The sequence below is a fragment of the Fodinicola feengrottensis genome (assembly GCF_039530045.1).
Lineage (GTDB): Bacteria > Actinomycetota > Actinomycetes > Mycobacteriales > HKI-0501 > Fodinicola > Fodinicola feengrottensis.
In genome coordinates this window covers 1-54,868 of the sequence record NZ_BAAANY010000005.1, presented here as the reverse complement: position 1 = coordinate 54,868, position 54,868 = coordinate 1, and the positions used below count along the sequence as shown (strand labels likewise).

General features: G+C 66.3%; 54 protein-coding genes. 36 read left to right on the top strand and 18 right to left on the bottom strand.

Features of this window, described 5'->3' with window-relative positions:
• Window positions 1-64 precede the first annotated feature (64 nt).
• The 11 genes from ABD301_RS06455 (at window position 65) to ABD301_RS06405 (ending at window position 12,755) form a co-directional block, all read left to right on the top strand.
• A complete protein-coding gene (locus ABD301_RS06455; protein ID WP_344308062.1) occupies window positions 65-1,054 on the top strand; it encodes an ABC transporter substrate-binding protein in 990 nt (329 codons plus the stop codon).
• Between the two features lie 137 nt (window positions 1,055-1,191).
• Window positions 1,192-3,153, top strand: a complete 1,962-nt coding sequence (locus ABD301_RS06450; protein WP_344308060.1) for an N-acetylmuramoyl-L-alanine amidase — start codon at window positions 1,192-1,194, stop codon at window positions 3,151-3,153.
• Between the two features lie 971 nt (window positions 3,154-4,124).
• On the top strand, window positions 4,125-4,529 hold the full coding sequence (locus ABD301_RS06445) for a VOC family protein (protein WP_344308058.1): 405 nt from the start codon (window positions 4,125-4,127) through the stop codon (window positions 4,527-4,529).
• A 9-nt stretch (window positions 4,530-4,538) separates the two neighbouring features.
• Window positions 4,539-5,870 (top strand): replication-associated recombination protein A, encoded by a 1,332-nt coding sequence (locus tag ABD301_RS06440; RefSeq protein ID WP_344308056.1) that lies wholly within the window; start codon window positions 4,539-4,541, stop codon window positions 5,868-5,870.
• 123 nt (window positions 5,871-5,993) lie between these two features.
• Window positions 5,994-6,449 (top strand): DUF948 domain-containing protein, encoded by a 456-nt coding sequence (locus ABD301_RS06435; protein WP_344308054.1) that lies wholly within the window; start codon window positions 5,994-5,996, stop codon window positions 6,447-6,449.
• Window positions 6,450-6,484: 35 nt separating this feature from the next.
• Window positions 6,485-6,763, top strand: a complete 279-nt coding sequence (locus ABD301_RS06430) for a hypothetical protein (protein ID WP_163572453.1) — start codon at window positions 6,485-6,487, stop codon at window positions 6,761-6,763.
• Window positions 6,763-9,438, top strand: a complete 2,676-nt coding sequence (alaS, locus tag ABD301_RS06425; protein WP_344308052.1) for an alanine--tRNA ligase — start codon at window positions 6,763-6,765, stop codon at window positions 9,436-9,438. Before ABD301_RS06430 ends, alaS begins: the two co-directional genes overlap by 1 nt.
• Before the next feature lie 40 nt (window positions 9,439-9,478).
• The gene (ruvX, locus tag ABD301_RS06420; RefSeq protein ID WP_344308050.1) at window positions 9,479-9,988 is read left to right on the top strand and encodes a Holliday junction resolvase RuvX; all 510 of its coding nucleotides are present in this window, start codon (window positions 9,479-9,481) and stop codon (window positions 9,986-9,988) included.
• Window positions 9,981-11,150 (top strand): endolytic transglycosylase MltG, encoded by a 1,170-nt coding sequence (gene mltG / locus ABD301_RS06415; RefSeq protein WP_344308048.1) that lies wholly within the window; start codon window positions 9,981-9,983, stop codon window positions 11,148-11,150. Before ruvX ends, mltG begins: the two co-directional genes overlap by 8 nt.
• Complete coding sequence (locus tag ABD301_RS06410) at window positions 11,151-11,954, top strand: shikimate dehydrogenase (RefSeq protein ID WP_344308046.1); 804 nt, start codon at window positions 11,151-11,153, stop codon at window positions 11,952-11,954.
• 186 nt (window positions 11,955-12,140) lie between these two features.
• Window positions 12,141-12,755 carry a prepilin peptidase gene (locus ABD301_RS06405; protein ID WP_163572456.1) on the top strand — a complete coding sequence of 205 codons (615 nt, stop codon included), beginning with the start codon at window positions 12,141-12,143 and terminating at the stop codon, window positions 12,753-12,755.
• Window positions 12,756-13,403: 648 nt separating this feature from the next.
• Here ABD301_RS06405 and ABD301_RS06400 read toward each other — a convergent pair.
• The 4 genes from ABD301_RS06400 to ABD301_RS06385 all read right to left on the bottom strand — a co-directional run bounded on the left by ABD301_RS06400 (window position 13,404) and on the right by ABD301_RS06385 (window position 18,002).
• A complete protein-coding gene (locus ABD301_RS06400; RefSeq protein WP_344308043.1) occupies window positions 13,404-14,726 on the bottom strand; it encodes a type I glutamate--ammonia ligase in 1,323 nt (440 codons plus the stop codon).
• A 16-nt stretch (window positions 14,727-14,742) separates the two neighbouring features.
• A complete protein-coding gene (locus ABD301_RS06395; RefSeq protein WP_344308041.1) occupies window positions 14,743-15,912 on the bottom strand; it encodes a M20 metallopeptidase family protein in 1,170 nt (389 codons plus the stop codon).
• Entirely contained in the window at window positions 15,909-17,033 is a 1,125-nt protein-coding gene (locus ABD301_RS06390; RefSeq protein ID WP_344308039.1) for an amidohydrolase family protein, read from the bottom strand. Before ABD301_RS06390 ends, ABD301_RS06395 begins: the two co-directional genes overlap by 4 nt.
• Window positions 17,034-17,165: 132 nt before the next feature.
• A complete protein-coding gene (locus tag ABD301_RS06385; protein ID WP_344308037.1) occupies window positions 17,166-18,002 on the bottom strand; it encodes a phosphoribosylaminoimidazolesuccinocarboxamide synthase in 837 nt (278 codons plus the stop codon).
• 80 nt (window positions 18,003-18,082) lie between these two features.
• Between ABD301_RS06385 and aroC the strand changes: the two genes are divergently transcribed.
• From aroC to ABD301_RS06365, 4 genes are all read left to right on the top strand, one after another.
• Window positions 18,083-19,261, top strand: a complete 1,179-nt coding sequence (gene aroC, locus ABD301_RS06380) for a chorismate synthase (RefSeq protein ID WP_344308035.1) — start codon at window positions 18,083-18,085, stop codon at window positions 19,259-19,261.
• Entirely contained in the window at window positions 19,261-20,826 is a 1,566-nt protein-coding gene (aroB, locus tag ABD301_RS06375; RefSeq protein WP_344308033.1) for a 3-dehydroquinate synthase, read from the top strand. The genes aroC and aroB overlap by 1 nt, the downstream gene beginning before the upstream one ends.
• A gap of 77 nt (window positions 20,827-20,903) precedes the next feature.
• Window positions 20,904-21,791, top strand: a complete 888-nt coding sequence (locus ABD301_RS06370; RefSeq protein WP_344308031.1) for a proline iminopeptidase-family hydrolase — start codon at window positions 20,904-20,906, stop codon at window positions 21,789-21,791.
• A 5-nt stretch (window positions 21,792-21,796) separates the two neighbouring features.
• Window positions 21,797-23,176 (top strand): APC family permease, encoded by a 1,380-nt coding sequence (locus tag ABD301_RS06365; protein WP_344308029.1) that lies wholly within the window; start codon window positions 21,797-21,799, stop codon window positions 23,174-23,176.
• 22 nt (window positions 23,177-23,198) lie between these two features.
• Here the strand turns inward: ABD301_RS06365 and ABD301_RS06360 are convergent, their stop codons facing one another.
• On the bottom strand, window positions 23,199-23,720 hold the full coding sequence (locus ABD301_RS06360) for a hypothetical protein (RefSeq protein ID WP_344308027.1): 522 nt from the start codon (window positions 23,718-23,720) through the stop codon (window positions 23,199-23,201).
• A gap of 230 nt (window positions 23,721-23,950) precedes the next feature.
• Between ABD301_RS06360 and ABD301_RS06355 the strand changes: the two genes are divergently transcribed.
• Window positions 23,951-24,589: a class I SAM-dependent methyltransferase gene (locus tag ABD301_RS06355; RefSeq protein ID WP_344308025.1), complete on the top strand. Its 639-nt coding sequence runs from the start codon at window positions 23,951-23,953 to the stop codon at window positions 24,587-24,589.
• Window positions 24,590-24,591: 2 nt separating this feature from the next.
• On the opposite strand, the gene ABD301_RS06350 is transcribed toward ABD301_RS06355, so the two are convergent.
• Complete coding sequence (locus ABD301_RS06350) at window positions 24,592-25,419, bottom strand: oxygenase MpaB family protein (RefSeq protein WP_163572459.1); 828 nt, start codon at window positions 25,417-25,419, stop codon at window positions 24,592-24,594.
• 76 nt (window positions 25,420-25,495) lie between these two features.
• Here ABD301_RS06350 and ABD301_RS06345 point away from each other — a divergent pair, with 76 nt between their 5' ends.
• The 4 genes from ABD301_RS06345 to ABD301_RS06330 are packed head-to-tail and all read left to right on the top strand — an operon-like array spanning window position 25,496 to window position 27,565.
• Complete coding sequence (locus ABD301_RS06345; protein ID WP_344308022.1) at window positions 25,496-26,113, top strand: TetR/AcrR family transcriptional regulator; 618 nt, start codon at window positions 25,496-25,498, stop codon at window positions 26,111-26,113.
• A gap of 4 nt (window positions 26,114-26,117) precedes the next feature.
• Window positions 26,118-26,549: a type II 3-dehydroquinate dehydratase gene (aroQ, locus tag ABD301_RS06340; RefSeq protein ID WP_163572460.1), complete on the top strand. Its 432-nt coding sequence runs from the start codon at window positions 26,118-26,120 to the stop codon at window positions 26,547-26,549.
• Window positions 26,546-27,055: a GNAT family N-acetyltransferase gene (locus ABD301_RS06335; protein WP_163572461.1), complete on the top strand. Its 510-nt coding sequence runs from the start codon at window positions 26,546-26,548 to the stop codon at window positions 27,053-27,055. The genes aroQ and ABD301_RS06335 overlap by 4 nt, the downstream gene beginning before the upstream one ends.
• Complete coding sequence (locus ABD301_RS06330) at window positions 27,056-27,565, top strand: GNAT family N-acetyltransferase (protein WP_163572462.1); 510 nt, start codon at window positions 27,056-27,058, stop codon at window positions 27,563-27,565.
• A 95-nt stretch (window positions 27,566-27,660) separates the two neighbouring features.
• Here the strand turns inward: ABD301_RS06330 and ABD301_RS06325 are convergent, their stop codons facing one another.
• Window positions 27,661-28,206: a CGNR zinc finger domain-containing protein gene (locus tag ABD301_RS06325; protein WP_344308018.1), complete on the bottom strand. Its 546-nt coding sequence runs from the start codon at window positions 28,204-28,206 to the stop codon at window positions 27,661-27,663.
• 81 nt (window positions 28,207-28,287) lie between these two features.
• On the opposite strand from ABD301_RS06325, the gene ABD301_RS06320 reads away from it, so the two are divergent.
• The 3 genes from ABD301_RS06320 (at window position 28,288) to nusB (ending at window position 30,269) form a co-directional block, all read left to right on the top strand.
• Window positions 28,288-29,115 carry a pyridoxamine 5'-phosphate oxidase family protein gene (locus ABD301_RS06320; RefSeq protein ID WP_344308016.1) on the top strand — a complete coding sequence of 276 codons (828 nt, stop codon included), beginning with the start codon at window positions 28,288-28,290 and terminating at the stop codon, window positions 29,113-29,115.
• Between the two features lie 142 nt (window positions 29,116-29,257).
• Entirely contained in the window at window positions 29,258-29,821 is a 564-nt protein-coding gene (efp, locus tag ABD301_RS06315) for an elongation factor P (RefSeq protein WP_163572464.1), read from the top strand.
• 40 nt (window positions 29,822-29,861) lie between these two features.
• Window positions 29,862-30,269, top strand: coding sequence for a transcription antitermination factor NusB (nusB, locus tag ABD301_RS06310; RefSeq protein WP_163572473.1), 408 nt, complete (start codon window positions 29,862-29,864; stop codon window positions 30,267-30,269).
• Window positions 30,270-30,348: 79 nt separating this feature from the next.
• Here nusB and bldD read toward each other — a convergent pair whose 3' ends face one another.
• Window positions 30,349-30,831, bottom strand: coding sequence for a transcriptional regulator BldD (bldD, locus tag ABD301_RS06305; RefSeq protein WP_163572465.1), 483 nt, complete (start codon window positions 30,829-30,831; stop codon window positions 30,349-30,351).
• 416 nt (window positions 30,832-31,247) lie between these two features.
• Between bldD and pyrR the strand changes: the two genes are divergently transcribed.
• From pyrR to ABD301_RS06275, 6 genes are read left to right on the top strand one after another with little or no spacing between them, the layout of a single operon-like run.
• On the top strand, window positions 31,248-31,811 hold the full coding sequence (gene pyrR / locus ABD301_RS06300; RefSeq protein ID WP_163572466.1) for a bifunctional pyr operon transcriptional regulator/uracil phosphoribosyltransferase PyrR: 564 nt from the start codon (window positions 31,248-31,250) through the stop codon (window positions 31,809-31,811).
• Window positions 31,808-32,722 carry an aspartate carbamoyltransferase catalytic subunit gene (locus tag ABD301_RS06295; protein ID WP_163572467.1) on the top strand — a complete coding sequence of 305 codons (915 nt, stop codon included), beginning with the start codon at window positions 31,808-31,810 and terminating at the stop codon, window positions 32,720-32,722. Before pyrR ends, ABD301_RS06295 begins: the two co-directional genes overlap by 4 nt.
• On the top strand, window positions 32,719-33,993 hold the full coding sequence (locus ABD301_RS06290; RefSeq protein ID WP_344308012.1) for a dihydroorotase: 1,275 nt from the start codon (window positions 32,719-32,721) through the stop codon (window positions 33,991-33,993). Before ABD301_RS06295 ends, ABD301_RS06290 begins: the two co-directional genes overlap by 4 nt.
• Window positions 33,990-35,099 carry a glutamine-hydrolyzing carbamoyl-phosphate synthase small subunit gene (gene carA / locus ABD301_RS06285; protein ID WP_163572468.1) on the top strand — a complete coding sequence of 370 codons (1,110 nt, stop codon included), beginning with the start codon at window positions 33,990-33,992 and terminating at the stop codon, window positions 35,097-35,099. The genes ABD301_RS06290 and carA overlap by 4 nt, the downstream gene beginning before the upstream one ends.
• Window positions 35,092-38,421: a carbamoyl-phosphate synthase large subunit gene (gene carB / locus ABD301_RS06280; RefSeq protein ID WP_163572469.1), complete on the top strand. Its 3,330-nt coding sequence runs from the start codon at window positions 35,092-35,094 to the stop codon at window positions 38,419-38,421. The genes carA and carB overlap by 8 nt, the downstream gene beginning before the upstream one ends.
• On the top strand, window positions 38,418-39,434 hold the full coding sequence (locus tag ABD301_RS06275) for a quinone-dependent dihydroorotate dehydrogenase (RefSeq protein WP_344308008.1): 1,017 nt from the start codon (window positions 38,418-38,420) through the stop codon (window positions 39,432-39,434). The genes carB and ABD301_RS06275 overlap by 4 nt, the downstream gene beginning before the upstream one ends.
• 252 nt (window positions 39,435-39,686) lie before the next feature.
• On the opposite strand, the gene ABD301_RS06270 is transcribed toward ABD301_RS06275, so the two are convergent.
• The 3 genes from ABD301_RS06270 to ABD301_RS06260 all read right to left on the bottom strand — a co-directional run bounded on the left by ABD301_RS06270 (window position 39,687) and on the right by ABD301_RS06260 (window position 41,772).
• On the bottom strand, window positions 39,687-40,121 hold the full coding sequence (locus ABD301_RS06270) for a hypothetical protein (RefSeq protein ID WP_344308007.1): 435 nt from the start codon (window positions 40,119-40,121) through the stop codon (window positions 39,687-39,689).
• A gap of 603 nt (window positions 40,122-40,724) precedes the next feature.
• Window positions 40,725-40,922 carry a DUF397 domain-containing protein gene (locus tag ABD301_RS06265; RefSeq protein WP_344308005.1) on the bottom strand — a complete coding sequence of 66 codons (198 nt, stop codon included), beginning with the start codon at window positions 40,920-40,922 and terminating at the stop codon, window positions 40,725-40,727.
• Window positions 40,912-41,772, bottom strand: coding sequence for a helix-turn-helix domain-containing protein (locus ABD301_RS06260; protein WP_344308003.1), 861 nt, complete (start codon window positions 41,770-41,772; stop codon window positions 40,912-40,914). Before ABD301_RS06260 ends, ABD301_RS06265 begins: the two co-directional genes overlap by 11 nt.
• 340 nt (window positions 41,773-42,112) lie before the next feature.
• Between ABD301_RS06260 and ABD301_RS06255 the strand changes: the two genes are divergently transcribed.
• Together ABD301_RS06255 and ABD301_RS06250 are read left to right on the top strand one after the other, a co-directional pair.
• Window positions 42,113-42,430 carry a hypothetical protein gene (locus tag ABD301_RS06255; protein WP_344308001.1) on the top strand — a complete coding sequence of 106 codons (318 nt, stop codon included), beginning with the start codon at window positions 42,113-42,115 and terminating at the stop codon, window positions 42,428-42,430.
• A gap of 267 nt (window positions 42,431-42,697) precedes the next feature.
• Window positions 42,698-43,036 carry a hypothetical protein gene (locus ABD301_RS06250; protein ID WP_344307999.1) on the top strand — a complete coding sequence of 113 codons (339 nt, stop codon included), beginning with the start codon at window positions 42,698-42,700 and terminating at the stop codon, window positions 43,034-43,036.
• A 192-nt stretch (window positions 43,037-43,228) separates the two neighbouring features.
• Here the strand turns inward: ABD301_RS06250 and ABD301_RS06245 are convergent, their stop codons facing one another.
• On the bottom strand, window positions 43,229-43,633 hold the full coding sequence (locus ABD301_RS06245; protein ID WP_344307997.1) for an ArsI/CadI family heavy metal resistance metalloenzyme: 405 nt from the start codon (window positions 43,631-43,633) through the stop codon (window positions 43,229-43,231).
• A gap of 80 nt (window positions 43,634-43,713) precedes the next feature.
• Here ABD301_RS06245 and ABD301_RS06240 point away from each other — a divergent pair, with 80 nt between their 5' ends.
• Both ABD301_RS06240 and ABD301_RS06235 read left to right on the top strand, forming a co-directional pair.
• Complete coding sequence (locus ABD301_RS06240) at window positions 43,714-44,079, top strand: ArsR/SmtB family transcription factor (RefSeq protein ID WP_344307995.1); 366 nt, start codon at window positions 43,714-43,716, stop codon at window positions 44,077-44,079.
• Window positions 44,080-44,105: 26 nt separating this feature from the next.
• Window positions 44,106-44,588: a GNAT family N-acetyltransferase gene (locus ABD301_RS06235; RefSeq protein ID WP_163573138.1), complete on the top strand. Its 483-nt coding sequence runs from the start codon at window positions 44,106-44,108 to the stop codon at window positions 44,586-44,588.
• A 42-nt stretch (window positions 44,589-44,630) separates the two neighbouring features.
• On the opposite strand, the gene ABD301_RS06230 is transcribed toward ABD301_RS06235, so the two are convergent.
• Complete coding sequence (locus tag ABD301_RS06230) at window positions 44,631-44,813, bottom strand: hypothetical protein (protein ID WP_163573137.1); 183 nt, start codon at window positions 44,811-44,813, stop codon at window positions 44,631-44,633.
• Between the two features lie 80 nt (window positions 44,814-44,893).
• Window positions 44,894-46,255: a MocR-like pyridoxine biosynthesis transcription factor PdxR gene (gene pdxR / locus ABD301_RS06225; RefSeq protein WP_344307992.1), complete on the bottom strand. Its 1,362-nt coding sequence runs from the start codon at window positions 46,253-46,255 to the stop codon at window positions 44,894-44,896.
• 47 nt (window positions 46,256-46,302) lie between these two features.
• On the opposite strand from pdxR, the gene ABD301_RS06220 reads away from it, so the two are divergent.
• Together ABD301_RS06220 and ABD301_RS06215 are read left to right on the top strand one after the other, a co-directional pair.
• Complete coding sequence (locus ABD301_RS06220) at window positions 46,303-47,499, top strand: MFS transporter (RefSeq protein ID WP_344307990.1); 1,197 nt, start codon at window positions 46,303-46,305, stop codon at window positions 47,497-47,499.
• A complete protein-coding gene (locus ABD301_RS06215) occupies window positions 47,474-48,586 on the top strand; it encodes a low temperature requirement protein A (RefSeq protein ID WP_163573135.1) in 1,113 nt (370 codons plus the stop codon). Before ABD301_RS06220 ends, ABD301_RS06215 begins: the two co-directional genes overlap by 26 nt.
• Before the next feature lie 9 nt (window positions 48,587-48,595).
• Here the strand turns inward: ABD301_RS06215 and ABD301_RS06210 are convergent, their stop codons facing one another.
• From ABD301_RS06210 to ABD301_RS06195, 4 genes are read right to left on the bottom strand one after another with little or no spacing between them, the layout of a single operon-like run.
• Window positions 48,596-50,137 (bottom strand): long-chain-fatty-acid--CoA ligase, encoded by a 1,542-nt coding sequence (locus ABD301_RS06210; protein ID WP_344307987.1) that lies wholly within the window; start codon window positions 50,135-50,137, stop codon window positions 48,596-48,598.
• An 11-nt stretch (window positions 50,138-50,148) separates the two neighbouring features.
• Complete coding sequence (gene phaZ, locus ABD301_RS06205) at window positions 50,149-50,952, bottom strand: poly(3-hydroxyalkanoate) depolymerase (protein ID WP_344307985.1); 804 nt, start codon at window positions 50,950-50,952, stop codon at window positions 50,149-50,151.
• A complete protein-coding gene (locus ABD301_RS06200; protein ID WP_344307983.1) occupies window positions 50,949-52,604 on the bottom strand; it encodes an alpha/beta fold hydrolase in 1,656 nt (551 codons plus the stop codon). Before ABD301_RS06200 ends, phaZ begins: the two co-directional genes overlap by 4 nt.
• 10 nt (window positions 52,605-52,614) lie before the next feature.
• The gene (locus ABD301_RS06195) at window positions 52,615-53,793 is read right to left on the bottom strand and encodes an acyl-CoA dehydrogenase family protein (protein WP_344307981.1); all 1,179 of its coding nucleotides are present in this window, start codon (window positions 53,791-53,793) and stop codon (window positions 52,615-52,617) included.
• A 213-nt stretch (window positions 53,794-54,006) separates the two neighbouring features.
• Between ABD301_RS06195 and ABD301_RS06190 the strand changes: the two genes are divergently transcribed.
• A complete protein-coding gene (locus ABD301_RS06190) occupies window positions 54,007-54,846 on the top strand; it encodes a hypothetical protein (RefSeq protein WP_344307978.1) in 840 nt (279 codons plus the stop codon).
• Window positions 54,847-54,868: the final 22 nt, after the last annotated feature.

Genomic DNA, 54,868 nt, shown 5'->3' with positions numbered 1-54,868 from the left:
CAGGGGATCGCCGCACCCGTGACGCGTCTATTAAGGTAAGCCTTGCCTAAATAGGGGAGTGGTTATGGCGGTGAGCAGGCGGGCGGTCCTGGCGGGTTTGGCGGGGGCCGGCTTGGTCGGGGTGAGCGCGTGCGCCGGCGGCACGGCGGCGACCGACAGTGCTGGCGGTGGGGTGACGCTGAAGCACAAGTTCGGCACGAGTGTGGTGGCCAAGCGGCCGCTGCGAGTGGTGTCGATGGGGACGACCGATCACGACGTGGCGTTGGCGCTCGGAGTGGTGCCGGTGGCCCTGTCGAACTTCGTTGGTACGCCGACGGGTGTGGGTCCGTGGGCGACGAGGCAGCTGGGCAAAGCCAAGCCGCAGTTGTTCGTTGGCGGCGGCGAGATCAGCGTGGAGACGGTGGCCAAGCTGGCGCCGGACCTGATTCTGGCGGTGCAGAGCAACCTCACCAAGGATCGGTACGACAAGCTCAGCCAGCTCGCGCCGGTGGTGGCGCCGCCGGCCGGCTACATCGACTGGGGTGTGCCGTGGCAGCAGCAGGCGCGGTCGATCGGCGCCGCGCTCTGGCAACGGCAGGCTGCTGAAAAGCTGGTCACCGCCGCGGAAGCCCAGTTCGCGGCGGCCCGGAAAGCGCATCCCGCGTTCAACGGCAAGACCGTGGTCGTCGCGTCCGTCTTTTCCGGCGCGGCCGGTACGTACAACGCGTACACCAGGCAGGACGCGCGCATGCAGTTTATGGCCGGGCTCGGGCTGAAGCCGGCGCCGAAGGTCGACGCGCTCGGCGTGAGCAAGTTCACCGTGCCGATCAGCCGGGAGAAGGTCGACCTGCTGGAGTCGGATCTGGTGGTGATCGTCGCGTTCGATGACGCGGCTGGCAAGGCGGTGGACGCCGACCAACTCTTCAACGGCCTGAATGTGGCCAGGCGCAAGGCGGTGATCCGGCTGAGCCTGAAGGACGAAGGCCTCGCGCTTTCCTGCGACACGATTCTGAGCATCCCGTACGGCCTCACCGCCATCCTGCCGAAGATGGCCGGCGTGCTGCGTACCGTCTAGGCAAAAGCCGCGAAAGCGCTGACGGAAGTAATTAATTGTCGTCAATGAAAGTCAGCTTGTTTTTAATGTCCGCACACTAGAGACAACAGGGGGTCCCAGACGCTAGCGTTCCCTCAGTTTGGAGAGGGGAGTCTTTCGTGTCCAACGGACGTGTTCGGGTACGCATCGTCGCCGGAGCGGCGACAGCGTGCCTGTTGGGGGCCGGGTTGGCGGCGAGCGCCGTCAGTTCGGCCAGTGCCGCACCGCCGGCCGGGGTGTCGCAGGCTGACTTCGCGGCCGCCTCGACGGCCACCGGAGTGCCGGCGTCGGTGCTGCTTTCGGTGTCGTATTTAGCGTCTCAGTGGGACAGCCACGCGGGCGGGCCGAGCACGGCCGGCGGGTACGGGCCGATGAATCTCACCGACATGTCCGCGCTGCGGGCCGCGTGGGGCAAGACCCACGCCGACGACTCCACGGGTGACGCGCGCGGCGACGCGTCCCGGCCGTTGACGATCGCCCCGGCGGCCACCCCGAAGGCGGCCGCGGTGCCGACCGCGGCGAAAGACGACACGCTGCCACGCGCGGCGGGGCTGCTCGGCGTACCAGCGAGCACGCTTCGGTCGAACCCGGCGCAGAACGTGCGCGGCGGCGCCGTACTGCTGGCCGCGCAGGCCCGCCAGCTCGGTCACGGCGCGCTGCCGACCACCGTCGCCGGCTGGTATCCGGCCGTCAAAGCCCTCACCGGCAGCGACGAGTACGCGGCGGACACCTTCGACGTGATCCGTACGGGGGCCACCCGAACCACCGCCGAGGGCCAGTCGATCACGCTGCCCGCCGACCAGTCGGTGCCGGCCAGCCTGGCGACCTCGACCGCGACCAACCAGGCCGGCACCGAGTGCCCGCCTCGGCTCGGCTGCGACTTCGTACCGGCCGCGTACGCGCTCGACGGCGACGGCACGGACAAGGGCAACTACGGCAACTACGATCTGGCCAACCGCCCGAAGGACGAGCGGATCAACACGATCGTCATCCACGACACCGAAGTGACGTACGCGAAGACGCTGTCGCTGTTCCAGGACCCTGCGCATTACGCCGCCTCGAACTACGTCATCCGGTCCGCGGACGGGCACGTCACACAGGCGGTCGCGACCAAGAACGTGGTCTGGCACGCCGGCAACTGGTACGTCAACAGCCACTCGCTGGGCATCGAGCACGAAGGCTTCGCCGACGCCGGCGGGACCTGGTACACGGAGGAGATGTACCGGTCGTCGGCGCGGCTGGTCCGCTACCTCGCCGCCCGGTTCAACGTCCCGCTGGACCGCCAGCACATCTACGGCCACGACAACGTGCCTGGCCTGACCGCCGGTGGCGTCTCGGGCATGCACTGGGACCCGGCCGCGTACTGGAACTGGCAGCACTACTTCGAGCTGCTCGGCGCGCCGCTGCACGGCTTGGGTTACGGCCGCTCGTCCGTGGTCATGATCCTGCCGTCGGCGCGGCGGACCGAGCCGCTGATGTCCTGTCCTGACCCGACCCAGGGCCCGAGCGTGCCGATCCCGGGCACCGGTACGTCGATGGTTCAGCTGCACACGGCGCCGTCGGCCACCGCACCGCTGATCTCCGACCCAGCTCTGCACCCGGATGGCAGCGCGGGCACGACCAGGAACTGCGACTGGGGCGACAAAGCCGCCGCCGGCCAGATCTATTCGGTCGCTGACCGTCAAGGTGACTGGACGGCGATCTGGTACGACGGCCTCGAAGGCTGGTTCCAGGACAGCCGCCAGGCGCCGGCCGCCGTACAGACGCACGCCGTGCTCGTGACGCCGAAGCAAGGCCTCGCCTCGGTGCCGGTTTATGGCGGCGCGTACCCGAACGCGGACGAGTATCCGAGCGCGATCCCGGCGCACACTGTCGCTCCGCTGCAGTACACGCTGAAGGCCGGGCAGGAGTATGCCTTCGGCGGCGTCGCACCAACGGAGTACTACTACGCGCAGACAATCGACAATTCGCTGCCGATGGACCACACCGTCGTACGCGGGAAGACGGTGTTCTACCAGATCCAGCTGGGGCACCGAGTCGCCTTCGTCAAGGCCTCCGACGTACGACTGACCGCCGCGTAGGGGTTGGTTTGGTAGGTTGTTTTAGCTGGTCAGGGCCCTCTGTCGAGTTCGGCAGGGGGCCCTGGTATGTGCTGAGCCTGTTTTGAGTGAAGGTCAAAGGCTGAAGGTCAAAAGCGGCGGTTGCCTCTGAGGAGAGGGAATTCCCGGGTTGCTCGTTTGGTGAGTGGTGCTTGGTTTCGTACGGGGTGCGGAGGGTCCGTTCTCCCCGTCGTCGCCGCAAGGGCTAGCACGTTTCCTGGCCCGGCGGCGGAGCTTGGGTAGTGTGCCCCGGCCTTCGTACGCCGCCGCCAGCCAGGAAACGTGCGAGGGCTTCGCCCGCCGACGAGGAGAACGGACGCTCCGCCGTGTGCGTGATTCGTTGGCTGGTTCGGTGCCCTTTTTGTCCGGTTTGGTGGGGTGGGTAGGGCTGGATTTTCGGCAACGGACCCGTTGCCGGTGGGGCTGATGTGACTGTTGAGGGTGTCGCTGTCCCGGATGTTGGGATGGAGTTGTTGATCTTGGTTAGTTGGCCCGTACGAAAAGGACATTCCGGACTGATGTCCGTTATGTACGGGCCAACTAACCAAGACCAACAACACAAACTGCGGACGGTGACCGCTGGGTGGCAGTCTCGACACGCAGAGTCGCGACGACCAGGGACCGCACAACTATCGGCTATGAGGGCGCCTAGCGCAGAGCTCTGGTTCTCGTTCTCTCCGTCGGCGGGCGTAGCCCTCGCGCGTTGGCGTGGCCGGCGGCGGCGAAACACCACTCGGGCACGGCACGCAAGCCCGCCGCCGGCCACGCCAACGTGCTAGCCCTTGCGGCGCCGACGGAGAGAACGAGTGCCAGAGACCACGAACAAAACTAGACAGCCCCCGTTGCTCTATCCCATCTCCAGAGGTAGAAGGTCTTAATCCCTGAAACCGGGCACCCCACAAAACCGCAACAGCAGGGGAAGTCGACCGAGACAACAGGAGATAATCCACAACATGGCGTCAAGAATTGGCGAGATGGTTGTCGAGTGCGAGGACCCGGAAGCCTCGGCGGCGTTCTGGTCAGCGGCGCTCAACTACCGCATCACCGACCGCGACGAAACGGGAGTGGCCATTGCGGGTCATCCGACGGCACCAACGATCCTGCTAATCGCCAATAGAGAAGCCAAAAACAAGCCTCCGAGGATCCACTTCGACCTCAACCCGACAGATCGTGACCAGGCCGCCGAGGTCGAGCGGCTGATCGGGTTGGGGGCGACGAGAGTGGATATCGGGCAGGGGGACGTTTCGTGGGTGGTGATGGCGGATCCGGGGGGCACCATGTTCTGCGTGATGCGGGGCGTTGTGCCGCCGGAGCCGGCGGCGTTCCACTCGGCGGACGGTGCGGGCGGGACCACGTAGGCTCGGGGAGTGGAACCCGAAAGTTTGTTCGACTCGGCGGCCGCGGACGCGCGGGCCGCGGTGGCGCCGTTGGCCGTACGAATGCGGCCGCGCACGCTAGATGAGCTGGTGGGGCAGCGGCACCTGCTGCATCCGGGCTCGCCGCTGCGGCGGTTGGTGGAGGGCGACGCGCCGCTGTCGGTGATCCTGTGGGGACCGCCGGGCAGTGGGAAGACGACGATCGCACGGGTGGTGTCGGCCGCCACCAGTCGGCGGTTCGAGGCGCTGTCGGCGTTGACGGCGGGCGTCAAGGAAGTGCGGGCGGTGATCGAGACCGCCAACCGGGAGCTCGGTTTCCACAACCGTCAGACGGTGTTGTTCATCGACGAGGTGCACCGGTTTTCCAAGACCCAGCAGGATTCGCTGCTCGGCGCGGTCGAGGATCGTACGGTCACCCTGATGGCCGCCACCACCGAGAACCCGTCGTTCTCAGTGGTGTCGCCACTGTTGTCGAGGTCTCTGCTGCTAACCCTGCAAGCGCTCACCGACGACGACATAAAAGCCGTCATCGACCGCGCGATCACTGATGACCGAGGTCTGCGGGGTGCGGTCACGATCAGCGACCAGGCCCGCGACCATCTCGTACGACTGGCCGGCGGTGACGCGCGCAGGGCGCTGACGACGTTGGAAGCGGCCGCTGGTTCGGCGCAGGCGCTGAAAAAGACCGAGATCGACCTGGAGGTCGCGGAGAAGGCGGTCGACACCGCGGCGGTCAAGTACGACCGGGATGGCGACCAGCACTACGACGTCATTTCCGCGTTCATCAAGAGCATGCGAGGGTCCGATGTGGACGCTTCCCTGCACTGGCTGGCCCGGATGTTGGTGGCGGGGGAGGATCCACGATTCATCGCCCGGCGGCTGATGATTTTCGCCAGCGAGGACATCGGGATGGCCGATCCGACCGCGCTGCAGACCGCGGTGGCGGTCGCCCAGACCGTACAACTGGTGGGCCTTCCCGAAGCGCAGCTCAACCTGGCGCACGGAGTCGTGCATTGCGCGACCGCCCCGAAATCCAACGCCGTCACGATGGCGATCGGTGCGGCGACCTCGGACGTACGAGCCGGAAAGACCGGCGCGGTGCCGCCAGCGCTGCGGGACGCCCACTATGCCGGCGCCAAACGACACGGCCACGGTGACGGATATGTGTATCCCCACAACGAAACCGCCGGGGTGGCCGAGCAGCAGTACGCGCCCGACGACCTGGTTGGCACTGACTATTACCAGCCCACCGAGCGGGGCGCCGAGCGGGCGATCGCCGAACGCCTGCCCAAACTCCGCCGGGTCATCCGCGGTGAAGACTGATTCTTTGGCAACTGTTTGATGATCCGCGGCGAAGTGTCAGGGAGATGCCGCAGAGACTGGGTGTTACCGGGCGCGATAGGGTCGCCCAGGTCAGCCGAGGTCGGAGAAAGGGTGTGACGACCCGTGCAGATCACGTTCGGTGAAGTCGCTGGGCTCATCGCGGCGATCGCCTTTTTGCTGTTGGTCGGCGTTCTCGCCGTGCCGTTGCTCAAGCTGGGTCGTACGGTCGACCAGGCCACCCGGGCGATGACCCAGGTCGCCGATGGCCTGGGCCCCACGCTCGCCAACATCAACACCACGATCGACGGTGTCAATGAGACCCTGGTGGGGGTGAACGGCCAGCTCATCAAGGTGGACGTGATGACCACCAACGTCCAACAGGTGACCACCAACGCGGCCGCGATGACGACCCTGTTCGCGTCGACGGTCGGTGGCCCGCTGGTACGGGTCGCGGCCGTCACGTACGGCGTCCGGCACGCCATCGTGGCCCGCCGCGAGGGAGAATTGCAGCGGGAGGCGACGGCCCGGATCAAGTCCGAGCGCAAAGCCGCCCGGCGCTCCCGGCGTGGCCGGAAGTAACAAGGGTTTCAGAGGCAGAAGAGAGAAGGACGGCAATGCGGCGGCTGCTGTGGTTGGGGATCGGTCTGGTGGTGGGCGCTCTGGTGGTGCGCAAGCTGACCAAGACCGCGGAGTCGTACACCCCGAAGGGACTCGCCGACGGTGCTCGCGAGTCGGTGACCGGCATGCTGGACAGCGTCCGCGAGTTCGTGGAGGAGGTCCGCGAGGGGATGGCCGAGCGCGAGGACGAGCTGCTCGCCGCGCTGGCCGGCGAGGCGGACCTGGACGATGTGCTCGCTGACGAAGGTCATGCGCAGTACGGTGGCCGCCGCTGATGCGCACCGCCGAAATCCGCCGCCGGTTCCTGGACCATTTCGTCCAGCGCGGCCACACCGAGGTGGCGTCCGCCAGCCTGATCCTGGACGATCCGAACCTGCTCTTCGTGAACGCCGGGATGGTGCCGTTCAAGCCGTATTTCCTCGGTCAGCAGACTCCGCCCTACCCGCGCGCGACCAGCGTGCAGAAGTGCATTCGTACGGGCGACATCGAAGAGGTCGGCAAGACCACTCGGCATGGCACGTTTTTCCAGATGAACGGCAACTTCTCGTTCGGTGACTACTTCAAGGAAGGCGCGATCACCAACGCCTGGGAGCTGATCACCGGCAGCCCGGACGCCGGCGGCCTCGGCTTTGACCCGGCCAGGATCTGGGTGACCGTCTATCACGACGATGACGAAGCTTCCCAGCTCTGGCAGAAGATCGCCGGGCTGCCCGAGCAGCGGATCCAGCGCCGCGGTATGGCCGACAACTTCTGGTCGATGGGCGTTCCCGGCCCGTGCGGCCCATGCTCGGAGATCTACATCGACCGCGGCGCCGAGTTCGGCCCGGACGGTGGCCCGGTGGTGGACGAGGACCGGTTCCTGGAGATCTGGAACCTGGTCTTCATGCAGTACGAGCGCGGCGACGGTACGAGCAAGGACGACTACCCGATCCTGGGCGAACTGCCGGCGAAGAACATCGACACCGGCATGGGCCTGGAGCGCGTCGCGTATTTGCTGCAGGGCGTCGACAACCTGTACGAGATCGACGAGATCTACCCGGTCCTGGAGCGGGCGGCCGAGCTCGCTGGCTGCCAGTACGGCAAAAACCACACCAACGACGTGCACCTGCGGGTCATCTCCGACCACGTCCGCTCCAGCCTGATGCTGATCGGCGACGGCGTGACGCCCGGCAACGAAGGCCGCGGCTACGTGCTGCGCCGGCTGCTGCGCCGCGCGGTGCGTGCGATGCGCCTGCTCGGGTACGAAGACCCGTCGCTGCCTGAGCTGCTGCCGATCTCCCGCGACCTGATGAAGGCGTCCTACCCGGAGCTGGGCACCGGCTTCGACCGGATCTCCCAGATCGCGTATGCCGAGGAAGAGGCGTTCCGCCGCACCTTGTCGGCCGGTACGACGATCCTGGATGTCGCGGTCGAGGCGACCAAGAAAGCGGGCGGCCAGCAGCTGTCCGGCGGCGACGCCTTCAAGCTGCACGACACGTACGGCTTCCCGATCGACCTGACCCTGGAGATGGCGTCCGAGCAGGGGCTCAAGGTCGACGAGGACGGCTTCCGCAAGCTGATGACCGAGCAGCGTGAGCGGGCTCGGGCGGACGCGCGGGCGAAGAAGACCGGCCACGCCGACACCTCGCTTTTCCGCGCCGCGCTGGACGAACACGGCGAGACGGACTGGCTGGCTTACAGCACCTTGGAGACCGATTCCAAGGTGCTGGCGCTGATCAACGGCACGGCTGCGGTGCCGGCGGCGCACGCCGGCGAGATCGTCCAGGTGATCCTGGACCGGACCCCGTTCTATGCCGAGTCCGGCGGTCAGAACGCCGACGCCGGCGTCATCGAATTCGATGGCGGCTCGGCCGAGGTGCTGGATGTGCAGCGCCCGCTCAAGGGCCTGGTCGTGCACCAGATCCGGGTCGTCGACGGCGAGTTGACGCTGGATGCGGACGTACGCGCGAAGGTCGATCCGGAGTGGCGCCTCGGCGCTCGCCAGGCGCATTCCGGCACCCACGTCGTGCACGCGGCCCTTCGCCAGGTCCTGGGCCCGACCGCGTTGCAGTCCGGCTCGTACAACCGGCCCGGCTACCTGCGCCTGGACTTCGCCTGGAAGGGCGGGCTGAGCCAGCAGGAGCGGCACGACATCGAGGACGTGTCCAACCTGGCCGTGCGCCGTGATCTGCCGGTGACCGCGACCTACATGCCGCTGCCGGAGGCCCGTGCGGCCGGCGCGATCGCGCTGTTCGGCGAGACGTACAACCCGGAGAAGGTCCGGGTCGTGCGGATCGGACCCGGGCAGTGGTCGATCGAGCTCTGTGGTGGCACCCACGTGGAGTCCAGCTCGCAGATCGGGCCGCTGGTGGTGACCGGCGAGTCGTCGGTCGGCTCCTCGTCCCGCCGGGTCGAGGCGGTGACCGGCATCGAGGCCTTCCACTACCTGGCGAAGGAACGTGACCTGGTCAGCCAGCTGACCGAGATCCTCAAGACGCCACGGGACACCGTCGCCGACCGGATCTCGTCGATGGTGACGCGGCTGCGGGACGCCGAGAAGGAGCTGGCCAAGATGCGGGCGGACGCGGTGCTTTCCAGCGCCGGTGCGCTCGCTGCCAACGCCGAGGACCTGTCCGGAGTCGCGTACGTCGGCACCGAGGTGCCCGAGGGCACCGGTGGCGGGGACGTACGCAAGCTGGCCCAGGAGGTCCGTGGCCGGCTCGCGGCCGACCACCCGGGCGTGGTGGCGGTCGCTGGCGCGGCCGGCGACAAGGCTTCGCTGGTCGTCGCGGTGACCAAGGCCGGCGTGCGCAGCGGTCTGTCCGCAGCTGAGCTCGTACGGTCCGCGCTGGGCGGTAAGGGCGGCGGCAACGCGGACATGGCCCAGGGCGGCGGCGTGCCGGCCGACCAGGTGCGGCCGGTTCTGGACAGCCTGCGCAAGCTGGTGGGCGAGGCCGGAGGCAAGGCGTGAGCCGGGCCGTGGCGGGGAGAGCGGCCTGAGGGTGCCGGAGGTGACCGGCGGATCGCGCCGCAAACCCAGGCGCAAGGCCGTGGCGGTGCCGGCCGGTGGGGTTCGCCTTGGCGTTGACGTGGGATCCGTACGGGTTGGCGTGGCGCTCAGTGACCGCGATGGTCTGTTGGCCACTCCGCTGGTCACTCTCAGCCGCGCCGACGATGGCACGGACCTGCGCCAACTGACCGCGCTGGTGGCCGAGCACGAGGCCGTCCAGGTGATCGTCGGGCTGCCTCGCAGCCTGTCCGGCGAGGAGGGGCCGGCGGCCGCGGCGGCACGCTCGTACGCGGCCGAACTGGCGAGTCTGGTGGCGCCCGTTAATGTCGACTTGGTGGATGAAAGGCTGTCGACCGTGTCTGCTACCCGTACGCTGTCTTCTCGTGGCGTACGGGGACAGCGACAGCGTGCAGTCATCGACCAGGCGGCGGCGGTGATCATCCTGCAGACATGGCTGGATACTCGCCGCGCCGAGGCAGCGCGCGCGAACGGGGAGCCGGGAGATGAGTGAGGATCTCGTCGGCCTGCCCTTCGGTGGCCAGGACAGCGTGCCGGACTACGACGCGCCACGACCGCGCGGGCGCCGGCAGTCCAAGCACCGTCGGCCGCCTGGCCGGCACCGCAACCTGATCACCGCGCTGGTGGTCGTCAGTGTCCTGGTGGTCCTCGGCGGGGGATTGGTCTATGCCGGCAGTTTGGTGAACACGCTGATCCACGGCGCGGACTACGACGGCGGCGGCACCGGCCAGGTGACCATCCAGATCGCGCAGGGCCAGACGCTGCGCCAGGTCGGCGACACGCTGGTCGCCAAGGGCGTCGTCAAGAGCACCCGCGCGTTCACCAACGCGGCCGAGGCGGACACCCGGTCGACGTCGCTGCAGCCGGGCACGTACCAGCTGAAGTCGCACATGAGCGCCGCGCTCGCGCTGGCGCTGCTGCTCGACCCGTCCAGTCGCGTCCAGCTCACCTTCACCGTGACGCCGGGCATGACGGCGAAGCAGGCGTTCGCGTCGGTCGCGAAGACCACCAGGATCACCGTCGACCAGTTGACCGCGGCCGCCAACAACGCTTCGGCGATTGGGCTCCCGGACTGGGCGAAGGGCAAGGTGGAGGGCTTCCTCTACCCCGACACGTACACGCTGCAGCCCAAGGACGACGCGACCGCCGCGTTGAAGATGATGATCACCCAGAGCCTCAAGAAGATGAATGGCAACGGGTTCATCACGAAGGCTCAGGCGATGGGCAAGAATCCGTACGACGCCTTGATCGTCGCGTCCCTGGTGGTGGGCGAGGGCATCCCGAGCGACTACGGGAAGATCGCCCGGGTTTTCTACAACCGGCTGAACCCGGCCGCCGGCACCAACGGCCTGCTGCAGTCCGATGCCACCACCATCTACAGCCGGGAGATTCGCGGAGTGCCGCGTAACGCCGAACTGACCACGGCCGAGTTGAAGGACGCCAACGACCCGTACAGCACGTACGCGCACAAGGGGTTGCCGCCGACGCCGATCGGCAACCCGGACCTGGACGCGCTGAACGCGGCGGTGAACCCGACGCCGGGCACCTGGATTTTCTTTGTCAAGATCGATAAGGCCGGGCACTCCGGGTTCGCGACGACGAACGCCGAGCACGAGCGCAACAAGCAGCTCGCCAGGCAGAACGGCGTTCTGTAAGTGTCGTGGCGCTGTGCCGTTTTTGGTTCGCCCGTAAGGCATTCCCTGTCGCCGGTGCTGCACAACGCGGCTTACCAGGCGCTCGGGTTGGCCGGCTGGCACTACGACCGGGTCGAGTGCGACGAGGCCGGCCTCGCGCCGCTGCTGGCGGGCCTGGGTCCGGAGTGGGCCGGGCTGTCGCTGACGATGCCGCTCAAGCGCGAGGGGCTGCGGCTCGCGACGGCGGTGTCGGAGCGGGCCGCCGCGGTCGGGGCCGCGAACACGCTGGTGCCGCGCGACGGCGGCTGGTACGCCGACAACACCGACGTGGCCGGCATCATTGACGCCGTACGAGAAGTAGCCGACCGGCCGTTCGCGTCGGCCGCCGTGTTGGGCGCCGGTGGTACCGCCCAGGCCGCGGTCGCCGCGCTGCCGGCGCTGGGGTGCACTTCGGTCGGCGTGTACGTACGCGACCTCGCGCGGGCGATGGACGTGACGCGTACCGCCGAGCGGGTCGGGGTGATGCTGGACGTACGCCCGTGGGCGTCGCTCCCGGACGGGCTGGCCGCCGACCTGGTCGTCTGCACCGTGCCCAAGTCCGCCGCCCCAGCGCTCGCCGAGGTGGCCGTCGCGCCCGGCGGCGTGGTGATGGACGTGCTGTACGAGCCGTGGCCCACACCTTTCGCACTGGCCGCTCAGAAAACCGGCAGCGTCGTGCTGTCCGGCCTCGACCTCCTGCTGCACCAGGCCGTCCACCAGGTCACCCTGATGACCGGCCACCCCGGCCCCCTCGCCGCCATGCGGGCCGCCCTCCAGTCCCGCTGATTCCTGTCCGCATTTCTGTCGCCCCCACCCGGAAGACTCGTTTTCGGGGGCAGCTCTCATCCGATTCGGACAAACCACCCCATTAGCCACTCGGCGGCCACTAGTACTGCAGGGCTACTCATGCGGATGAGAGGCTTGGGCTCGGCTATCGCCGCTTGAGTAGCCCTGTAGTACTAGGCTGTCCCGATGCTCGTGTCTGTCCTCTGTGGACTGTGCGGTCTGGTGGCCGGCTGGCTGGGTCGATTCGCCATCGTGCGTACGGCCGACATGCCAGAGTGGCTGCTGCGGTGGCGGCTGCCGGAGTTGTCGACGGCGGTGCTGTTCGGCCTCGCCGGTTGGCGGCTCGGCCTGAGCGTCGAGCTTTTGTTGGCCTGCTTCGTGATCGCAGTCGGGGTCGCTTTGTCCATTGTGGACCTGGCTGTCCGCCGGCTGCCGAATATGCTCACCCTCCCGGCGTACGCGGTGGTCGGGCTCGGCTTGGTCGTCGCGGAGATTTTCCGTCAGGACTGGGGGTCGCTGGCCCGCGCGTTCGTCGGGGCTGGCATTTTCCTTGCTGTTTATGGACTTCTCTGGCTCGTCGGCGGGATGGGCCTCGGCGACGTGAAGCTGTCCGGAGTCCTCGGCCTCGCGCTGGGCTGGCTCGGCTGGCCACCGGTGCTGGCCGGCCTGGTCCTCGGATTCGTCTATGGCGGGCTGATCAGCGGCATCCTGCTGGTCGCCGGCCGGGCCGGCCGCAAGACCCGCATCCCCTTCGGCCCCTTCATGATCGCCGGCACGGTCACCGCTTTCCTCGTCTCTTAGTGGTCTGGGCCGTTAGTTCGCGAGTGCGTCACGCCCTGTACGTCACGCCCTGTTAGCGTCGACCTGCCCTATACCTGCCAGGGGTATGTCCGATTGTGACATTGTTGGCCGTTGGGGGCGGTCGAATGGACAACGTCACGATCGGACATAGCCGTCCGGGTATATACTCAAAATCCGGTGACCGGGCGCGAGAATCAGTCACCTCAGCCACTCCAGTAACCATGGAATGCACCTGACCAGATCCGAGTCCACGGAGTGGGAATCACTGCCGACTCAAGATGCCTGTTGTCTCATATTCCGGGAAGCCCTGTGTTGATCTTGGTTAGTTGGTCTACCCAAAACAGACATTCATTCGATATGTCCGCTTCGGGTAGACCAACTAACCAAGATCAACAACGGAAACAGCGGACAGTGACCGCCGGGCCGCAATCTCCACACGTACAGTCGCGACGGCCACAATCAGAGACATCAGCTCTTACCGAAACCCACACACGTCACACCAGCCACTCCAGCCCCAAAAACAGGCACCCCCGAAACTGAGCGTTCACGACAGCACCGACAAAACGGTGCCTGGTTCGTTCTCCCCGTCGGCGGGCACAGCCCTTGCACATGGCCGGGGCCGGTGGCGGCGTACGAACGCCAGTACACCTAGTAGCTCCAGCGCAGGGCGCGGATGCGGTCGGCGACGGGTTGGCCGCCGTACGTCTCGTGTTCGTAGCGACGGACGGCGACGAACGAGCCGAGCAGGTCGGGGGAGAGGGTTTCGCTGAAGAAGCTGGAAAACTGGAGGGCGTCCAGGGCGGTGCCGAGGTCGGCGGGGAGCCGTCGGATGCCGCGTTGGGTGCGTTCGGCGTCGGACAGGGACGCGGGGTCGGCCGTCACCGGCTCCGGCAGCGGGGTTTTCTGGGCGAGGCCGCGCTCGGCGAGGGCGATCACCGCGGCGGCGGCCAAGTACGGGTTGGCGGCACCGTCGACGACCTTGACCTCGGCGTTGGCCGAATTCGGGCGGGCGGTTTTGGTGCCCTGGACCAATCGCACGGCCGATTCGCGGTTTTCCAGACCCCAGGTGGCCCACGGCGCGGCCCACCGGCTCGGCAACAGCCGCTCATAGCTGAGCGCGCCGGAGGCGAGCAGGGCGATCGCCTCGGCCAGCCCTTCCACCACCCCGGCGATCAGGTGCTCGCCGTCGACGGTCAGGCCATGCTGGCCGGTGCCGCCGCCGAACAGGTTCTTTCCGTCCCGCCACGGGGAAAAATGCAGGTGGGCGCCGTTGCCGACGGAGTCCGGGACGGTCAGCGGTGCGTACGACACGGTGAGCCCGTGCTCCTGTGCGACGCGACGAATGACCAGCCGGGTCAGCACATAGCGGTCCACCGCGGCGATCGGCGCGGCCGGTGCGACGGAGAGTTCCAGCTGGCCGGGGCCGTATTCCGGGTGGATCTGGTCGACCGCGACGCCGACCCGGTCCAGCGCCTCGACGATGTCGACGCACAGCTCGTCCAACTCGAAAAGCGGCACCGCGCCGTACGCCGGGCCGTGGTGCGCGACCACCCCGCCGTCAAAAACGGTGAACTCGATCTCGAAGGCCATCTGGTAGTCGGCGGTCGCCGCCTGCGCTACCCGGCGAAGAGCGGACCGGGAGCAGCACGACATCGGCTCCAGTTCCTGCGAGAGCTGGTCCACCGGTGCCCACCCGAGGCCGGTCACCGGGTCGAGCACGACGGCCGCGTCCCAGTCCGGGAAGAGCCGCATGTCGCCCACCGGCCCGCCGTAGCCGCCGCCGGACGTGATGCCGCCGTCGACCGCCATCACGGCCATCACCGGCGACATCCCGACACCGTTGGCCGCGAGGCTTTCCAGCCGCCCGGCGGGCACGGCCTTGGTCCGCACGACCCCGGCGTTGCAGACGAAAGTGGTCGCCAACAGCCGCAGGCCCTGGTCCCGCAGCCGCTTGATCGCCGCCTCACTCATGCGCAGTCCTCCGTGACTAGTCAATCACCAACGAGCAGGCGCCCAGAAATCCGGCCAGCATCGCCCTCGCGACCCGCTCGACGGCGTCGTCGCCGGGCAGGAAAAGCGCGGAGTGCAGGCTCGGCTGCTGCTCGAAGCTGCCGGCCGTACGCACCCCGACGAACATCATCAGAGCTGGGAAAAGCGCACTGTAAAACGAAAAGTCGTCCGACCCGCAGGACCGCAGGGGAGCCGACAGGGTCAGTCCCTGGGGGCTGAGTTGAGCCCACACCGCCTCGGTTAGTGCCGGGTCGTTGTCCAGTACGGGCTCGCCGAGCGACGCCTCGGTAACGGCCGTGCAGCCGTACGCGAGCGCGGTGTGGGCCGCGATCGTCCCGATCAGGTCCAGTAGGCGGACCCGCTCCGCCTCGCTGTAGGTCCGCAGCGACGCGAGCAGCGACGCCGTCTCCGGGATGACGTTCGACGCCTGGCCGGCGTGGATCGCGCCGATGGTGAGCACCGTCGGGGCCAGCGGATCGGTACGTCGGGAGACGACTTGCTGGAGCGCCAGCACGATCGCGGCGGCGGCCACGATCGGGTCGCGAGCGTCCTGCGGGTAAGCGGCATGGCCGCCGCGGCCGGACACCGTGATGGCCACGTCGTCGAAGGAAGCGTTCACCGGGCCGGGCGTCGCGGCTACCTCGCCGACCGGAATCCGAGGCTGTACGTGTGCGCCGATGACGGCTCTTACGTCATGCCGGGCCAGCTCCGCGGACTCGACGAAATCCTTGGCGCCGAGAGGAAAACTCTCCTCCCGCGGTTGCAGCAGGGCCAGCATGGCGACCGGCAGGTCCAGGGTTCGGGCAGATCGGGCGAGCGCGGTCAGGGCAGCCAGATGTACGTCGTGGCCGCACGCGTGCATCGCGCCATTCGCCGATGCCCACGGCACCCCGGTCCGCTCGACAATCGGCAAAGCGTCCAACTCGGCTCGTACGGCGATGGCCGGACCGTCCGCCGGCCCGATTCGGATGATCCGGCCCTCGGCCACCGCCGGCGCGTCCGGTTGCCCGATCGCCGCCGCGACCAGCGCCGCCGTCGGTTGCTCGTACCCGCCGGTGCGCGGCTCCGCGTGCACCTTCCGACGCAGGTCCTGCGCGTACGGCAACTCGGCGAGCAGCGCGGTCGTCCAGTCGGCGGCCAGACTCACAGGCCGTACACGCGCTCGGCGTTGCCATGCGCGATGAGCTCGGCATAGCGGAGCGCGTCAGAAGAAGAGATCGCGTCCGCGGCCACCCACTCGTTCAGGACCGCGGCGGTGCCACGCCGCCACAACAGTGCGCCGCACGCGTACAGCTCCGGCAGCCCGAAGGCGTCGGATGAGAAGAGCAGCTTGGAGAACGGGGTCATCTCCATCGACTCGCGGATGACCGCGGTCGCGCCCGGGCCGGTGTAGTTCACGCCGAGCCCGTTGTCGACGTACACATGCGGATAGATCTGCGCCAGGCAACCGGCCTCGCGCAAGTAGGGGTAGCAATGCAGCAGGAGGATCGGTACGCCGGTTTCCCTGGTCGCCTGAAGAAAGCCGGTGAGCAGGCTCGGGTTGCTGCGGTGCAGCACGGCATCGGAATCGCCGTGGCCGGTGTGCAGCTGGATCGGCTTGCCGGCGTCTATCGCGGTCCACAGCAGGTGCCGGATCAGCACCGGATGGTCCAGCCGGCGGGCCTGCGGCCGCAACCACTCCGAGGCGGCCCGGGCCACCTCGACGTGCGTCGGCCGGGCCGGGTCCAGGTCGAGGCCGACGCGGTACGCGGCGATGCTCTTCGCGCCGACGGCGGTCTCCAGCTGGCGGGTCACCTCGGCGGCGACCTCGTCGCCGTAGAGGCCGGCGGTGACCCCGGTCGCGGCCACCTGCTCTCCGACACTTTCCAGCCGTACCACCGCCTCCGACCGGGCGCCGGCCGCCGCGGCCAGCTGGTCCGGACCCAGGATCTCGTCGGCGCGGTAGCCGGTTTCCACCAGATAAGTGGAAATACCGGTGTGTTTGAGCAGTCGGGAAGTGACTTCCTGCGCGCCGAGTTCGGCCCTGCGGGCGAGGTAGTCCGGCGCGCTCGCGTGCCGGGACAGATCGAGCAGCGGCGCGCACTCGGCTCGTACGGTGATGCCGAACGGGCTGTCGAAAACCGAGGTGCCGGCCGGCGCCGGCCAGTCCGACTCGGTGGCCAGCAGTTCGAAGGCCTCCCGGTCGAGTTCGCCGGTGGTCACCCCGTGACAGTGGTGGTCGATGAGCGGCATGCCCATGACCTGCTCAGTCAGCTCGTTCGTGGTCACGCTCACATCTTGCCCCGCCGCCCCTGTGCACGTGCAAGAAGCCCCGAGAGAGCTTTCGTCGAGTGCGGGACTTTATCCCGCACTCGGCATCGAGTGTGGGGTTTTGTCCTGCACTCGACGTCGGGCCTGTTGCTAAGACCAGCGGCGGCCGGTCAGTTTTTCGTACGCTTCTACGTAGCGGGCGCGGGTCTGGGCGACCACGTCGGCGGGGATCTCGGGGCCCGGGTACGTGCGGTCCCAGTCGGTGAGCGTGGACGACCAGTCGCGGACGAACTGCTTGTCCAACGCTTCCTGCTGGCCGCCTGGCTGCCAGCGATCGGCGTACCAGAACCTCGACGAGTCTGGCGTCAGCACCTCGTCCGCGAGGATCAGCTGGCCCTCCTTGTCGAGCCCGAACTCGATCTTGGTGTCGGCGATGATGATGCCTTTTTGCAGCGCCACCTCCGCGCCGCGCCGGTAGATCTCCAGCGTCTTGTCCCGCAGCTGCTCGCTCAGCTCCGCGCCGAGCTGACTGACCACGTCGTCGTACGTGATGAACTCGTCGTGGCCCACGTCCGCCTTGGTGGTCGGCGTGAAGATCGGCTCCGGCAGCCGGGAAGCCTCACTGAGGCCGGGCGGCAGCGCCAGCCCGGACACGGTGCCGTCCTTCTCGTACTCCTTCAGCCCGAGCCCGGTCAGGTAGCCGCGGGCGATGCACTCGACTCGTACCATCTCCAGCTGCTGGCAGCGGACCGCCCGGCCAGTCCACTCCGGCGGCACGTCGGTGGCCGACAGGACGTGGTTCGGGAGGACCCCGGCGAGCTGGTCGAACCACCACAGGGACAGCTGGGTGAGCAGCTTGCCCTTGTCCGGGATGGAGGTCGGCAGCACCACGTCGTAGACACTGACCTTGTCGCTCGCGACCAGCAGCAGGTCGCCGTTGTGGTCCTCGTACAGATCGCGGATCTTGCCGCTGTAGAGATGCTTCAACAGATGTCCCCAGGTCGATGTGCACCTGATCGTATGAGGTCAGCACGTGCGGGCTGAACGGCAGGTGACAGACTTGTGACATGCTTCGATGGCTGACCGCAGGGGAATCGCACGGCCGCGCGCTGGTGGCGGTGCTGGAGGGCCTGCCGGCCGGCGTCCGGGTGACCACCGAGGACATCCAGCTCCAGCTGGCCCGCCGGCGGCTCGGGTACGGCCGCGGTGCCCGGATGGCGTTCGAAAAGGACCAGGTCACCGTCATCGGCGGGTTCCGGCACGGCCTGAGCATCGGCAGCCCGGTCGCGATCGAGGTCGGCAACACCGAGTGGCCCAAGTGGGAGCAGGTGATGGCCACCGACCCGGTCTCGCCGGAGATCCTGGAGGGCCTCGCCCGCAACGCGCCGCTGACCCAGCCGCGGCCCGGCCACGCCGACCTCGCTGGCCTGCAGAAGTACGGGTTCGACGAGGTCCGGCCGGTGCTGGAGCGGGCGAGCGCCCGGGAAACCGCGGCCCGGGTCGCGCTCGGCACGGTGGCGCAGGCGTTCCTGCGCCAGACCACCGGCATCGAGATCGTCAGCCATGTGGTGCAGATGGGGTCGGTGCGGGTGCCCGACGGCATCCGGCCCAAGCCGGCGGACCGCGACCGGATCGACGCCGATCCCGTCCGGTGCGCCGACCCGGAGACCTCCGCCGCGATCGTCGTCGAGGTCGAGGCCACCAAGAAGGCCGGTGACACCCTCGGCGGGGTCGTCGAGGTGCTGGCCTGGAGCGTGCCGCCGGGCCTCGGAAGTCACGTGCACTGGGATCGCCGGCTGGATTCCCGGTTGGCGGCCGCGATCATGGGCATTCAGGCGGTCAAGGGCGTCGAGATCGGGGACGCTTTCCACCAGGCGTCGGTGCGTGGTTCTGAGGCGCACGACGAGATCGTCAACACCGAAGAGGGCGTAAGACGGGTCACCGATCGGGCCGGTGGCACCGAAGGCGGCATCACCACGGGTGAGGTTTTGCGCGTACGAGCCGCCATGAAGCCGATCTCGACGGTGCCCAAGCGGCTGCGGACCATCGACGTGCGCACCGGCGAGGCGGCGCAGGCCATCAACCAGCGCAGCGACGTGACGGCCGTGCCGGCCTGCGCGGTGGTCGCCGAGTCGATGGTGGCGCTGGTGCTCGCGGACGCGGTGACGGAGAAATTCGGCGGCGACTCGGTCGCCGAGACCACCCGCAACGTCCAGTCGTACCTGGACACGCTGGCGGTTCGATAATGGCTCCGCGGGTGGTGCTGGTCGGGCCGATGGGCTCTGGAAAGAGCACGGTCGGACCGCTGCTGGCCCGTCGGTACGGGGTGAGTTTCCGGGACATCGACGCGGATATCGTTGCCAGCGCTGGAAAGCCGATCTCGGACATCTTCGTCGACGATGGCGAGGAAGCCTTTCGCAAGAGGGAGACGCAAGCGCTGCTGACCGCGCTTGCCGAGCACGACGGCGTGCTGGCGCTCGGCGGCGGATCGGTGCTGGCGGAGGAAAACCGCGCCGCGCTGGCCGGTCACAAGGTCGTCTATCTCAAGGTTTCCCTGGGCGATGCCGTGAAAAGAGTCGGGCTCGGGGTGTCCCGGCCGATGCTGTTGGGCAATCCGCGTGGCCGGCTGCGGGTGCTGATGCAAGAGCGGGAGCCGCTCTACACCGGGGTCGCGTCGTCCACTGTGGACACCAGCGGCAGCTATCCGGTCGAGGTCGTCGACGCGATCGCCGGTGCGCTGCCGCCAGTCCGGATCGGCGTGCGCGGCGAGCGGCCGTACGAGGTCGTCATCGGCCGTGGCGTGCTCTCCGAGCTGCCCGGTTTTCTCAGCAAGGCGGCCAAAGTCGCCGTGCTGCATCCGCCGACGCTGGCCCGCCAGGTGGGTACGGTGGTGGAGTCGCTGACGGCCGCTGGGCTTGTGGTCGTACCGATCGAGGTGCCGGACGGCGAGGCCGCCAAGACCGTCGCGACGGCTGGCGAATGCTGGGACACGCTGGGAAAACACGCCTTCACGCGTACCGACGCGGTGGTTGGTTTCGGTGGCGGCGCGGTCACCGACCTGGCCGGTTTCGTGGCCGCCAGTTGGTTGCGAGGCGTCCCGGTCGTGCACGTACCGACGACGTTGCTCGGCATGGTCGACGCGGCCGTCGGTGGGAAAACGGGCGTGAACATCGACGCTGGAAAGAACCTGGTTGGCGCTTTCTATCCGCCCCGCGCGGTGCTGTGCGATCTGCGGATGCTTTACACGCTGCCGCGCGAAGAACTCGTGCCGGGCATGGCGGAGATCGTCAAAGCCGGGTTCATCGCCGATCCGGAGATCCTGCGGCTGATCGAGACCGATGTGGCCGCCGCGATCGACCCGGGCGGCGAGGTGCTGGCCGAGCTGATCCGCCGATCAATTCAGATGAAGGCCGACGTGGTTTCCGCTGACCTGCGCGAATCCGGTCTTCGGGAGATCCTGAACTACGGCCACACGCTCGCGCACGCGATCGAGAAACGCGAGCACTATCGCTGGCGGCACGGTGCGGCGGTCAGCGTTGGGCTGGTGTATGCGGCCGAGCTGGGCCGGCTCGCCGGCCGCCTCGACGAGGCCACCGCCGCGCGGCACACCTGTGTGCTGCGACAGCTCGGGCTGCCCACCTCGTACCCGGCGCAGGCCTGGCCGGACCTGCTCGCCGCCATGCGCGTCGACAAGAAGGCGCGCGGCTCGGTGTTGCGGTTCATCGTGCTCGACGGCCTCGCCCAACCCGGCGTGCTGGCCGACCCGCCGCGCGAGATGCTCAGCGAGGCGTACGCCGCCATCTGCGAGTAGTGGCGGTCCGTCGCCAACCGTTTTACCGTGATGCCGATCTCTTCGAAATTCGAACGAAACAGGAAGAGGCTTACGGTATGCCGGTGGCTGAGGGAATCATGGAATGGGACGGGTACGCCACCTGGTATCGGGTGACGGGCGACATCAACAGTGCGCTTGCGCCGCTGGTCGTGCTGCATGGCGGCCCAGGGTGCACGCACGACTACGTGGACTCGATCGCCGATATCGCGCAGAGCGGCCGCGCGGTCATCCACTACGACCAGATCGGCAACGGAAAGTCGACGCATCTGCCCGAGGTCGGCGCCGGGTTCTGGACCGTCGACCTGTTCCTGCGCGAGCTGGACCAGCTGCTCGGTTTTCTCAAGATCTCGGACAGTTATCACGTCCTCGGGCAGTCGTGGGGCGGGATGCTGGCCGCCGAACATGCGGTACGCCGGCCGGCCGGACTGAAATCGCTGATCATCGCGAACTCGCCGGCGTCGATGCAGCTGTGGCTGGCGGCCGCCAACGGCCTGCGCGCCGAGTTGCCAGCGGACGTACAGAAAACGCTGACCTCTCACGAAGAGGCTGGCACGACCGACTCAGCTGAATACGAAGCCGCGACTCGCGTTTTCTATGACCGGCATGTCTGCCGGGTCCCGTGGCCGGACTACGTGGCGCGGACTTTCGCTGCCATCGAAGACGATCCGACCGTCTACCACACCATGAACGGGCCGACCGAGTTCCACGTCGTCGGCACGCTCAAGGGGTGGTCCATTGTGGACAGACTCGACCAGGTTTCGGTGCCCACCCAGCTGATCTCCGGCCGCTACGACGAGGCGACTCCAGCCGCGGTGCAGCCGTACGCGGACCGGATCCCGGACGTAAGCTGGAAGATTTTCGAAAACTCCAGCCACATGCCACACGTCGAGGAACGAGAGCCGTACATGGAGCTGGTGGCCGCCTTCCTGGCCGAGAACGACTGACCGCGATGACCACCTCGGACGGCGAGCGGGCACTCGAGGAATTCGGTTATCACCAGGAGTTGAAGCGCTCACTCCGGCTGCGCGACCTGGTGATCTACGGCCTGGTCTTCATGGTGCCGATCGCGCCCTTCTCGATTTTCGGGGTGGTTTTCAACGGCTCCAAGGGAATGGTGCCGCTGACGTACCTGATCGGCATGGTCGCGATGATCTTCACCGCGTTCAGCTACCGGGAGATGTCACGAGCGTTCCCGGTCGCCGGCTCGGTTTATTCGTACGTGTCGCGCGGGCTGCATCCGGTGGTCGGGTTTTTCGCTGGCTGGGCGATCCTGCTCGACTACATCCTGGTGCCGACGCTGTTGTACGTGATCGGCGCCGCGGCTCTGGGGCCGTTGGTGCGGGTGCCGCAGTGGGTGTGGATCGTCGTTTTTGTCGTCTTCAACACTGTGGTGAACTATCTGGGCATTGAGTCGACCGCACGACTGAACCGGATCTTCCTGGTCGCCGAGTTGATCGTGCTGGCCATCTTCGTGGTCGTCGGGATCATCGCGATCTCGCGAGGGACGAATGGCGCGCACTTCTCGCTCCAGCCGTTCCTGCGGCCGGAGTTCGTCACGCCCGGGGTGATTTTTGGGGCGCTGTCGATCGCGGTGCTGAGTTTCCTCGGCTTCGACGCGATTTCGACCCTGTCCGAGGAGGTCCGCGACGGGGACCGCCGAGTGGTCGGCCGGGCGACGGTCGTCTCGTTGATCGCGGTCGCGGTGCTTTTCATCGTGCAGACGTATGTGGCCAGTCTGCTCGTACCAACGCTTACCTCTTTTCCTGACGGAGACAAGACAAACACGGCGTTTTACGACGTGGCAAGGATCGCCGGCGGCGCCTGGCTGATGGTCACCGTCGCGGTGGCGTCGGCGTTGGCATCAGCGGTGGCCAACTCCTTGGTGGCGCAGGCGGCCACCTCGCGGCTGCTCTTCAGCATGGCCCGGGACGGTCGACTTTTCCGCTTTCTGGCGCACGTGAATCCTCGCCGCAAGGTCCCGGAGCGGGCTGTGCTGCTGGTCGGCGGGATCTCGCTGGTTCTTGGGCTGGTCGCGGTCAGCCAGGTGGCGCTGCTGACGTCGCTGGTCAACTTCGGTGCGCTGTTTTCGTTTCTGCTGCTGAACGTATCGGTCGCGTACCACTTTCTGGTACGTCAGCGCAGCCGGAACTGGTGGCTGCATCTGGTGATGCCGTTGCTGGGTTTCGTGATCGTCGGCTACGTGCTCATCAACGCGGACCTGAATGCCAAACTCGGCGGCCTGGCGTGGATGGTGGTCGGGGTGGTGATCGCCGTCGTCCAATGGCTCCGCGGCCGTACGCCGGAGCTGACCCTGGAGGATTCTCCCTAACCCCTCGGTTGGCAGAAGACGGCTAGCTGGTCAGGTCGAGGGTGACCTTGTCCAGGCCGGCGGAGTAGCCGCTTGACGCGGCGTTTTTAGAGCCGACATAAAGGGAAAGTGTCGTTGCGCTCCCGCTGGGAAAGATCACCACGTTGGTGAACTCGACGGTCTTGACGGCGACTTTGGCGGAGTACGCGTCGAAATAGTTGCCGCCGTGGCCGCCGAACTGCAGCTCGACGACGCCGTAGTTCGGCCCGGTCGTGAGCAGCGCAGTGACATGGTACGAGGCTGCCTGGTCCGAGGGCAGGGCCACGGTGTTGGACACCATGCCCTGGGTCTGGCCGGAAGTCACCTTCATCAGCAGCTGTTTGTCGCCGGACCAGGTAGCGCCGCTCTGCACTTGGGCGGTGGCCTGGAACAGAGTGGCACCAGCGACCAGGGTCTCGCCCTCGGTGCTGGTGCCGGTGGCCGCCGAGGCCGGGGATGGGCCGGCGGCGAGTGCGGCGAAAGCGAGCAGGGCTGCGCCGGCCAGGCGGACGGGGGAGCTGAACATGGGAGTCCCTTCTTAGCGCTAAAACAAATCGGTCGCGAGGTGCCGGGAATCGATTTCCGGGTTGGCCGCACGCTAACTGGATGGGCCCAGTTTCGTCAATGCTTCGACCAGTGAAGCGCCAAGAACGGTCAAGCGGGCGAGGACTTGCCAAACCAGCAACAATACTTGCGGTCTCGTAGCGGTGGTGTGCATAGTGTGCGCGCCGTACCAATGACCACAGGAGACGAATCATGACCGACACAGTTCCAGCCGCTTCCGAGAGCGAGTTCTGGGAGGCGTTCTACCAGGAAAAGGAACAAGTCTGGAGTGGGAAACCCAATCCGCTGCTGGTCCGCGAGGTCGAGTCGCTGTCGGCTGGCCGGGCGCTGGATCTGGGCTGCGCGGAAGGCGCCGACGCGATCTGGCTCGCCCAGCGCGGCTGGCAGGTGACCGCTGTCGACATCTCCGAGACTGCCTTGAAGCGCGCGGTCGTACGAGCGGCGGACGCCGGCGTGCCGGGCATCACCTGGGAACGCTGGGATCTTTCCCAGTCTTTTCCGGAAGGTTTGTTCGACCTGGTGTCCGCGCAGTTCTTCCACTCGCCGGTCGGGCTCGACCAGAATCGGGTGAAGACGCTGCGCCGGGCCGCCGAAGCGGTCGCGCCCGGTGGTGTGCTGTTGATTGTCGGGCACGCGGGATTCCCGGCATGGGTGGAAAATCCGCCGCCGGTGCGGCTGCCCAGCACGGCTGAGCTGATGGAATCATTGGGTTTTGACCCGAACAGCTGGAAAGTGGAGCTCGAGGATGTGGTCGGGCATGACATGCCAGGGCCGGACGGGCAGCCGGGTACGCGCGAGGACAACGTGTTGCGGATGCGCCGGTTGCGCTGACCTCAGACCAGCGGCTGGCCGGTCCGGATGCGCCGTCGTACGTCCCACATGTACGTGTTGAAAGGAAACTTGCGGATCGGCGTCGGCAGACTGCGGGCAATGGCCGCGATGGCGCGCACCGCCCTGTCGAACCGGCGCTGATCGCGCGTACTCCACGACATCCGCATTTCGGTGCGGAACTGCGGAGGCAGGAAGCCGATGGTGAAGAATTTGTTCACTGGCCCCAAAGGTGCGCTGATCATTCGTGGCAGGAACCGCAGCATCACCACGTCGTACAGATAGCCCCGGACCCTGTCGTCGATCGAGATCCGCTCCATCCCGGCTTTCCAGTAGTCCTCGAAGGCCGCGCGGTCGGCCGGCCAGCGCTGCGGCGGGACCTGCAGCGTGGTGCCCAGTGTCGCCGCCTCCTGGTAGAGGTGCTCCCACTCCTCATCGGTGAGCGGCCGCTTGCCGAAGAAGTGGTACGCGTCCTCGAAGCCACGCCACAGGCAGGCGGCGACCCACAGTTGCAGGTCGGGATCGAAGGCGTTGTACGCGACGGGGCTGTTCGCGTCCGAGCGGACCTTCGCGTGCGACCGGTTGACGGCCCGGGTGAAGGCCTTCTTTTCTGCTGGGGTTCCGAGCAGTGCGACCGAAAGATACGTGTTCGTGGTCCTGGACCGCTTGATCGGGTGGCGGAAGAGCTGACCGCTCTCGACCTTGCTCTCGGACACGCCGTGGCCGACCGGAGGCAGTGCCAGCTGCATGATCACGTTCGCGCCGCCGCCGATCAGGCCGGCGCCGATCAGCAGGTCGTCGAGCCGGACCCTGGGCTTGATGGCCGTGGTCATCGGTGGGCCTCCCAATCTGCGCACACACGTACTCAGATATGCAACGCTGGCCAAGACGATCTGTCAAGATGTCCTTATGAGCACGCTGCGTACCTACGGGGGAGTCAAAGGCGACCACCGCCGGGACGAGCGCCGCGGCCTGCTGATCGAGGCCGGGTTGGACCTGCTCGGCGACCCGGAGGAACCGACGCTCAGCGTGCGGGGCGTCTGCCAGCGGTCCGGGCTTGTCAGCCGTTACTTCTACGAGAGCTTCGCCGATCGGGACGCGTTGGCCGAGGCCGTCTATGACCACGTCGTCAAGGAGCTGGCAGACACCACGCTGCGAGCGGTCAACGCCGCGCCGGCCACGGCGGAGGCGAAGGTACGGGCCGGAATCGAGAACATCGTGCGTACCGTCGCGGACGACCCGCGACGCGGCCGGCTCTTGTTCGGCACTCCGCTGGCCAGCCGGCCACTGGCCCAGCGCCGGCTGCGGTCCGCCCGGCTGTTCGCGTCGCTGCTCACCGCGCAGGCGCGGGAGTTCTACGGCCTGGCCTCGGATGAACAGGTCGAGGTGGCCGCCCAGTTCCTGGTCGGAGGCCTGGCGCAGACCCTGACCGCGTGGTTGGCCGGCGATCTGCCGCTCGATCAGGCCCAGGTGATCGACTCGTGCGCCGACATCTTTCTGGCTCTCGCCGCCCGCCGGATAACCTGACCGGATGACTGTCCTCGTTCTCAGCGGCGCGAACCTCGGCAGACTCGGCAGCCGGGAGCCGGACAAGTACGGCTCGACCACGTACGCCGACCTCGTGTCGCTGCTAGAGACCACCGCCAAAGAGCTCGGTCTGACTGTCGACGTACGGCAGACCGACGCCGAGTCGGAGCTGATCGGCTGGCTGCATGAGGCCGCCGACGCCGGCCATCCGGTGGTGCTCAACCCGGCTGGCTGGAGCCACACCAGCGTGGTCCTCCGGGACGCCTGCGCGCAGCTGACCGCGCCGCTGGTCGAGGTGCACATCAGCAACATCCACCAGCGCGAGGAGTTCCGGCACCACAGCTACATCTCCGGTGTCGCCACCGGCGTGATCGCGGGCCTGGGCGTGCGGGGTTACGTGCTGGCCCTGCACTGGCTGGCGTTGGACCGTCCATGACCGTCGCCACCCTAGAGACCGAACGCCTGCTGATGCGCGCGCTCCGCATCGACGACGCCGAACCGCTGTTCCCGATGTACGAGTCGCCGGAGTTCGGTCGCTATCTCTCGATGGTGCCGACGACAGTGGAGGCGATGCGGGAGACCGTTCAGGCTCGGCTCGCCGAGCCGAAGCCGCCGGGGATGGGCAACTGGGTCTGGCTGGACCGGGCCACCGGCGGGTACGTCGGCCGCGGCGGGATCTGGCCGAGCATCGTGATCGATCGGCAGCCGATCGAGATGGGGTGGTTCCTCGCGGTGGACCGGTGGGGAAGGGGCCTGGCCACCGAGGCCGTACGGGCGCAGCTCGACCACACCTTCCACGACCTGGAGGTGCCGGCGGTGTGGGCAACCATCCACATCGACAACGGGCCTTCGCTGCGGCTCGCCGAGCGGATGGGTTTCGTACTCAAGGGCGGGACCACGCTGGCCAGCGGCCCGCACCACACCTTGGTTCTGGAGCGCTGAGTGCTCGTTCCCACGCTCGCGACCGAGCGGCTGGTGCTGCGCCAGTTCCGCGAGTCCGACGCCGCCGGACTGTGCCGGCTGGCCCTGCATCCGGAGATCACCCGCTTCCTGGCGAACCGCTCAGTGGACCTGCGCGCGCACGCGGCCGCCGTACGCACGATGCTCACTGACGAGGTCTATCCGGACGGGCTCGGCAGCTGGGTCGTCACCGAGCCGGATGGACTGATTGTCGGCCGCGGACACCTGCGTCCGAGCAGCCAGCTGCCCGGACTGCCGGCTGAGATCGGTTGGTTCCTGAGCCCCGATCGGTGGGGCCGCGGCCTCGCCCGAGAGGCCACCGAGGCGCTGATCCGGCACGGCTTTGACACCGTCCGCCTACCGGCGATCTGGGCGCTCGTACACGAGGACAACATCCCGTCGCTGGGCCTGGCCAAACGCCTCGGTTTCCAGGACTCCGGCAGCGGCGAGCATTACGGCGCCACCCACCGTCGCCTCGTTCTTCTTCGCTAGTTGCTTTATTCGGTGATCCAGACGGTGATCTGAGTGCGCCGGAGGATCGCCAGGCTTGTGCCGCGACCGCGGCGATCATGGGCCAGTTCCCGGTTTTAGTGGTGGCGGTCGTAGTGGCGGGCGACGCGGGCGCGGTTGCCGCAGGAGGCGGAGCACCATTCGCGGCGGGGGTGCTGGCGTACGAAGAAGAGGACGCAGCCGGGAGCGAGGCAGGCCCGCAATCGCGAACGATGGTCGCCGGAGAAGAGTGACACTGCCTGCTCGGCGATCTTGGAGATCGCTTGCTCTGTCGTCGTACGAGCGCAAATCCGGACCACCGAGCCGTCGGTGTTCAGCGAGGACCAGCTCGGTGCGAGCGCGCAGGCGCGATTGACGACGGCCAGGGCGTCGACATTGGACGTACGCGGGCGCGGATCGTCGGTCGCGTCCGCGGCCAACTGCCGCAGAGCGTCGCGGAGTTCGCGCAGCTGGAGAGCGAGGTCGGCAGGGGCCTGGGTAACGTCGTGACCGGTCGCCTGGAGCCATCCAGTGGTCTCCGCGGGCGTGCTCAGGGCGTCATAGCCACCGTTGCGGTCGGCCCAGATCGTGTTCATCAGCTCGACCGGCAACGGCTCACCCAGCAGTGGCGCGTTCGTACCCATGCCGGCAGGCTAACACTCTCTAATGGCTAGGCAGGCTGCTAGCCGTTTGACACCGTGCGGCAACGCTTCTAACGTCAAGACATGCGGGCAGACATTAGGTCGGGGTTTCACGAGGGTGAGCTGGCGGTTCAGCGGCGAGCGGGCGTCCAGGCGCAGGCGGCGAGGTTGTCGCGGATGGTGGCACCCGCTTCGCTGGCCGGCGGCGCGGCCCGGTTCCTGGCGGAGCGTACGTTCGCGGCCCTCACCGCTCGGGACAGCAGGGGCACCCTCTGGACCTCGCCGGTGATCGGTCCGAAGGGCTTCCTCGACGGGACCGACACGACGCTGCGAGTCCACGCGCTCCCGGCTGGCCCGCTGCAGGTGCTCCCGGCCGGCCAGCCCGCCGGCATGATCGCGATCGACTTCGCGACCCGGTGTCGTCTTCGGGTCAACGGCGACCTGACCGCGGTCGGACCCGACGGTTTCGAGATCGATGTCGAGCAGGCGTACGGAAACTGCCCGCAGTACATCCACCACCACGATCTCGAATCGCTGGCCGCGACCGAGCGGGAGCTGGAGCGCGGCGACCGGCTCAGCCCGGACGACATCGCCCTGATCCAGCAATCGGACACGTTTTTCCTTGGTACCACTCATCAGGAGCGCGGCGTCGACACCTCGCACCGCGGCGGCGAACCCGGATTCGTACGAGTCGAGGAATCGCACGTGTGGTGGCCGGACTACCCGGGCAACAACCTGTTCAACAGCCTGGGAAATCTCGCCGTCGACGACACCGCGTCACTGCTTTTCCTCGATTTCGGGACAGGTCTGACGCTGCATCTGTCCGGCACCGCCGCGATCGACTGGGCCACTGGCCGTACGGTCCACTTCACCCCCAGCGCCATCGCCAGGTGGCACCCTCCGCGACCTTGACGTTGTCGCTGAGGCAGGCCACCGCGGCCATCGAAAGGTCAAGGTCGCGAAGGGGGGCAGGGGAGGAGGTGAGGGGTCCAGATATACTTGACCTTTGCCAAGAGTAGATGTTTGTCAACTTGATCAGGAGACGTAAGCGCGCATGGCTTCCACGAATGACCTGAAGAACGGCTTGGTGCTCAACCTGGATGGCCAGCTCTGGTCCGTGGTGGAGTTCCAGCACGTCAAGCCCGGAAAGGGCGGCGCTTTCGTCCGGACCAAGTTGAAGAACGTGCTGTCCGGCAAGGTCGTCGACAAGACCTTCAATGCCGGCACCAAGGTCGAGACGGCCAGCGTCGACAAGCGTGGGATGACCTATTCGTACGCCGAGGGCGACGACTTCGTGTTCCTTGACTCGGAGACGTTTGACCTGGTGACAGTGCCTGGCTCCACGGTTGGCGACGCGAAGAACTACCTGCTGGACAACGCCGAGGTCACCGTCGCGCTGCACGAGGGCACGCCGCTCTACCTGGAACTGCCGGTGAGCATCGAGATCGTGATCAGCCAGACCGACCCGGGCCTGCAGGGCGACCGCTCGACCGGCGGCACCAAGCCGGCGACGCTGGAGACCGGCGCGGAGATCCAGGTGCCGCTGTTCGTCTCGTCCGGCGAGAAGATCAAGGTCGACACCCGGGACGGCCGTTATCTCGGCCGCGTCTCGAGCTGAAGTGCCGGAAAAAGACAGTTGGAGCAGCGGCACGGCCAACATGACGGCCCGCCGCAAGGCCCGGAAACGGGCGCTGGACGTTTTGTACGAAGCCGATCTGCGCGAGCTGAACGCGGTCACCCTGCTGGCCGATCGGCTGGCGCAGGCCGATCCACCGGTGCCGGAATACGCGGTGGACCTGGTGGAGGGCGTGGACGAGCACCGGGCCCGGATCGACGAGCTGCTGGAGACGTACGCCGAGGGCTGGACGCTGGACCGGATGCCGCCGGTCGACCGCAATCTGCTCCGGGTGGCGATTTACGAGCTGCTCTGGTGCGACGACGTGCCGGACGCGGTGGCGATCGACGAGGCCGTCGAGCTGGCTCGGACGCTTTCGACCGACGACTCGCCGCGTTTCGTCAACGGCGTGCTGGGCAAGATCCAGCTGGTCAAGAGCGAATTAGCCTGAGCCCCCGCTCAGTGGGCCGTTGGGCCGCCGTACGCCGCTGAGGCTGCTACGGCGGCCACCCCTGGCCGGTGGGTTGTTCCTACTGGGGCTGGCGGGCGTCGCCGCCGATGAGCACACCCCACTCGCTGAGCCGGTCGGTCAGACCGGACGGCGAGGTGTCGTAGATGATCGCGAGCGCGCGCAGGTCGTCGGCGCGGATGGACAGCACCCGGCCGTTGTAGTCGCCGCGCTGCTGCTGGATGCTGCGCGCGTACCGCAGCAGGGCCCCAGCCTCGTCGGTCGGCAGGTGCAGGAGGCGCTCCAGGTCCAGGACGACCCGGCCGCTCTCCTCATGCCGGCTCGGCGTGGGGTCGGGCAGCAGCTCGGACATCGGCACGCGGTAGAAGTCCGCGAGCTCGGACAGCCGAGCCACCGTGACGGCGCGGTCGCCGCGCTCGTACGAGCCGACCACCACCGCCTTCCAGCGACCGGATGACTTCTCTTCGACGCCCTGCAGCGAGAGTCCCTGCTGCTGGCGGATGGCGCGCAGCCGGGCGCCAAGGGCACGTGCGTAGTCAGACATTAATGCTCCGTACGGGTGTGGCCAGGTTGTCGGTTACCATCCGTAATGATACTACGGAGAGTGACGACTTTGGGGTCTTCGCCGAGATCCGCCCACATTTTTTCGGATGGTCCATCTGGTCTTCAGGGGGCCTAGCCGGATCTGTGTGTAACGGTTCTCGTGTTTGATCTATCGCACGGTGACCACCCATACGTTACGCGTCAGGGACAGATTACCACCAGTTACTTAGTTGTGACATTCCGCAGCGGGTTCCGGACTCACCGTTTTGGTTGCCGACGGTGGCCGCTGATGCCCGGTGTGACCGTCGGCACGAGCCGGCGCGGCGGCTGATGACCAGCGTATCGGCGCTGGTAGCGTGCCCGTTAGACCCGCAATCCTTTAACGAGCCGTCCAGTGAGGCGGAGAAGGAGGGGCAGATGGTTTCTGCCAAAAACGATCTCGCGGAGAAGACGATCCTGGACGCCGAGGCGATGGCCCGGACCTTGGACCGGATCGCTCACCAGATCCTGGAGAAGACCGAAGGCGGCGCCGAGACGGTGCTGTTGGGCATCCCGACCCGCGGTGCGCCGCTGGCCCGCCGGCTGGCCGACCGGGTGAGTACGTTCGCCGGCGTCCAGGTCCCGGTCGGCACGCTCGACATCACGCTCTACCGCGACGACCTCCGGCTGCGGGGCGTAAGGGCGCTGGAGCACACCGACGTACCAGCCACCGGCGTCGACGACCAGCGGGTGATCCTGGTCGACGACGTGCTGTTCTCCGGCCGGACCGTAAGGGCCGCGCTGGACGCCCTGAAAGACCTTGGCCGGCCGTCCGCCGTGCAGCTGGCCGTGCTGGTCGACCGCGGCCACCGCCAGCTCCCGATCCGCGCCGACTACGTCGGCAAGAACATCCCGACCTCGCTGGTCGAGAGCGTGCATGTCCGACTGTCCGAAGTGGATGGTGCGGACGCCGTGGTGCTCACTCCGGGAGGCGAACGATGATCGAGCATCTGCTGTCCTCGTCCGATCTGGACCTGGAGACCGCGACGCTGGTGCTGGACACCGCCGCGGAAATGGCCGCGGTTTCCGGGCGTGAGGTCAAAAAACTGCCGACCCTGCGCGGTCGTACGGTCGTCAACCTGTTCTACGAGGACTCGACCCGCACCAGGATTTCCTTTGAGGCGGCCGCCAAACGGCTGTCCGCGGACGTGATCAACTTCGCCGCCAAGGGGTCCAGCGTCTCGAAAGGCGAAAGCCTCAAGGACACCGCGCTGACGCTGCAGGCAATGGGTGCCGACGCGGTCGTCATCCGGCATCCGGCTTCTGGCGCTCCGCATCGGTTGGCGGGCTGGATCGACGGAAGTGTCGTCAATGCCGGCGACGGTACGCACGAGCATCCCACTCAGGCTTTGCTGGACGCGTACACCATGCGCTCTCGGCTCGGTCGCCTCGAAGGCCTGCGGGTCGCGCTCGTCGGCGATGTGCTGCATTCCCGGGTGGCCCGGTCGAATGTGTGGCTGCTGCGCACCCTCGGCGCCGAGGTCACGCTGGTCGCGCCACCGACACTGCTGCCGGTGGGAGTGGACAGCTGGCCGGTCCAGGTCTCGTACGACCTGGACAGCGTGCTGCCCAAACTTGACGTGGTGATGATGCTGCGGGTCCAGCGAGAGCGGATGAACGCGTCGTTTTTCCCGTCTGTACGCGAATATTCGCGTCGGTACGGGCTGGATGCGGCACGGATGGGCGCATTGCCCGAGCACGCGATCGTGATGCACCCCGGCCCGATGATCCGCGGCATGGAGATCAGCCCGGAGGTCGCCGACTCGACCCGCTCCACGATTGTCGAGCAGGTGGCCAACGGCGTGAGCGTACGAATGGCGGTTCTCTATCTGATGTTGGGCGGGATGGCGTGAACAACTGGATCATTTCCGGCGCTTCGGTGCTGGGTGGCGAGCCGGCCGACATTTTCGTACGAGACGGGGTCATCGCCGACTCCGCGCCGGACAGTGCGCAACGGCTGGACGCGACCGGCCTGATCGCCCTGCCGGGTTTGGTTGACCTGCATACACATCTGCGTGAGCCGGGCCGGGAAGACGCCGAGACGGTCGAAACCGGCAGCCGAGCGGCGGCTTTGGGTGGCTACACAGCGGTTTGTGCGATGGCGAACACCGATCCGGTCGCGGACACCGCTGGCGTGGTCGAGCAGGTGTGGCGGCTCGGCAAGGACGCTGGTTTGGTCGACGTACAGCCGATTGGCGCGGTGACGGTTGGTCTGGCTGGCGAAAGACTTGCTGAGCTGGGCGCGATGGCCACTTCCGCTGCGCGGGTGCGCGTCTTTTCCGACGACGGCCACTGTGTCCACGATCCGGTGCTGATGCGCCGCGCTTTGGAGTATGTGAAGGCTTTCGACGGTGTCATCGCGCAGCACGCCGAGGAACCGCGGCTAACCGTCGGTGCGCAGATGAACGAAGGCGACACCTCCGCTCGACTGGGCCTGGCCGGCTGGCCGGCGGTTGCTGAGGAAGCGATCATTGCTCGCGATGTTCTGCTTGCCGGGCACGTGAATTCTCGCCTGCACATCTGCCATGTCTCGACCGCCGGCAGTGTGGAGTTGATCCGCTGGGCGAAGTCGAAGGGCTGGCGGGTCACCGCCGAGGTCACTCCGCATCATCTGCTGCTGACCGATGACCTGGTCGAAGGCTATGACCCGGTTTTCAAGGTGAATCCGCCGCTGCGAACCGAGGCGGACGTTCTCGCGCTGCGCGAAGGGCTGCGAGACGGGACGATCGACATCGTGGCCACCGATCACGCTCCGCACACCGTGGAGGACAAGGAATGCGAGTGGGCGTACGCGCGCCCCGGCATGGTCGGTCTGGAGACCGCACTGTCCATTGTGGTCGAAGCGATGGCTGGCACGGATCGGTTGTGGGAACGCATTGCTGACTGGATGTCCGCGACTCCGGCCCGCATCGCCGGCCTGAGCGGTCACGGCGCGGGCTTGGCGGTGGGGGAGCCGGCGAACCTGACGCTGGTCGATCCGGCCGTACGGTGGACGCCCGGGCCGGCCGAGTTGGCCAGCCGGTCGCACAACACGCCGTATGCCGGCCGCGAACTGCCCAGCCGGCCGGTGGCGACGTTCCTGCGCGGAGTGCCGACGGTTCTGGACGGGAAGGCGCAAAAATGAGTTCGGCGATGTTGGTGCTGGAGGACGGTCGGGTTTTTCGCGGCGAATCGTACGGCGCCACCGGGGAAACGTTCGGCGAAGCGGTTTTCGCCACCGGCATGACCGGCTATCAGGAAACGCTCACCGACCCGTCGTATTGCGGCCAGGTCGTCTGCATGACCGCCCCACATATCGGTAACACCGGGGTGAACGACGAGGACGACGAGTCCGACCGTATCTGGGTTTCCGGTTATGTCGTACGCGATCCGGCGCGCGTTCCGTCCAACTGGCGTTCGCAGCGTACGTTGGACGGCGAGTTGGCGAAACAGGGCATCGTCGGGATTTCCGGCGTGGACACCCGAGCGCTGACCCGGCATCTGCGTGAGCGCGGCGCGATGCGCTGCGGAATATCCACAGTGGACGATGCCGACGCGTTGCTGGAAAAGGTGTTGGCGAGCCCCTCGATGGTGGGCCGGGATCTGGTCGCCGACGTGAGCACCAGCCGGCCGTATGTGGTGCCCGCGCAGGGCGAACCGCGGTTCACAGTGGCCGCGATCGACCTCGGCATCAAACGCAACACCCCCCGCAACTTCGCCCGCCGTGGCATCACCACCCACGTCCTGCCGGCGTACGTCAATGTGCAGGAGTTGGTGACTTTGGCGCCGGACGGGGTTTTCCTGTCCAACGGCCCGGGCGACCCGGCGACAACCGACGCGATTGTCGAGCTGACCCAGGGCATCCTGCAGGCCGGCATTCCGCTGTTCGGGATCTGCTTCGGAAACCAGGTGCTCGGCCGGGCGCTCGGATTTGGCACGTACAAACTGCCGTTTGGCCACCGCGGCATCAACCAGCCGGTGCTGGACCGGGCGACCGGCAAGGTCGAGGTCACCGCACACAACCACGGGTTCGCGGTGGACGCACCGCTGGACCGGTCGACCGAGACTCCGTACGGGCGGGTCGAAGTCAGTCATGTGGGCCTCAACGACAATGTGGTGGAAGGCCTGGTCTGCCGAGACGTGCCGGCATTCAGCGTGCAATATCACCCCGAGGCGGCGGCCGGTCCGCACGACGCGGGTTATTTGTTCGACCGCTTTGTTGAGCTGATGGAAAGGCAACCTGGTGCCTAAGCGCGAAGATCTGAGGCACATCCTGGTGATCGGCTCCGGGCCGATCGTGATTGGGCAGGCCTGCGAATTCGACTATTCCGGCACCCAGGCGTGCCGGGTGCTCCGGGCCGAGGGTCTGCGCGTCAGCCTGGTGAACTCCAACCCGGCGACGATCATGACCGACCCGGAATTCGCCGACGCCACGTACATTGAGCCACTCACCCCGGAATTCGTGGAGAAGGTCATCGCGGCCGAGCGGCCGGACGCCATTCTGGCCACGCTCGGTGGGCAGACCGCGCTGAACGTCGCGGTTTCCCTGCACGAGCGCGGAGTTCTGGACAAGTACGGTGTGGAGCTGATTGGCGCTGATATCGACGCCATTCAGCGTGGCGAGGATCGGCAGCGATTCAAGGACATTGTCCGCTCGGTTGGCGCCGAGGTGCCGGACTCGGCTGTCTGCCACACGCTGGACGAGGTTCTTTCCACTGTGGACCGACTTGGCTACCCAGTCGTCCTGCGACCCAGTTTCACCATGGGCGGCCTTGGATCGGGCATAGCGCACGACGAGGAGCAGTTGCGCCGGATGGCCGGTGCCGGTCTCGCGGCCAGCCCCGTCCACGAGGTCCTCATCGAGGAAAGCGTGCTCGGCTGGAAAGAGTATGAGCTGGAGTTGATGCGCGACCGCAAGGACAACGTGGTCGTGGTCTGTTCCATCGAAAACGTCGACGCGATGGGCGTACACACCGGCGACTCGGTCACCGTCGCGCCCGCTCTGACGTTGACCGACCGTGAATTCCAGCGGCTGCGCGATGTTGGCATCGACGTGTTGCGCGAGGTTGGCGTGGACACTGGCGGTTGCAACATCCAGTTCGCGGTCAATCCGGTGGACGGCCGGCTGGTTGTCATCGAGATGAATCCGCGAGTTTCCCGCTCCTCGGCGCTGGCGTCGAAAGCGACCGGCTTTCCGATCGCCAAGATCGCCGCGAAACTCGCGATCGGTTACACGCTCGACGAGATCCGCAACGACATCACCGGCGTCACGCCGGCGAGTTTTGAGCCCACGCTGGACTATGTCGTGGTCAAGATCCCGCGGTTCGCGTTCGAGAAGTTCCCGGCCGCGGACACCGAGCTCACCACGACGATGAAGAGCGTCGGCGAGGCGATGTCAATGGGCCGCAGTTTTCCTGAGGCTCTCGGCAAAGCGATGCGCTCGATGGAGACACCGGCGGCCGGTTTCTGGACCGGCCCCGAGCCACTGTCCGATATGGACGATCTGCTGCAGTCCCTTCGTACGCCACACGACGGCCGTCTTTACACGGCGGAGGCCGCCCTGCGTGCTGGTGCCACGGTGGCCCAGGTCAGCGAACACTCCGGCTATGACCCGTGGTTCGTCGACCAGATCGCTTTCATCGGTGAAGTGGGCGCCGAAGTGCGGGACGCGCCGACGTTGACACCGGATCTGTTGCGCAAAGCCAAACGTACCGGCCTATCCGATCGCCAGCTGGCCGTGTTGCGACCGGAAATGGCCGGCGAGGACGGCATTCGTACGCTCCGGCATCGGCTCGGCGTGCGACCGGTCTACAAGACCGTCGACACCTGTGCCGCTGAGTTCGCGGCTTCCACGCCCTATCACTATTCGGCGTACGAGTCGGATCCCGCGGCCGAGTCCGAGGTCGCTCCCAGCGACAAGCCGAAAGTCCTGATCCTGGGTTCCGGTCCGAACCGGATCGGGCAGGGCATCGAGTTCGACTATTCGTGCGTACACGCGGCTCTGACCTTGCGTGATGTCGGCTACGAGACCGTGATGGTCAACTGCAACCCGGAAACCGTCTCGACTGACTACGACACGTCCGACCGGCTGTATTTCGAGCCGCTGACTTTCGAAGACGTGCTGGAGGTCTTCCACGTCGAAGACACCACCGGAAAGGCCGCCGGCGGTCTCGGAGTTGTCGGTGTGATCGTGCAGCTGGGCGGCCAGACTCCGCTCGGCCTCGCGCGCCGGCTGGCCGACGCGGGCGTACCCATCGTCGGCACCGACCCGGCGGCCATCCACCGGGCCGAAGAACGCGGAGCTTTTGGTGCACTGCTTGCCAAGGCGAACCTGCCGGCGCCCAAGCACGGCATGGCGACCAGCTATCTCGAGGCGCAGGCGATCGCGCACGACATCGGCTATCCGGTGCTCGTACGACCTTCCTATGTGCTCGGTGGGCGCGGGATGGAGATCGTCTACGACGACGAGACGCTGGAGGGCTACATCCAGCGGGCGACCCAGATCAATCCGGAACACCCGGTGCTGGTGGACCGTTTCCTCGACGATTCCATCGAAATCGACGTGGACGCGCTTTGCGATGGCGACGAGGTTTATCTCGGCGGCGTGATGGAACACATCGAGGAGGCCGGCATCCACTCCGGCGACTCCGCGTGTGTGTTGCCGCCGATCACCCTTGGTCGGACCACGATGAATGACGTACGCAAGGCGACCGAGGCGATCGCGCACGGCATTGGCGTCAAAGGTCTGCTGAATGTTCAGTATGCGCTCAAGGACGACATTTTGTACGTCCTGGAAGCAAATCCGCGGGCCTCGCGTACGGTCCCGTTCGTCTCGAAAGCGACGGCCATCCCGTTGGCGAAGGCCGCCGCCCGGATCATGCTCGGCGCCACGATTGCCGAGCTGCGCGCGGAGGGGCTGTTGGCGGCGACCGGCGATGGCGGTCAGACGCCGGAAAACGCGCCGATCGCGGTCAAGGAAGCGGTGCTGCCGTTCAAGCGTTTCCGTACGGCCGAAGGCAAAGGCATCGACAGCCTGCTGGGACCGGAGATGAAGTCGACCGGTGAGGTGATGGGCATCGACCTCGCTTTTGGCACCGCGTTCGCGAAATCCCAGTCCGCCGCGTACGGATCGCTGCCCACGTCCGGCCGGGTTTTCGTCTCGGTCGCGAACCGGGACAAGCGGGCGATCGTGTTCCCGATCAAGCGGCTCGCCGACCTCGGATTCACTGTCCTCGCGACCGCCGGGACGGCGGAAACGTTACGACGGCACGGTATCGAGGTCACCTTGGTGGCCAAACACTTCGAGGCCACCGCGGCCGGCCAGCGTACGTCCCTGGATTTGATCAGGGACGGTGAAATCGACCTGGTGCTGAACACGCCGTACGGGAATTCCGGGCCGCGCGTCGACGGTTACGAGATTCGCAGTGCCGCGGTTGCCCGGGATATTCCGTGCATTACGACGGTCCAAGGCGTCACGGCGGCGGTGCTGGGCATCGAGGCGCTGATTCGTGGCGACATCGACGTACGTCCGCTGCAGCAGCTGCACGCGTCGCTCAAGCAGGCGGCTGAGTGAGCCTTTACGAAAAGACGCTGCGACCGGCGCTGTTCCGGCTCGGCGGAGATCCGGAGACCGTACACGTCCGCACGTTGGGCGCGCTCGCGAAACTTTCTCGTACGCCGGTCGCCCTCGCGCCGGTCAAGGCGCGGTTCTTTCGCGGTGACCCGGTGGTGGTGGCTGGCATCCGGTTCGCCAACCGGGTCGGCCTCGCGGCCGGGATGGACAAGGACGGCGTCGCGCTGGACGGGTGGCCGGCGCTTGGTTTCGGTTTCGCGGAAATCGGCACGGTGACCGCGAAACCGCAGCCGGGCAACGACAAGCCGCGACTCTTCCGGCTGCCGGCCAGTGGCGCGATCATCAACCGGATGGGTTTCAACAATGCCGGCGCGCAGGCTTTGGCGGACCGACTGGAAAAACGCCGGCGCTCGGTGGTTCCGCTGGGCATCAGCATTGGGAAATCCAAAGTCACCCCGTTGGCCGACGCGACGCAGGACTATCTGACCTCGTTGCGGCTGCTGCAGCGTTATGCCGATTACGTGGCCATCAACGTCAGCTCGCCGAACACGCCGGGCCTTCGTTCACTGGCGGGAAAGGCGGAGCTGAACGAGCTGGTTTCCGCACTGGTGGAGGAATCCACCACCCCACTGTTCGTCAAAGTGGCGCCGGACCTGACGAATGTGGCCATCGGTGAGCTCATCGGGGTCTGCCTGGCGCACCGGGTGGCCGGCATCATCGCGACCAACACCACCATCGATCGAGCCGCCCTCGCCGCCGTGGACGTGGCTCGCGGGCAGGAGGGCGGCGGGCTGTCCGGGCGGCCGCTGACCGCCCGGGCCCGCGAAGTCGTGCGTTTCGTGCACACCGAAACCGCTGGCGCGCTGCCGGTGATCGGCGTCGGCGGTATCATGACCGTTGACGACGCCTCTCGAATGCTGGACGCTGGCGCCTCACTTTTGCAGCTCTACACCGGTTTCATCTATGGCGGCCCACCACTCGTACGCGCGATCGCCCTCGCCACCCGCGGCTAGCCGGGCATACTGACCCTGGCGGCTTCAGGTCGTTACGAAAGTCTACGTTAGGGTGCGGCGCGTGGGCGTGTACTCGTTACAGGTGCTTAGGTTGCAGCCCGTTCACCTACATAAACAGTATGATATGTGATCGTCCGGGCGAGGGGACGATAGGCGCCGTTGGCGTCTCAAGGGACGCGCTCGTGACGACTGCCAGGCTTGCAACCGCCGGAGCCTGCCAACGTATTCGAATCTATTCCGGTTGGATTTCGATCACGGCGCGTCAAGTATCGAGCGCACAAGGGCGAATACCTCTCCCGGAACATGAGAGAAACGCGCCTCGTATACAGTTTCAAGAGCAGCCGTTTCGGGATTCTCGGACAGAGCGTAGTAGGCGGCCTTATATGCAAAGGTGATAGCGCGCTCCCTCTCGCTCGCCGTATCGTCGCCGGCTTGCCATGCCTCTCGGGCCGCTTTTTCCGCATTGAAAGCGGCATCTTTGAGATGCTGCCGTTCTGGTGTGTCACCGTATCGCCGGTTACGGAGTTGCTGAATGGCGATGTTGTCGTCATGGGGAGAGAACGGCGCGCGGGCGTACAGAAAGTTAACTGTTTGCTCTGCAATTGATCGTTGCGTATCGGGCGTGGCGGCACTAATTGTGGCCGCTAGTTCGGCGTCAACGCTGGTGAGGCGAAGTCTAAGGGCCATGACGTGGGTGGTTCCTTTTGGTCGGTTGATGTTGTGGAGGATAGTACGTTGCCGGTCTTCGGCGTCTTCTCGGATCGTACCCAGGCTGGGTCCTGGCCAGCGGGGTTGCTGGCCTAATTTCGCGCTCTTTCATCATGTGCTCACAGACCTCACAAACTGGCCGGCTAGCACCGATCATTTCGACCGTGTGCCCGTTCTTCTCCGCCCATAGCATAATCCGTTGCTCGGCATCTAGTTCCGGCTCTGGCGTCCGTGGTGGATCGTTGACGGCGACAACCTTTTCACCTGGCATGATTGCGTCGAATACTTCGGGGTGGACTTCGCCGACCCAATTGGCCGCTACTACCGGCGTTCGTCTGCCGTTGATGAGCACTACGGCTGACGCCATCGTTACGTCATTCTTCCATTCTTTTGGTACTAGCTTCCACAGTTGTGTGGCCCGATATGAGCACCAAAAACGTGGGTTTGTCTCCCAGGGTCTGAGCCCTCCGGCCGCTGTCATTCTTCCGCGGTTGGTACCTTAGTCATGGATTTACCAGCCTCCCCAGCGTGTAAGGTGAAAGCAGTCCCCGCCGCCACAGGGAGTGCGGTGGGGCTGCTGCCTTAAGGTCGCTGGCTATACTGGGCCTTAAGGAACTCCCGCCATGCCGACGCACTGAATGCCAACATTGGTCCTTTGTCTTGCTGTTTTGTGTCGCGCACGAGCACCTGAGAGGCCGCCGTAGAGGCCACTTCGACGCACTCTCCACCGTTGTTCCCGCTGCGGGTGCTCTTGCGCCAATTATTGGCGTCATACAACACTTTCGTACTCCCTTGCAGCTGAGGCTATTAAGTCGTGGGATCTGTAGCGATCGAGAGCGACCTTGTCGATACTCTCGAATTGCTGTTTGTATCGTTCTACCTCGCCTGGCTTCTCGTGGTAGATCGCTCCGTTGGCGCCATCTTGGTAGACCGTCTGCGGCTCCATGTTTTGCGGGAACGACAGAATTACGAAGCTGCCGAGCATGGCCGCGTGCTCACCAGCCGAGAACTGGAGTACCCGGATCTGCACGTTTGGAAGCTCGGACATGCTCACTAGGTTGCCTAACTGCTCTGCCATCACGGCAGGACCGCCGACAGGGCGTCTGAGGATTGCCTCATTCAAGATCAAGTCCAGTGACATCCCCTTGTCAGTGAGTCTGCTTTGACGACCCAGACGCACCTCTACGAGTTGATCAACGTCAGTCGACCCCCCGTTTGGTGCTGTCAGCAGGACGGCACGTGCGTAGTCCTTTGTCTGGAGAAGGCCGGGCACTAGCTCTACTGCGTACTGCTGGATCTTCTCTGCTGCGCCTTCTAGACCGATGTATAGCTCGAACCATCGGGGGACCTGGGAGTAGGCGTGATACCAGGCCACTTGCCTGGTCTCCGGAGCCAAGGACATCAGCGCATCACGCATCTTCTTGGGTACCCCGTACAGCTCGCACATGTTCTTCACGTCCAGTGTGCGCATGCCGATGGTGCCCTTTTCGATCCGCCACAGCTTCGGCCGTGACCACTCGAGAGCGGCAGCTGCCGCTTCCACAGTCAGACCAGCTACCTCTCTGGCCTTGCGCAGCTCTCGGCCTAGCTGTCGGCGCGGCACTGTCGAACTCTGATCGTCCGTTGTCATCCCCTTGCTCTCCTCCCGCTAGGTGTTGCGTAGCGGGCGCTGATCGGCGCCCTCCATGTAACACTCCCCAAGAAAGTACCGTCAAACGGGTGCCCGCCACAGATTGTACGTGGGGAAACATTGCCTATCGTGCGGCCGTCGTGCGAGGTTTCTGGTCCTAACCACAAGTACTGGTCGCAGATCGGTTCGCTGGAGGCGGGGAAGTGACACTAAATCTCAGGTACGGCACGGGCGGGTGCACGCTCCGGCTGATCGGTGTCAGCCGGTGCCGTACGGCACGGTCTGTCGTCCTGCTGGTCGGCTGTCGACGCGGCCCGACAGTTACGCGGGGTGGTGCGGCATGCGACGGGTAACGGTTCACGTGACCGGCGAGATTTCTCATCGTCAAGTGGAAAGTGGATTCCGTGCCGCGCTGAAGGCAGACAGTGAGGCGGACCTGAGTCCCGTCCAGGTCGCGTATCTGTATGGCCAGTACTGCGATGATCTCGGGGCCGCCGCGAACCGGGAAGGTATTGAATGGTTGCCCGCGACCGGCGACGCGTATTTCAGTCCACCGCTGACCGAACAGCTCGTGACGGAAATTCTGCTGACAACGCTGGAAAACATCCAGGTCGACACCCGGCTCCGTCGTCGGGCGTCGCGGTCGTCAGTGGCCTGACCAAGCATAGGTACGACGCGCCACCGGGCGCCCCTCGACGGCGCTGGATTGACCAGCTTCATAACTTTCCGAACGAACTACACGGCACCCGCATTTTGCGCTCTGGACCGTCGTGAAAGTCCCCGGCCGGCCGGATTCCGTCGCCGGGTTGGGGTACCGGGGCCAGATCAGCTCTCATCGTCCACCCCGGTCCTGGGGGCGGGTCCGTCGCTGCCGACGTGAGCGGCGGGCCGTTCTCGTCACATTCTGTTAGGAAGGGGCACGGTCATGGATTCCCCGATGATCGAGGTAGCGAAGATCCACGCGCGGGACCACCAGCCCCTGTTGCCACCGGCCGCCGCGAGCGTCATCCCTGTCTGCCGGGCGTGGCACTGCAACGAGAGCTGGCCGTGCCCGGTCCGGCGCAACGCGGTCACCGTGTTGTGGTTCTACGGCATCAACCCGGCCAGCGTGGACGACCCACCACGACAGCCGCTACCGGACACCGGGCCGGCGCGACGGCCTCGGCCACATCTACCGACCGCTACTCAGGATTCTCTGTCCTGCCGCAGGCTCCCAGGGCACGACTACGACCGCCGCGAGCGTCCCCAATGGCGTTGGACGTGAACACGCGCCGAGTCGTGTCCTGTGCAGGGGGTGAGCGGCCGGCCCGCACGGGGTACGACGGGCCGGCCGCTTGCCGTCACCACCGAGCACGGGCGCGATGTAGGTATTATTCGGACCAGTAATACCGTCTAACATTCTTTGATATGCCGACCCGAGCATTGTGGTCGAAATTCCTTTGAAGGGCCGGCGTCGCTAGGCGGGCGTACAGCAAGCGGGTGCTGCGGTGGTGGGGGAGTCGGCCTTGACGGTGTAGACCTCCCATGGTTCCTGGCCGGGGCCGTGGACCCAGACCTTGTCCTGTAAGGCGTAGCAGCACGTCGTGTCGTTTTCCAGCTGTGTTTTCATACCTTCGCCGATCAGCCTGTTCGCGGCAGCGGCTACTTGCGCGGTGGAGTCGACTTCGACGCCGAGGTGGTCCATTACGGTGGCTTGGCCGGGTTCGCCTTCGAGCAGTACGAGCTTGAGAGCGGGCTCAGTGATCGCGAAATTGGCGTAACCGGGCCGAAGTTTCGCCGGTTTGACGTTGAACAGCTGGGAGTAGAACGCGATTGACTCGGCAAGATCGCCGACCCGCAGGGCGAGCTGAACTCGGGACATCGAACCCTCCTTGGATAGATGACCATCAAAGCAACTTCGATTAGATTGCCCTCTAAATAGAACTCTGTCAAGATAGACAGATGTCGAGACAACTGGAGCTGGCCGCGATCGACGCCTGCTGCTCACCGCTGGCACGTAAGCCGTTGTCCGAGTCGCAGGCCGTGGAACTGGCTCGGGTGTTCAAGGCGATATCAGACCCCATCCGACTCCGTCTGCTCTCGCTGATCGCATCACACAAGGGTGGGGAGGCGTGCGTCTGTGACCTGACCGACGCCTTCGAAGTCACCGGCCCGACGATTTCCCACCATCTCAAGGTGCTGCGCGAGTCGGGGCTCATCGACGGCGAACGCCGTGGCACCTGGGTCTACTACCGCGTCCATCCTGAGGAATTAGCCCGCCTGTCTGCTGTACTGGTGCCGGGCGACGCGGCCGCGGTGACAGTGTGATCACCGGTGCTGCTCAGGTGGTGCCGATGACCTCCGCGCACGCGCCGGCGGTGCTGGCGATCTACCAAGCCGGGCTGGACAGCGGTGACGCGAGTTTCGAGACTACGGCTCCGTGCTGGCGAACCTGGGACGCCACCCATGCCGCGCAGCACCGCTTTGTCGCCGTTGACCAGCACGGACGGGTCCTGGGCTGGGTCGCCGTGTCCGCTGTGTCCTCGCGCTGTGTGTACGCCGGAGTCGTGGAACACAGCGTCTATGTCGACCCCGCGGCAGGTCGACGGGGTGTCGGGCTGGCGCTGCTCCAGGCATTGATCGCCTCGACGGAGGCCGCCGGGATCTGGACCATTCAAAGCGGAATCTTCCCGGAGAACACCGCCAGCGCGGTCCTGCACGAGCGCGCTGGCTTTCGCCGGGTCGGTGTCCGCGAACGCATCGGCGCCCACCACGGTCGATGGCGCGACGTGGTGTTGATCGAACGACGTAGCACCCGCGTGGGATCGGGCGGTTGAGCGGCCCGTACGTCCTCGGGTGCGACGACCCGTGCGAGGGCTCTAGCCCAACCGTAGGTCGCGCAGGCGTTTCGGGGGCAGGATTGAGCCTTTCAGCTCGTCGTCCTCCCAGTGCAGAAACTCTGTTTCCCACGGCCGCTGCGACCGGAGGAAGGCCTCTTGGGCGCGGACCTGCGCGCGGTATGCCTGCCAGATTTTGTGGGCGGCCACTGATATCAGTCGCATGATGTTTCACCTCTTCCTGTCACCTGCTAATTTCTCATCTGGCGGCGATCGGCGACAGATGCGCAAGTGTCAAGAACCCATCAAATGCTGCCAACCGTGCGTACGAGGGCATCCAGAGCGTCGGAATAGGCGTGATCGGGCGGGGTGCCGTAGCCGATGACAATTCCTTGCTGATGGTGACCGGGCTGTTGCCAACGGTCTCCCAGATAGCCGATGGACAGCTCGTTGACGGCGGCCACCTGACGAATGTCATCTTCGGTGTGGTCCGGAAGTTTTATCAACGCGTGCAGGCCAGCGGCGATTCCGCGTACCGGAATATTGATACGCGAAACCAGTAGATCCCGGCGGCGCTTGTATTTCAACCGCATGGCCCGGATGTGCCGGTCGTAGTCGTGGCTGGCGATGAAATCCGCGAAAGTGAGCTGTCCGAGGTTTTCGGTGTGGTGGTCGCTGTGTCGTTTAGCGTCGACAACCGCTTCGATCAGCTCCGGCGGCAGGACGAGCCAGCCCAGCCGCAGACCCGGGCCGAGGGTTTTTGAGGCGCTCCCGAGATAAGCGACCTGATCGGGGGCGGTGCCCTGGATCGCGCCGACCGGTTGCCGGTCGTACCGGAATTCGCCGTCGTAGTCATTCTCGACAACCAGTCCGCCGGTCGACCTGGCCCAGTCGGTGAGTGCCAGCCGGCGAGCCGGATGCAGCGTTTCGCCAGTCGGATTCTGGTGCGCCGAAGTGACAATCACCGCTCGTACGGCCGCGGTTAGGGTGTCGGTACGAGCGCCTTTCTCGTCGACATTCACCGGTACCACGGTCGCGCCGGTTCGGCGTACCAATTCTCGGTGAAAAGGCACGCCCGGGTCTTCCATGGCGATGGTCGACGGGCCGAGTGCGCGGGAGATGAGGACGAGCGCTTGGACATAGCCGTTGGTGATCACGATCTGATCCGGGTGGGCGAGAACTCCACGCGTACGCCCCAAATAGCCGGCGAGGGCTTCCCGCAGCTCCAGACGGCCGCGCGGATCGCCGTAGCCGAACGCGTCGGCCGGCGCGTTGCCCAACGCCCGCCGGGCCGACCGCAGCCAGGCCGCGACCGGGAAGGCCGCCACGTCGGGGCTGCCCGGGCGCAGGTTGTGCCGCGGCGGCCGCTCGGTGGCCGGCGCGCTGGGAGCGCTGTGCTGGGCCATCAGCGCGACGGCGGTCCCCGAGCCCTGCCGCGAGGTCAGGTAGCCCTCCGCGATGAGCTGGTCATATGCCGCTCGTACGGTGCCGCGGGACAGCCCCAGCTCGACGGCCAGTTTGCGGCTGGCCGGCAGTCGGGCCGCCGGAGCGAGCCGGCCGGCCTGGATGGCGGACCGCAGCGCCTGCTCCAGGCCGGTCCGCCGGCCGGTCGCCGGGTCGAGCTCCAGGTGCAGGTCGACGCCGAAAGTGGGCCAGAATTCAGTCACGGTATTGGATCTTAGTTTCGATCCAATCACTGCGTAGCGTCCCGCTGGTGACTCTCGAAACACCGCGCCGGCTGATCTGGTTGCTGGCCCTGACTTATGGCCTGACCATCGCGAACATCTACTACTGCCAGCCGCTGCTGCCGGAGATCACCGGCTCGTACGGGCCGGCCACGCCGGCGCTGACCACGCTCAACCAGGTCGGGTATGCGCTGGCCCTGGTGCTGATCGTGCCGCTCGGCGACATCGTCCGACGACGGCCGCTGGTGTGCCTGTTGTTGTGTGTCGACGCGATGGCGCTGATCCTGACGGCCATCGCGCCGACCGTGGGCGTACTGCTCGCCGCTGGTGTGGTGGTCGGGCTGGCCAGCGCTGGGGTGGTGAACATCCTGGTCGCGTACGCGGCGACCGTCGCCGCCGATCATGAGCGGGGCCGAGCGGTCGGCACGATGCTCACCGGCGGCCTGACCGGTGTCCTGCTGTCCCGTACGGTCGCCGGCCTGGTCAGCCAGGCGGTGGGCTGGCGGGTGTTGTTCCTGGCCGCGGCGGCGGTGACGCTCGTGTTGGCGGCGACGCTGGCTCGTACGATGGCGCCGGCCGACCCGGAGGTGTCGATCGGCTACCTTGCGCAGTTGCGCGCGACCGTACGGCTCGCGGCGACCGAGCCGGTGCTGCGCCGCCGGTCCGCGATCGGTGCCTGCGTTTTCGCTTCTTTCGGAGTGTTCTGGGCGACCGCCGCGTTCCTGCTCGCCGGTCCGCCGTACCACTTCAGCGCCGCGGCGATCGGGCTGGTCGCGCTGGTCGGCGGTGCCGGCGTACTGGCCGCCCGGCTGACCGGCCGGGCCGCCGACCGTGGCTGGCAACGCCCGATGACCGGACTTTTGCTGGTTTTGGGCGCTGTTTCGTTCGCCGTGTTGTGGCTGGGCGGGCAGCACCTGACGTGGTTTTTCGTTGGATTGCTCGCGGTCGACATCGCGATTCACGGCACCCACCTGCTGAACCTGAGCGTGGTTTACGGCCTGACCAGCGCAGCCCGGTCGCGTATCGCCTCCGTCTACATGACCGCGTACACGCTCGGCGGGGTGATTGGAACGGCCGCCGGCGTCGCCGCGTACGAGCTGGCCGGTTGGGGCGCGGTGTGCGTGGTGGGCGCGGTGTGCATGATCACCGGCCTAGCGGTCTGGATCCGGGACTGCCGGTCGGCTGGGTACATTGCCCTCAATGAGCGAATCCGCGGAAGTGCCTGAGAAGCCGGTCACCTGGGCCGAGCTGTTCTTCGACCTGGTTTTTGTCTTCGCCGTCACCGAGGTGTCGTCGCTGCTGCGTGAGGACGTGTCCTGGGCCGGGCTGGGCCGAGCTTTGGTTGTCTTCGTACCGATTTACTGGGCCTGGGTCGGCACCACGATCCACGCCAACACCACCAATGTGGACACCTCCTTCGAACGGATCGGCATTTTCGCGACCGGCCTCTGCAGCCTTTTCATGGCGTTGGCCGTGCCTGGTGCGTACGGCTCCCGCGCGGTGTTGTTCGCCGCGGCTTTCCTGCTGTTGCGGGTGGTTTCACTGTTTTTCTCCGGTCCGCAGCAAAGTTTCGCCTTCGGGCCGATGAGTATCGCCGTGTTCATCACCGGTCCGGCCCGGTTGATCAGCGCCTTTTTCCCTTACCCGATCCTGATAACGGTGTGGGCCATCGCCGCGGTGCTGGACCTGGCGACGCCTATCCTGACCCGCCGCCGGCTGCTGTCGATGCGGTTCCATCCCGGCCACCTGCCGGAGCGGTTCGGCACCTTCATCATCATCGCGCTCGGCGAATCCATCGTCGCGATCGGCGCCCCAGCCGCCACTTCGGCGCATTTGACGGTCGACGTGCTGGTGGCGGTCGCGATCGCTTTCGTGCTCGCCGCCGCATTGTGGTGGGTGTATTACGTGTTCGCCGCCAGCGCGATCCGGCACGCGATGCTCACCGCGAGCGTACGCACCGACCTCGTCCGCGAGGTGCTCTCGTACGGACACCTGGCCTTCCTGACTGGCATCATCGCGGCCGCGGTAGGCATGGCGGCCGTCGTCGCACATCCCACCCACCGCTTGGAAATCGGCGTGGTGGGCCTGCTCTTTGGTGGCTGTGCTCTCTATCTTGCGACTTTCGGCTACACCCGGTGGCGGATGTTCCATCGAATCTCGATCTACCGGCTGGCTGGTGCGGCAGTTGCTGTTTTCCTGATCCCGCTGGCCGTCTACGTGCCGGCGGTGGCTGCTCTTGGCGCGCTGACCGCTGTCGTGGTCGGCGTCAACGTGACCGAGCATCTGGTCGTACGACGGCGGGGATCGATGTAGTGTCGCGCCTCAGCTGAGTTCTCGCTTGAGGACCTTGCCGGTGGCCGTCATCGGCAGAACCTCGCGGAACTCGACGATGCGTGGGTATTTGTAACCGGCCATGTTTTCCTTGCACCATGCCACCAACTCGGCCTCGACCAGCTCGGCGCCAGGTGTGCGGATCACGAATGCCTTCACTTCCTCGCCGTGGCTCTCGTGCGGCACGCCGATGACCGCGACCAGGCTCACCGCCGGGTGGGTCATCATGACCTCCTCGAGTTCGCGTGGATAGACGTTGAAGCCGCCGCGTACGATCATCTCCTTGGCGCGGCCGACAATGAAGTAGTCGCCGTCGGCGTCCTGTCGGCCGAGGTCGCCGGTGTGGAACCAGCCGTCCCTGATCGCTTCGGCGGTGGCCGACGGGCGGCCCAGGTAGCCGGTCATCACGTTGTGGCCCCGGATCGCTATTTCACCGGTCTCGCCGTCGGGCACCCGTTGGCCCTGGTTGTCGACGAGCTTGACCTCGATCCCCCAGGCCGGCTGGCCGATCGAGCCGGGTTTGGGTTTGCGGCCCGGATGGTTGAAAGTGGCGACCGGGCTGGTCTCGGACAGGCCGTAGCCCTCGCTGACCTCGACCCCGAACACCTTTTCCATCTGTTCCAGGATTTCCACTGGCAGTGCGGCCCCACCGGAGACCGCTATCCGCAGGTTGTTGGCGATTTCGGGTAGGTCGTACGCGGTCGGGTCGGCGCTCAGTAGGCCCCAGTACATTGTCGGAACGCCGGCGAAGAACGTGACCTTTTCGTTCAACATCAACGAAAGAGCGGCGTTCGCGTCGAAGCGAGGGAGCATCACCAGGGTCGCGCCGGAGCTGAAGCCGGCGTTCATCTGGACCGTCTGTCCGAAGGAATGAAAGAGCGGCAGCGCCAACAGGTGGATCTCGTGTTTGGCCACACCGAAAATCCGGTGACAGGTGACAGCGTTCATCACCATGTTCGAGTGCGACAGCTCGGCGCCCTTGGGCTGGCCGGTGGTGCCGCTGGTGTAGAGGATGACGGCGGTGTCGGTCGGAGCGGTGACCGCGGTGTCGAAAACTGCCGGTTGACCGGCCAGCGCGGCGCCCAGGGTGGTGGCGCCCTCGATCGGCGAAGGTGCCGACGGATCCGCGGTGATCAGGAAGAAATGCTCGCAGCTTTCGGTCGCGCCGAAGCCGGCCCACCCCTGCTGGCCGATGGGCAATGCTGGCGTACCTTCGAAACAGAGATAGGCCTTCGCCCCTGAGTCGGCCAGATGGTAGGCCACCTCGCGGCCCTTGAGCATCACGTTCAATGGGACCACGGTGGCACCGGTCTTCAGGATTCCGTAGTAGACGATGGGAAAGTAGGGCACGTTGGCGCATGACAGCGCGACTCGGTCGCCCGGTCCGACACCGCGGGACGCCAGCAGGTTGGCGACCTGGTTCGCGGCCGCGTTCACCGCCGGATAGGAGAGTCGGGTGTCGCCGAGCACGACCGCGTCTCGGTCGGCGAAGCGGACCGCGCTGTCCTCCAACATGAGGGCCAGGTTCAGCATGACTTTCTCCTTTACGACAGGAAGGTGTGGATGGCCGGAACAAGTTCGTCGGCGTGCGTGAGCAGCGCCAGGTGGCCGCCGCCGTGGACAATGTGGACGGTCGGTTTTCGCAGTAGCCGGGCCATCATCTTCGCGTTCACCAGCGGGATGATCGGGTCGTCGTCGCCGGCCACCAGCAGCACCGGTTGGCGCAGCAGCGGCAGGTAGTACGCACTGGTCCAGCCCCAGCCGGCGAGCATCTGCCAGTAGTAGCCGAGCGGATCCGGCGCCCGGGACGCCCGGGCGAAGGCGTCGGCGACCCCTTTGTCTTCGCCAAAGCCGCCACCGTAGATCGCCGCGCCGAGCTCGCGCATGCGCGATGGCCGGAAATACCGGGTCGGACTGGCCAGCGCCAGCAGGACGCGCGGGTGAGCCGGCACCATCACCATTCCCATGCTGGTCGCGCACAACACCACTCGGCGGCACAGTTTCGGGTTCAGGTGGGCGAATTCCTGCGCGAGCGCGCCGCCCCAGGAAATGCCGAGCACATCGACCTGCGGAAAGCCCAGTTTGGTCACCAGCTCGCGCAGCAGTCGAGCGTGGCCAGTCATCCATCGCGGCAGTCGCGGTGTCGGTGACCCGCCGGTGCCCGGCACGTCGAAGGCGATCGTCGGGATTCGCCGGCCCTGCATCGCCTCCAGCCGTTCGACGAACGGCCGCATCAGCTCCAGGTTCGCGCCAATGCCGTTGCACAGCAACAAAGGCGTTCCTTCGCCGGCGCGTATGTCCACGTGCAGCTGTTGGCGGCCGACCCGCAGGACATCGGTGCCGTTCATCCGCGTACGTACGAGCCGGGGGCGGCTTCCAGCGCAGCGTCAATGATCGGCGCGTCGACAAAGTCGCCCGATCGCTCGCCGAGCCACTCCATCCAGCGAGGCCACCAACTGCCGGCGACCTTGGTCGCGCCGGCCTTCCAGTCTGCCGCCGACTCCGGCCGGTCCGGATTGCTGAAATAGCTGGACTTCGGGTTGCCCGGCGGGTTCAGGATGCTCTGGATATGCCCGGAGTTGCTCAAGGTGAACTCGACATTCCCGGTCAGCCGCAAGGACGACCGGTAACAGGCGTCCCAGGGGGTGATGTGGTCGGTCGTACCGCCCATCACGAAAGCGTCACAGTCGATCTTTCCCAGATCCAGCGGCGTGCCGTCCACCACGACGGCTCCCGGGGTGGCGAGCGAGTTGTCGCGATAAATGTCGATCAGCTCGCCGTGGAAGGCGGCCGGCAGCCGGGTCGTGTCGTTGTTCCAGTAGAGCACGTCAAAAGCGGGCGGCTTGTTGCCGAGCAGGTAGTTGTTCACCCAGTACGACCAGATCAGGTCGTTTGGCCGCAGCAGGTTGAAAACCCGACCCAGCTCGCGACCGTCCAGGACGCCCTTGGCGTGCGAGTGGCGTTTGGCGGCGGCCAGTGTTTCCTCACTGGCGAAGACGCCCAGCAGCGTACGGTCGGCGGCCATGTCGAAAACGCTGACGAACAAGGTCAAAGAGTGGATACGAGCGATGCCACGCGCGGCGAAAGCCGCGCTCATGGCGACCGACGTGATGCCGCCGGAGCAGGCACCGCCGAGGTTGACGTCCGCGCTGCCGGTGATGTCGCAGACCGTGTCGATGGCTTCTTCGAGCGCACGAAGATAGGTCGCCAGCGTCCATTCGCGCTGCTCGGCGGTCGGGTTGCGCCAGCTCACCACGAAAACCTGGAAGCCGTTGTCCAGTGCGTACCGGGCCAGGCTTTTCTGTTCGGACAGGTCGAAAACGTAGTACTTGTTGATCTGCGGTGGCGCGATCAGCAACGGTCGGGCGTGGACCCGCTCGGTCCGCGGCTCGTACTGAATCAGTTCCAGCACCTCGTTCCGGAAGACCACTGAGCCGGGCGTGCCGGCGAGGTTGCCGCCGACCTGGAAGCGGTTGGTGTCCACTTGCCGGGGCATCCCGCCGTTGTGAAGAACATCGTCGACGAGCTGGCGGATTCCGCTGACCGCGCTGCGGCCGCCGGTCTCGATGAACCGCTTGAGCGCCGCCGGATTCGTCGGCAGATTGCTCGGCGCGAGTGCGTCCAATCCCAGCGACAGGACGAAACGGGTTCGCTCGCGGTCCATAGTGGACAGTTCGGAGCCGCCGATCCACCTGTCCAGCTCGGCGTCCGCGGCCAGGTAGAGCTGCAACATCCGCTGATAGAGAACGTTCTCCGACCACGCCTGATCGGCGAATCGGCGATCTTTGGCGCCGGGCGTGAAAGTCGCCTTGCCGCGGCCGATGTCCAGGCCGGCGTGGGCGAGATGAGCAAGGCTGCCGACAGTGTGTTGCGGGTGTCGGATGGTTTCGCCAATGACCGTACGCAACGAGTCCAGCAGGTCTTTGCGGCGAAAGCCGACAATGGGGTTGGGGCCGCCGATCGAGTCGGCCGCGCTGTCCGGGTTGAGGCTCGAAGTCATGACAGGTCTCCTAGACAAAGGCCGAAAAGCCGGTGATCGCCCGGCCGACGATCAGGGTGTTCATCTCGCGCGTTCCCTCGTAGGAATGGATCGCCTCGGCGTCCGCGACGAACCGGCCGACCTCATGCTCCAGGAGGATCCCGTTGCCGCCCATCAGCTCGCGCGCGAGCCCGACCGTCTCACGCATTTTGGTGGTAGCGAAGGCTTTCGCCAGCGACGCCTGCTCCTCGGTCATCCGGCCGGCGTCCTGCAGACGGGACAGCTGGGCGACCATGCACAGCGACGCGGTAATGTTTCCCAGCATTTTCACCAACATGTCCTGGACCAGCTGGAAGCCGCCGATCGGCCGGCCGAACTGCTCGCGTTTCTTGGAATAGTCCAAAGCCCGTTCGTACGCGCCGATCGAGCATCCGACGGCCTGCCAGGCCACCGACGTACGAGTCATCCGCAAAACCGCTGCGGTGTCGGCGAACGAGTCGGCATGGCCGAGCCGGTGCGACTCCGGTACGCGACAGTCACGCAGCTCGATGTGCGCGTTCTGGACCGTACGCAGCGCCATCTTGTTCAGGATCTTGGTGGGGGTGAAGCCGGGACTGCCCTTCTCGACCAGGAATCCGCGGACGTTTCCGTCAGCCACATCGCGGGCCCAGATCACCGTGACATCGGCGAAAGTCGCGTTGCCGATCCACTTCTTCTGGCCCGACAAAACCCATTCGTCCCCGTCCCGGCGGGCCGTGGTGGTCAGCCCGCGGGCCGCGCCGGAGCCGGCCTCGGGCTCGGTGAGACCGAAAGCGCCGACCTTCTCGAACCGGGCCATCGCCGGCAGCCACGTCCTCTTCTGTTCCTCGGAGCCACAAAGGTAGATCGAGCCCATCGCGAGCCCGGTGTGGACACCGAAAAACGTCGCGATCGACGGGTCGACGCGGGCGAATTCCAGCGCCACAAAGCCATCCAGCAGGCTGCTCCGACCGGCGCAGCCGTACCCGTCGTACGACAGACCGGCGATACCCAATCCGCCGAGCTTGCCAATCAGCTCGTACGGGAATTCCTCATGGATCCAGTGCTCGTTCGCGGTGGGGGCCACCTCGGTGGCCAGGAAAGCCCGCAGCCTGGCCAGCAGTCGCTGGTCGTTGTCCGGCAGCGCGTCCGCCAGTGCGTAGAAATCGCCTGTTTCGGTCTTGTCGGTCATCATGCCTCCTCGCCGTGTGTTCTCACGGTATGGCCAGGAGAGGGCCACCGGACCTGCCTAAAGTTAGGGGAGAAAAGTTAGGGCGCCGTCACCGGCCGCTCGCGTCGTACGTTATTCGTACGTGTCCGAGGGAAGCGCACCCACGCCGGTCGGTGCGCGTTTACGGTGGTCCCTGAGCCTGGACTGGGCGCGGACTTTCATGGGGGCAAGGCAATGTCGCACAACGGATTCCGATGGTCGTCACCCACCACGGTCGTCGCGCTGGTGCTCGGGGTGGCGCTGGTGGTTGGTTACGGTGCGTGGCGAGAGGGCTGGCGGCCGACCTTTCACAACCCGCTGGCCAACTCCGCTGACTCGGACACCAGGATCTACAACGGCTTCGAGGGCACCAACGCGGCGTCGTACGCCGAAGGCGCCGCCGGCATCGTGCCACCGCCAGCTGCGAAAGCCGGTGACTGGTCCGCTGCCGACGTGGCCCGGGACCTCAGCGCGGTCAAGGCGGCGCTGGTTTCGAGCCATCTGGACCACCGGCTGCTGGTCACCGGCGACCCGGCTGGATATCTCGCGCAGGTCGCGCCCGGTTACCGGTCACTAGCCAAACTATCGCTGGCCAAGGACAGTTTCAGCGAGATGATCCGGACCGCTCCCGGGACCACACTCGCCGATCTTTCCCCGCGAGTGAAAGGAAAAATGACATTCGGTGTGGGCAAGGACGAGGATGGCCACAGCTACCTGCAAATCACCACGAACTACGTCTGGGCGTACGCGTTCGCCGGCGTTGGCACAAACCATCCGGGCGAGCACGTGGTCGTGGTCCACGACGAGACCAAGTGGGGTAGCTACAGCGATAGTCACGTCGGCCCCGAGTCCCGTGGGCTCTGGGTGGAGGGCACCCAAGCGTACGTCTACAACATGGACTGCCAACAAATCGCGCACGGCCTGATCGCGCCGGCGAGCTGGAAAGACCAGGGGACCGGGGTCGCCGGCGGCGGCGAGGACTACAGCCCAGATCAGCCAGTGGACGGCCCCGACACCTGCCCCAACCACAAATAAAGTGGGCTTCTATATAGAGCGC

Bases quoted from the DNA above. Each gene is read 5' to 3' on its own strand.
- ABD301_RS06190 (WP_344307978.1), top strand. From the start codon at position 54,007: ATGTCGCACAACGGATTCCGATGGTCGTCACCCACCACGGTCGTCGCG.
- ABD301_RS06260 (WP_344308003.1), bottom strand. From the start codon at position 41,772: ATGACAACGGACGATCAGAGTTCGACAGTGCCGCGCCGACAGCTAGGC.
- ABD301_RS06455 (WP_344308062.1), top strand. From the start codon at position 65: ATGGCGGTGAGCAGGCGGGCGGTCCTGGCGGGTTTGGCGGGGGCCGGC.
- ABD301_RS06325 (WP_344308018.1), bottom strand. From the start codon at position 28,206: ATGGGTACGAACGCGCCACTGCTGGGTGAGCCGTTGCCGGTCGAGCTG.
- ABD301_RS06240 (WP_344307995.1), top strand. From the start codon at position 43,714: ATGTCGAGACAACTGGAGCTGGCCGCGATCGACGCCTGCTGCTCACCG.
- ABD301_RS06245 (WP_344307997.1), bottom strand. From the start codon at position 43,633: ATGTCCCGAGTTCAGCTCGCCCTGCGGGTCGGCGATCTTGCCGAGTCA.
- ABD301_RS06400 (WP_344308043.1), bottom strand. From the start codon at position 14,726: ATGAGTGAGGCGGCGATCAAGCGGCTGCGGGACCAGGGCCTGCGGCTG.
- pyrR (WP_163572466.1), top strand. From the start codon at position 31,248: ATGGTTTCTGCCAAAAACGATCTCGCGGAGAAGACGATCCTGGACGCC.
- ABD301_RS06215 (WP_163573135.1), top strand. From the start codon at position 47,474: ATGAGCGAATCCGCGGAAGTGCCTGAGAAGCCGGTCACCTGGGCCGAG.
- aroQ (WP_163572460.1), top strand. From the start codon at position 26,118: ATGACTGTCCTCGTTCTCAGCGGCGCGAACCTCGGCAGACTCGGCAGC.
- ABD301_RS06355 (WP_344308025.1), top strand. From the start codon at position 23,951: ATGACCGACACAGTTCCAGCCGCTTCCGAGAGCGAGTTCTGGGAGGCG.
- ABD301_RS06445 (WP_344308058.1), top strand. From the start codon at position 4,125: ATGGCGTCAAGAATTGGCGAGATGGTTGTCGAGTGCGAGGACCCGGAA.
- ABD301_RS06345 (WP_344308022.1), top strand. From the start codon at position 25,496: ATGAGCACGCTGCGTACCTACGGGGGAGTCAAAGGCGACCACCGCCGG.
- aroB (WP_344308033.1), top strand. From the start codon at position 19,261: ATGGCTCCGCGGGTGGTGCTGGTCGGGCCGATGGGCTCTGGAAAGAGC.
- ABD301_RS06320 (WP_344308016.1), top strand. From the start codon at position 28,288: ATGCGGGCAGACATTAGGTCGGGGTTTCACGAGGGTGAGCTGGCGGTT.
- ABD301_RS06370 (WP_344308031.1), top strand. From the start codon at position 20,904: ATGCCGGTGGCTGAGGGAATCATGGAATGGGACGGGTACGCCACCTGG.
- phaZ (WP_344307985.1), bottom strand. From the start codon at position 50,952: ATGAACGGCACCGATGTCCTGCGGGTCGGCCGCCAACAGCTGCACGTG.
- ABD301_RS06295 (WP_163572467.1), top strand. From the start codon at position 31,808: ATGATCGAGCATCTGCTGTCCTCGTCCGATCTGGACCTGGAGACCGCG.
- alaS (WP_344308052.1), top strand. From the start codon at position 6,763: ATGCGCACCGCCGAAATCCGCCGCCGGTTCCTGGACCATTTCGTCCAG.
- ABD301_RS06250 (WP_344307999.1), top strand. From the start codon at position 42,698: ATGGATTCCCCGATGATCGAGGTAGCGAAGATCCACGCGCGGGACCAC.
- bldD (WP_163572465.1), bottom strand. From the start codon at position 30,831: ATGTCTGACTACGCACGTGCCCTTGGCGCCCGGCTGCGCGCCATCCGC.
- ABD301_RS06270 (WP_344308007.1), bottom strand. From the start codon at position 40,121: ATGGCCCTTAGACTTCGCCTCACCAGCGTTGACGCCGAACTAGCGGCC.
- ABD301_RS06365 (WP_344308029.1), top strand. From the start codon at position 21,797: ATGACCACCTCGGACGGCGAGCGGGCACTCGAGGAATTCGGTTATCAC.
- ABD301_RS06335 (WP_163572461.1), top strand. From the start codon at position 26,546: ATGACCGTCGCCACCCTAGAGACCGAACGCCTGCTGATGCGCGCGCTC.
- ABD301_RS06350 (WP_163572459.1), bottom strand. From the start codon at position 25,419: ATGACCACGGCCATCAAGCCCAGGGTCCGGCTCGACGACCTGCTGATC.
- nusB (WP_163572473.1), top strand. From the start codon at position 29,862: ATGACGGCCCGCCGCAAGGCCCGGAAACGGGCGCTGGACGTTTTGTAC.
- efp (WP_163572464.1), top strand. From the start codon at position 29,258: ATGGCTTCCACGAATGACCTGAAGAACGGCTTGGTGCTCAACCTGGAT.
- ABD301_RS06255 (WP_344308001.1), top strand. From the start codon at position 42,113: ATGCGACGGGTAACGGTTCACGTGACCGGCGAGATTTCTCATCGTCAA.
- aroC (WP_344308035.1), top strand. From the start codon at position 18,083: ATGCTTCGATGGCTGACCGCAGGGGAATCGCACGGCCGCGCGCTGGTG.
- carA (WP_163572468.1), top strand. From the start codon at position 33,990: ATGAGTTCGGCGATGTTGGTGCTGGAGGACGGTCGGGTTTTTCGCGGC.
- ABD301_RS06360 (WP_344308027.1), bottom strand. From the start codon at position 23,720: ATGTTCAGCTCCCCCGTCCGCCTGGCCGGCGCAGCCCTGCTCGCTTTC.
- ABD301_RS06230 (WP_163573137.1), bottom strand. From the start codon at position 44,813: ATGCGACTGATATCAGTGGCCGCCCACAAAATCTGGCAGGCATACCGC.
- ABD301_RS06405 (WP_163572456.1), top strand. From the start codon at position 12,141: ATGCTCGTGTCTGTCCTCTGTGGACTGTGCGGTCTGGTGGCCGGCTGG.
- ABD301_RS06210 (WP_344307987.1), bottom strand. From the start codon at position 50,137: ATGCTGAACCTGGCCCTCATGTTGGAGGACAGCGCGGTCCGCTTCGCC.
- ABD301_RS06235 (WP_163573138.1), top strand. From the start codon at position 44,106: ATGACCTCCGCGCACGCGCCGGCGGTGCTGGCGATCTACCAAGCCGGG.
- ABD301_RS06195 (WP_344307981.1), bottom strand. From the start codon at position 53,793: ATGACCGACAAGACCGAAACAGGCGATTTCTACGCACTGGCGGACGCG.
- ABD301_RS06430 (WP_163572453.1), top strand. From the start codon at position 6,485: ATGCGGCGGCTGCTGTGGTTGGGGATCGGTCTGGTGGTGGGCGCTCTG.
- mltG (WP_344308048.1), top strand. From the start codon at position 9,981: ATGAGTGAGGATCTCGTCGGCCTGCCCTTCGGTGGCCAGGACAGCGTG.
- ABD301_RS06200 (WP_344307983.1), bottom strand. From the start codon at position 52,604: ATGACTTCGAGCCTCAACCCGGACAGCGCGGCCGACTCGATCGGCGGC.